Here is a 54,287-nt window from a genome sequence, read left to right as displayed (position 1 = left end):
GGCACGTTGGTCTCCCGGCACCAGTCGCAATCGATGGGCTTGTGGCGCCGGACGCGGCTCCTGGCCTCATCCACCGCCGCGCCGCCGAAGATGGGGACCGTGTGGAAGTAGGGAGGGGGGAGCTTGGACTGGGCGCTGCGCCGCCGGATGCGCACGCGAACGATTTCCACCGGGTCGAAGTCAGACAGCCCGGTCAGTCCCTCGGCGCGGAAGGCCTCCACGAAGCGGGCGGAGAGGAGGTGGCCACTCCCGGGCCCATTGACGTAGTCCCCGAACGCCGTGCCATACAGCGTCAGTTCACCGCGCCGTGGTGGCAGCCACGCTCGCATCCCAATGAAGGAGCCGCAGAGATGGCACCGTGGGGCCTCGCCAATGGTCCTTCCACTCCTCTCGAAATCCGTGTCGTGACTGGAGTCCATGGCGTTATCGAGGACGAAGAAACGAGGAGGGGCGTCAGAAGCCAAGGGGGAACCTCTTGAGCATGTCGGGACGGTTGTAGATGGAGCGCAGGTAGGCCTCGAACTCGCTGGCCGTCACGGACCTGTACTGCTTGAGCCATTTGACGACTTCTTTGTCTACCTTCCGGTGCCATTCCTGATAGCCGCAATGTGCCTTCTCGTCCACGGCCCGGGTGACGAAGCGGGGATCCCGTGGCTCGTAGACGCCCATGAGCGTGGGATGGTTATCCAGCGCCTTGAAGATGGGCTTGGAGATGATGTGGTGCAGCTGGCCCGTACAGGCGGGTGGCTCGGGCGCCTCGGAAGCTGCCTCGGCCGAAACCCCGGCGGCCTTGGCCTGCTGTTCTTCCTCCGCGACCTTCAGGGCCCGGAGGGCCTGGGCGATCTCCGTGGCCGTCCGGGTGTCCAGGGCCGCGCAGCCCGTGGGCCTGCCCTGCTTGCAATCACAAATGGCGGTGGAGTCACCCGCTACGCAGGGTAACTGCGTCGCGACGATCAGCAGAAGGACCGAGAGCATGCGCTCGACGCTACCAGACACACGCCGGAGCCCCCCGTGCAAGTCCGGTCCGCTCCGGCCTATGCTTGGACACCACCGACCCCCGGAGGAGCGCCATGGCTGGCAGAGACCCCAATCGCCGCATCTACGGTACGCAGCCCCTGCGCCGCGTGGGCGGCGGCCAGGACCGTTTCGACAAGGAGGCGCTGGAGGGCGCTCCGGAGTCTCCCGTCTCCTCCGTGCGCGAGCAGCGTCAGCTGAACGCGCCGCTCAACCCCGAGCGCAAGAGCTTCGCCGCGGCCCTCGAGCGGTTCGGCACTCCCGCCAAGAAGAAGTAGCCCGGTGCTCGGCCTGCTCCTGCTGGCTCTGGGCGCCGCACCCGCGCCGGACACCCCTCCGCGCGCGCTGGCGTGCCTGGCGAAGTGGTACCCGGTGGAGCCGGTGCAGGTGGACGGCGCGTGGTACGTCAAACTGGCGGGCACCACGTACCCCTGGGACGACGGCAGGACGAAGTCCTTCGAGGAGAAGCTCGAGTCCCCGGACCTGGAGGACACCTTCTCCATTCCCTACGTCCCCGGCCCCATCCGGCCCGTCACGCGCGAGAACGAGGACCCGGGGCGCATCCGCTTCGACCCGCTCTTCCACGCGGCCTACGGCGCCACCGAGGCCCGGGTGGACGTGGTGGACATCGACTTCCTCGGGCAGAGGCTGAAGGTGAACCGCAAGGTGGCGCCGGCCTTCGAGCGCGTGGCGAAACGGCTCGACGCGGAGGTGAAGAAGACGCCCTCCCTGCGGCCCTACCTGAAGAACCTGGGCGGCACCTTCATGTGGCGGAAGATCGCCCACACGAACCGCCAGAGCGCCCACTCGTACGGCGTGTCCATCGACGTGAACGTGAAGCGCTCGCACTACTGGGAGTGGGCGAAGCCGAAGGCGCCCGTGCGCTGGGCCAACCAGATTCCCCAGCTCATCGTGGATGCCTTCGAGGCCGAGGGCTTCATCTGGGGGGGGCGCTGGTATCACTACGACACGATGCACTTCGAGTACCGGCCGGAGTTGTTGGATTCGTCATGCAGGTGACCAATCTGGACGGCCATGGAACTGGTGGACGAGCGGGGACGACGTGAACGCGTACTACGCCCGGCTGCTCGGCCTGTCGCGGGAGGACCGCGAGCAGTTCGTGTCCTCGCTCAGCCATGACCTGCGCACGCCGCTGACGGCGGCGAAGATGAGTGCCCAGCTCATCCCCCGCCAGCCCCACCTGCCGGACAAGGTCTACTCGCTGGCGGCCCGGGTGCGGCAGAACATCGACCGCGCGGACCAGATGATCACCGACCTGCTGGACGCCAACCGCATCCGCGCGGGCCAGGGGCTGCCCCTCGAGGTGTCTGCGGAGGAGCTCTCGCGCGTCCACGGAGAGCGCTTCCACCTCCGGAGCGAGAAGCGGATGGAGGGCCGCTGGGATGCGCGGGCCCTGCGCCGGCTCGTGGAGAACCTGTGCGGCAATGCCATCCAGTCCATGGCCGCCGTCATGGCCGTGTGCGCCAGTGGCGCGTGCATGATGGCCCTGGGCGTGCCCGCGAGGAAGCAGGACGAGGGCCAGGAAGCCCCCGCCGCTTCCGCGGCCTGAGCTCAATCCCGGTCCGGCGCCCCCAGGGGGAAGAGTGGACGGAACGGCCGCGCCTCCTCCACCGCCCGCGCGAAGGACGGGCGGGTCAGCAACCGCGCGCGGTAGGCGCGCAGCACGGGATACGCCTCGGAGATCCGGTGCGTCCAGTCCGCGTAGAACAGCGAGGGCGCGGCCGCGCAGTCCGCCAGCGTGAAGTCCGCACCCGCGGCCCAGGTCCTGCCGGCGAGCTGCCCCTCGAGCCACGCATAGGCGCGTTCCAGCTTCTCCACGGCGAACGCCACGCCTTCCCGGCGCTTCACCGGATCTCCCGTCAGCGCACCGCCTACCGCATGCTGCACCGGGCTCATCACATGCAGGTCGAAGAAGCGGTCGAGGAAGCGCACGTCCAACGCGGCCATCGGCTCCGCGGGCAGCAGGCGCACGGGCCCGGGGTGCACGAGCTGCAGGTACTCGATGATGATGCTGGTCTCGGCGACGTCGCGCTCGCCGTCCACCAGCAGGGGGAACTTGCGCAGCGGCCAGCGCCGCAGCCACTCGGCGGAGTGCTGCGGTGTCTCCGGCCCGAGGGTGCGGAACTCGAAAGGCGTGCCGTTCTCGTACAGCGCGATGAGCACCTTCTGCGTGTACGAGGAGAACGGATGACCGTAGACCACGAGCGACATGGGGGACCCCGGGGGTTCGGGCCACTTGCCTTGTGCAAGGGCGGCCGGGTCATATTCCGACTGGTTGCATTTTGCAATCAGTCATCCGGGGAGCGGAACACCTTGCGGAAGTGCTCGGTCATGAAGTCGATGAACACGCGCACCCGCTGGGGCATGTGCTTGCGCTGCGGGTAGACGAGGGAGATGACGAGCGGCTCGGGCGCGTACGCCTCGAGCACCGAGCGCAGCCGGCCCTCGCGCAGGTCCGCGTCGACGAGCGAGCGCGGCAGCCGCGCCAGCCCGAGGCCCTCGAGCGCGGCCTCGCGCAGCACGGCGATGTCATCCACCACGAGCGTGCCCGACACGGGGACGACGGGGGTGCGGCCCTCCAGCCGGAAGTCCCACTTGCTGTCCTTCAGGCGCAGGCAGTTGTGCGCGGCCAGCTCGTGCGGCGTGGCCGGGGGCGCGCGCCGGGCGAAGTAGGCCGGGGCCCCGCAGATGAGCCGCTTCTCCGTGCCGAGCCGGCGCTCGAGCGCGGCCACGCGGGTGCTCACCGCCGGCCTGGACAGGCCGAGCCGGGCCGCCGCTCCCGAGAAGGAGTGGGCCCCCACGACACGGGCGAACACCGTCATGGCCACGAGGGCATCGAGGGAGGCGCCCACGATTGTTCTCCCGCCAGAACAGTGCGGGGGCGCCGAGCCGCCGGTCAGCGCCCGTCTGGCTTCTTGCCAGGGTAGGCCGACCAGTAGCTCTCGGGAAGCGGATTGGTCCCGAGGTCACTGCGCACGCCGTCGCCGTCCGGAATCTCTCCCACGCCGCCACAATCGGCCTCGTCCTGGGCCTCCTGCTCGCAGCGCTTGTGGAAGGCGTCGGGGGGTTCGTGCCGGGGTATCTGGTGGGCGCCCTGCTGCTCGCGGGTGGGCTCCTGCTCCGCCTGGCCGTGCCGCACGTCCGTGGGGCGTCCGAACATGTCCTCGGCGGGCTGTGCGGGGGGCCGTCTGTCCTGGTTCGCCATGATGCAATGCCTCCGAACACCAACGGTCATGACGTGCCCGCCTGGCCGCAAGGAAGCGGCCGGGTCAGGCAGGAGGGCGGACGGGCGGCGAGGCGGGAGCGCCCCCGCAGGCTCAGCGAGCCACGGCGGGAGCGGAGTTCAACTCGGCGGGGGCGGGCTCCGGCTCGGCCACGGGGGTGGCGATGCCCTCGGGGAGGAACTTGAGGAGCACGAGCGCGGGGATGGCGAGCACCACGGTGAGGCCGAAGAAGCCGGCCCAGCCCATGCCCTCGGCGAGGAAGCCGGAGGTGGCGGTGAGCATGCGGCCGCCGAAGTTGGCCAGCGCGGACAACAGCGCGAACTGGGTGGCGCTGAAGCGCTTGTTGCACAGCGACATGGTGAAGGCGCCGAAGGCCGTGGTGGCCATGCCGCCGCACACGTTGTCCGTGCAGATGGCCACCGCCAGCATGAGGTGGTTCTTGCCCACCAGCGCGAGCGCCAGGAAGGTCAGGTTGGTGAGGGCCTGGAGCGCGCCGAAGATGAAGAGGCTGCGGCGGGTGCCCAGCTTCGCGAGCAGCGCGCCGCCGAAGAGCGCGCCGGCGATGGTGGCGGCCATGCCCACGCCCTTGCTGATGGTGCCGACCTCCAGGTTGGAGAAGCCCAGCTTGAGGAAGAAGGGCGTGGTCATGCCACCGGCCACGGCATCCCCCAGCTTGTAGAGGAGCAGGAAGAGCAGGGCGAGCAGCGCGCCGTCACGGCGGAAGTAGTCGACGAAGGGGACGACGGCGGCCTCGGTGAGGGTGCGCGGCGGACGCTGGCCCTGGGGCTCGCGGGCGAGCACCGTGGCCACCACGCCCACCAGCATGAGCGAGGCCATGATCCAATACGTCTGGGACCAGCCGATGAACTGCGAGAGGCTGAGGGCCACGGCGCCGGAGGCGATCATCCCGAAGCGGTAGCCCATGACGAAGGTGGCGACGCCGAAGCCGCGCTCGGCCTCGGAGAGGGTGTCGGTGCGCCACGCGTCGGAGACGACGTCCTGGCTGGCGGAGAGGAAGGACACCAGCAGGGCGAGGCTCGCCATGGTGAAGGGGTCGTCCTTGGGGTTGACGAGGCCCATGGCGGCGATGGCGCCCATGAGGCCCACCTGCGTGAGCAGCATCCACCCGCGGCGCCGGCCCAGGAAGGGCAGGGCGAAGCGGTCCATCAGCGGCGCCCAGATGAACTTGAAGGTGTAGGGCGAGGAGACGAGGGTGAAGATGCCAATCGTCTTGAGATTGACGCCCTCGTTGGTCATCCACGCGGACAGGGTGCCACCCACGAGGAGGAGGGGCAGACCGGAGGCGAAGCCGAGCGCCACGAGGAGCCAGGCGCGCGGGCTGCGAAGGACCTGGAAGATGGAGGGCTTGGACATGGGCAGGGGCACAGAATACCGGTCCCCGGGCGGATTCCATCCTTTGTGTCGGGGGTGCGGCCGATACAGTGTCCGCCCGGCTGCTGTCCGAGCCCGTGTCTGTCATCCGCGGGGCGCTCGGCGCCCCTGCCCGCCCGCCCGGGAGCCGGAGGGACGGGGGCCCCGCTCATGGCTCGCGTCCGACGGGGAGGTGGCGTATAGGGGCGCCCTCCCTTCCCCAAGGAGAAGCACCATGAAGCTCTTCCAGCACCCGTTCTCCAGCGCCGCTTTCAAGGTCCGCGCCGTCATCCACGAGCTGGGCCTGCCCGTCGAGCTCGTCACCGTCGACATGATGAAGGGCGAGCACAAGTCGCCCGAGTTCCTCGCGAAGAACCCCAACGGCAAGGTGCCCACGCTCGTCGAGGACGACGGCTTCTGTGTCTGGGAGTCCAACGCCATCCTCTGCTACCTGGCCGCCAGGAAGCCCGAGAGCGGGCTGCTGCCTGGCGACGCGCGCGGCATGGCCCAGGTGCAGCAGTGGCTCCAGTGGCAGGCCACCACCTTCTCCGTCTCCACCAACGAGGTGATGGGCGAGACCGTCTACGCGAAGTTCTTCGGCCGCGGTAAGGACGAGGCGAAGTACGCCGCCGGCATGGAGAAGGTCCGCCGCGACCTGGCCGTGCTGGAGAAGGCGCTCGCGGGCAGGGAGTTCCTCTGCGGCAAGCTGACGCTCGCGGACTTCTCCCTGGTGTCCGGCCTGTTCCTGCGCACCCCCATGGGCGTGGACCTCGAGGCCTTCCCGAACGTGAAGGCCTGGGTCGCTCGCATGGAGTCGCGCGAGAGCGTCCGCAAGTCCCTGCCTCCCATGTAGTGGGCAGGGCCGGCCCTCTCCCGAGGGGAGAGGGAGGGGGGCGCACTACCAGCGCTGACGCGACTCGCGACGGTCCTCGCGGCGCTCGCGGCGGTCCTCGCGCAGCTCCTGCTTCGTCTGCTGCACCTCCTGCTGGGCGATCTGGATGAGCTGCACGATGAGGTTGCGCTCGCGCTGCAGGTCCGCGTAGTTGCGGTTGCCCATCACCCAGTGGAGCTCCCGGGCGATCGCCATTCGCGTCTGCAGCGAGGCCGCCTCGACGCGCGCGTCCCGGACGTCGTCCCGGCGGTCGCGCCGGTCATCCGCCGCCCCACGGCCCCAGTTGCGGTCCCGGCGCACCTCGCGGTCGCTCCGGCGCACCTCGCGCTTGTCCTTCTCCAGCTCCGCGCGGCTCTCGGCCAGCTCCTTGCGCAGCAGCTCGCGCAGCCTCGCCTCCACCGCCGTCATCTCGCGCTCGTCCTGCCGCGACCAGGCCTGGTCAAAGCGTCCCAGCACGTCCTGGAGCTCGGCCACGTCACGGCGGTCATCCCGGAGCTCACGCTTGTCCGTGCGGACCTCGTGACGGTCCTGGGCACGCTCGCGCCGGTCGCCCCACTGCTGGGCCTGCGCGCTGCCGGCGAGAAGGAGGGAGGCGACGAGCGCGGAAGAAATGCGGTTCATGGTGTTCATCCTGGGGTTGGGGTCGTTTCCGTCAACACCGAATCAGACGGGGGGACGCGGGATTTATTCGAACCCCGATGAACGCCCGGGTTCTGGGACTCCGGGTGAAGTCCTTCGCTCATCAGGTGCATGGGGGTGCAATGCCGTATAAGCAGAGCGAGGATGCACGTGGGGCTGTACCCGGAGCATGGGAGCGAGGGTGAGGTATGTATATCCGGAAGATCATGCTGGAGAACATCCGCGGCTTCGGCGAGGGCGAGCGCCGCGTGGAGTTGGACCTGGCGCGACCGGATGGCAGCTACGCGGGATGGACGGTGGTGGCCGGACGCAACGGCTCGGGGAAGTCCACGTTCCTCAGGGCCATGGCCATGGCCGCCGCGGGGATGGATGCGACCTTGACGTTCCAGCAGACTCCCTCGAGCTGGATGAGACGGGGCTCCAGGAGTGCTCATGCCGCCGCGACCCTGATCGTGGATGAGCAGGTGGACTCCTGGGATTCTCAAGAACTGGGCGCTCTCCAGAAGGAATTCGTTGCCGAGCTCAAGCTCCACAGCAGGGAGTCCTTGATGGGCTCCTCCGCGGTCACTCAGACCACCTGGGACATGAGCGGAAAGGCCAGGCCCAAGGACGCATGGGTCTGGCTGGTGGGGCGGGGCTGGTTCATGGCGGGTTACGGTCCCCACCGGCGATTGACGCAACGCCTCGCCACGGCACAGCAGGTCATCGGCTCACCCAGACTGACCCGGATCGCAGGGCTCTTCCGGGGCGAGCTGGATCTCGCGGAGAGCGTCGAGTGGCTCCAGTCTCTCCACTACCTGTCGCTCAACGGGAAACCCCAGGCGGGGCAACTGCTCGAGGAGGTCAAGAAGCTGCTCAATGATGGGCTCCTCCCAGGCTCGGTCGAGATCGTGGATGTGAATCCCGAGGGGCTCTGGGTGAGGCAGAGGGGCCTGGAACTGTCGCTGTGGGAGATGAGCGACGGTTACCGGACCGTGACTGCCCTGGTGACGGATCTGCTCCGATTGCTGAGCGAGGCCTATCCGGATTTCAAGTTGGAGCTGGACCGGGGGCTTTGGAGGGTCCCATATCCGGGAGTCGTGCTCGTGGATGAGCTCGAACAGCACCTCCACCCCTCCTGGCAGAAGGATATTGGCTTCTGGCTCAAGGAGCATTTCCCCCGCATCCAGTTCATCGTCACCACGCACAGCCCGTTCGTCTGCCAGGCCGCGGACCCCAACGGGCTCATTCGTCTCTCGGCGGATGAGGAGGCAGGTGGTGCCGCTCACGTCTCCGAGCAGGTCTACCGCACGGTCGTGAATGGCACCGTGGACGAGGCCGTGCTCACCGAGCTGTTCGGGCTGGACCACCCCTACTCGAAGGAGTCGGAGCGGATCCGCGACCGGGTCGCGCGGCTCGAGGCGCGGCTGCTGCGAGACAGCCTCAGCCCTCAGGAGCGGGAGGAGCTGGATGTGCTCGTGGCCAGGCTCCCGGACACGAACAGCGAGTTCGTGGAGCGGACCCTCCGCAAGTACGAGCATCACGAATGAGGAAGCTGGAGAGACCTGGCCTCAGTCCAGGCACCCTGGTACTGCTGGCGGAGCGGACGGGAGAGATTGCCGCCGCGGTGGAGCCAGCGGCCGAGGCACGGCGTCTCTGGGAGCGGAAGGACAAGGCCGCGTTCAGGGAGATTCGCGACACGCTCCGCGCCATGGCCCCGGGCCGGGAGCGCTGCATGTATTGCGAGGACAGCGCGGCCAAGGACATCGAGCACTTCTGGCCCAAGGCGCGCTATCCTCTGCGCACCTTTGACTGGCTCAACTATCTGCTGGCGTGTGGCGACTGTAACAGCAATCACAAGCGAACCCGGTTTCCGCTGGACGATTCCGGAGCGCCTTTGTTGATCGATCCCACCGTGGACGAGCCGACGGAGCACCTCGAGTTGTCGCCCGTCACCGGGCGTATCGCCGACCTGACACCCAGAGGGGCCGAGAGCATCGAGGTGTTCGGGTTGAACAAGCGCGATTACCTGGTGCGGGGGCGGCAGGCGGCATGGAGAGCCATCGGACGGATGCTTCGGGACTACGATGAGTTCTGCACGCAAGGTGATTGGAGGCGGGCACTCCAGGTCCAGGAAGACGTCTGCCAGAACGGTTTCGCCAGCGTATTCGTGTGGTTCATCCGGATCGCGACGGGACCCCATGCGGCACACTACATCCAGCGCGGATATCTGGACTCCAGATGCCTGGCCATCTTGGAGAAGTACCCGGATATAAAAGGCTGGCTTTGAATCAGGCGGGGGGCGGCAGCCATGGCGGAGTGTCTCCTCAACATCGATCTGGGCGAACTGCCCGAAGAAGACGAGCGGCTCTACGCGTCCGCGCAGGTGGCCAACATCGCCTGTGGCGGGCACGCGGGTGACGCGCAGTCCATGCGCCGGGCCCTGGAGGCCTGTGCTCGCCATGGGACTCGCGCCGGGGCGCACCCGTCCTTCGAGGACCGTGCGAACTTCGGCCGGCAGGAGCTCCAGGTGGCCCCCGAGGTGCTGCGCGCCCAGGTGACCGCCCAGTGCGCCCGGTTGTTCGCCCTGGCCTCGGAAGTCGGCGTGCCCGTGCGCTACGCCAAGCCCCATGGCGCCCTGTACCACGCCGCCAACCGCGACCCCGCGCTCGCCCGCGCCGTCGTGGAGGGGGTCGTCGAGGCGCTCGGTCCCGGCATCACCTTCTTCGGACCGGGCTCCGGCGCGCTGCGCGAGGCCGCCCGGGCCGCGGGGCTCTCCTACGCGCGCGAAGGCTTCGCGGACCGCGGCACCCGGCCCGATGGTTCCCTCATTCCCCGAGGGCAGCCGGGCGCGGTGCTGAGCGACCCCGCGGTGGCCCGGGAGAACGCGCTGCGGCTGGCGCTCGGGGGGACGGTGGACACGCTGTGCGTGCACGGGGACTCGCCGGGCGCGGTGGACATGGCCCGCGAGGTGCGCGCCGTGCTGGACGTGCTGTCCCTGCGCACCGAATCGCTCGGTGAGGGCGCGCTGCGGCTCGTGCTCCCCACGCGGCTGGAGCGGCGCGCGGTGCTGGAGTCCTTGAAGGCCGAGCCCGGGGTGGTGGACGTCGTGGTGGGCGAGGAGCATGCGTGCGTGTATTTCGACCCGGCGGCGCCTCCCGAGGATCCCCGGCGCGTGCTGGGCCGGCTGGTGGTGACGCCGGCGGTGTTGGAGGAGCCACCGCTCGTCACCGTGCGCGTGCGCTACGACGGACCGGACCTGGATGCGGTGGCCGAGCGCGTGGGCCTCTCGGTGGACGACGTGGCGCTGCTGCACGCCTCGCGCGAGTACACGGTGCGCACCATGGGCTTCCTCCCCGGCTTCGCCTACCTGGGCGAGGTGGATGGGCGCATCGCCGTTCCCCGCCTGGTCACGCCGAGGCCCCGTGTGCCGGCGTTCTCGGTGGGGCTCGCCGGGCGCCGCACGGGCATCTACCCGTTCGCCTCGCCGGGCGGGTGGAACCTGCTCGGCACCGCCGTGGACTTCACGGCCTTCCAGCCCGGCTCCGGTGCGCTGTTGCACCTGGGGGACCGGGTCCTCTTCGAGCGGGTGGACTGAATGGACGCGTGGCTGGAGGTGCTCGGCACCGGTGGGCTGGTGATGGTGCAGGACGGGGGCCGCGTGGGCCTCATGCACCAGGGCGTGCCACCGGGAGGCGCGCTGGTGCCCGAGTGGCTGGCGGTGGCGAACCGCTCGGTGGGCAACGTGTGGAGCGCGGCGGCGCTGGAGTGTTACGGGCGCGTGGAGCTGCGGCTGCACGGGCGTGCTGCGTGGGTGTCGGTGGATGGCCGGGCGTTCCGGGTGGAAGCGGGGGGACAGTTCACCGTGCCGGCCCCCGAGGCGGGTGTGGTGCGCTACGCCGCCGTCGAGGGCGGGATGGATGTGCCCGAGGTGCTCGGGGGCCGGGGCACGCTGCCGGTGGCCCGGTTGGGGGGACTCGAGGGCCGGGTGTTGAAGCGCGGGGATGTGCTGCCGCTCGGGGCGGGAGGCGGCACGCGCGAGGCGCCGGGCCTGGAGCTGTCGCTGGAGTCCGAGGTGCGCGTGGTGCTCGGGCCGGACCTGGGGCGCTTCGGCGCGGACGCGATGGAGGTGTTGCTGGAGGGCTCCTTCACCGTGTCCCCCACGAGCGACCGCGTGGGCATGCGGCTGCGGGGCCCGGCGCTGTCCCAGGCCGATGAGGGCTCGGGGCTCTCGGGGCCCATGGTGCGTGGGGCGCTCCAGGTGCCCGCCTCGGGGGAGATCATCGTGCTCGGGCCGGACCATCCCACGACGGGTGGGTACCCGGTGCTCGCCGTGGTCATCCGCGCCGATTGGGGTGCTCTGGCCGCGCGCCGTCCGGGAGCGGCCGTGCGGTTCCGCGCCGTGAGCGTCGAGGAGGCGCGGGAAATCTGGCGGCGGCATGCCCCGCTCCAGGGGGCCGTGCCGGCTCCGTCCAGGTGATGTGTCACGATTTCGTGAACTCGTGGGACGGCGGCCAGTGGATTTCGTCCATGGGGAAACGAGCAACGGAAAGCGGGTTCAATCGGGAACTCCCGCTGACGGGCACACCCGTTGCGCGTCCAGACGCACCCACACTCACAAGAGGAATCCAGAACATGTTCGCACGCATCAAGCCTGTCTTCTGCGCCACGTCCATGCTGTTCGCCGTCGCCTCCACGGGCTGTGGCCCCGAGGAGATGGTCGGCGCCCCCGGCGGTGAGGAGCTGTCCGAGTACTCCCAGGCGGCCTGCTTCCGCCCGACGAACTATCCCTGGCAGCAGCCCGTCTATACGCAGGTGAAGACGGCGACCACGCTCGCCCGGGATCAGATCTGCGACGGTTATGTGCTCGGCACCCAGGGCCCGGACACCTTCGATTGCTCCGGCCTCGCCTACTACGTCTACAGGAACGCGGGGTTCAACGTGTTTCGCACGAGCGCGCAGGGCATCTTCAACCATGCGCGTGACCAGAGCGGCGGCGTCTGGGGCAGCCTCGTGGGCGAGTGGGAGAAGCGCGCGGGCGATCTGATCTTCTTCAGCCCCAACTGCAGCGAGAGCAACATCACGCACGTGGGCGTCTACATGGGCATCAACCTCGACAACAACAAGCCCGAGATGGTCCAGGCCCTCAACCCGACCTCGGGTGTCGTCCTCTCGGGCGTCGACAACTCCACGGGTCTGTGCAAGCTGAGCAAGGTGGTCCGGGTCAAGTACTAGCTCCCGTACCGCCGCGCCCGCGGGGCCGTGAGGCGCGCCTCGCGTTCATGGCCGAGGTCGGCGCTGGTGACTTGCGCCGTCGGTGCCTACACTTCTGGTCAGGGCAGACGACCATGACCCGCCTCGACACCGACTTCCAGGATGAGAACGCCGTTCCCTATTTCCTCTGGGACGATCCGATGACCGTGCGCGAGCTGCGCGAGCGGTTGCGCACGGTGTCCGAGCCGGAGCGCGTGCGCTTGATGGGCATCATCCTCCGCGAGGCGCGGGACACGGACGTGTGGGCATGGGTCTCTCTCGAAGAAGTGCTCCGGTGCTGGCCCCAACTCCGGCGACACCTCGGGCGCCGGCTCGCCTTCTGGGAGTTCCTCCTGTCACGTTGGCGTCAGCAAGGGCTCGTGCATGACTGAGGTCCTGAGCCCCTTCCAGCGGGCACTGCTCGAAGCCTTCTTCCGCCGCGCACAGGCCTTACTCGCCGCGCCAGCAATTGGAAGATGACGGCGGGGGAGTAGCGACACGACGTCGCTACTCCCTCTGCCGCTCAGACCGCGCCCGAGCTGTCACTTCATGGGATCGGTGGTGCGCTCGGTGTCGTTCATGTCCTCATCGGGCACGGGCTGATTGGCCGGAGCGCCCGGACCGAGCGGCTCGTCGCTCGTCTCGCCGCCGAGGGTGTCATTCGTGCGGTCCATGGGCTCCGGCTCGAGGCCCGTGCCACCCGTGCCCGGCTCGGCGGGGATGTCATCGTGCACGCCGGGCTCCATCTCGCGCGTGCCCTCCTGGGGCAGCGGCTCCATCTGCTCGCGGCCGCGGTCCATGGTGTCCACGCCCGCGCCACCCGTGCCGGCATCCGTCGACAGGGTGCTCGTATCCGTGCCGGTCCCCGTATTGGTGCTGCCCTTGTCCGTCTTGCACCCGGTCCCCACCGCCACCGCACCAGCCAGGAGCCCCGCCAGCAGAAGCTTCGTCTTCGTCATGTGTCTTCCCTCCCTTTGGGTGTTTCGATTGCGGTCGGGAAGCTGAGGCGCGTCCGCGGTTCGTGCAGCGAGGGCTTGCCCGGCGGGCCGCTGGGCTCGGGCGGTGCCCTGGGAAAAAGAGAAGCCCTTTTCCCAGGGGGTTACGCGCGTGGGTCCGGGTGGGGCGTGCAGGGGACACGGCTTCCTGGAGGGCAGGCGTTACAGTGGCGCGCCATGACGACTCCGGACCTGCGCCTGGTTCCCGCCCTGCCCGAGCACGTGGACCTCTGGATGGCCCTGCGGGACGAGCCCGTGTCACGCAAGCTCGTGCCGATGGAGCCCGCCACGCGCGAGTCGCTGCTCAAGCGCCTCCAGGAATCCACCTCTGACTTGTCGGACCCGAAGGCCACGGGCTTCCGGTGGATGGTGGAACTCGAGGGGCGCATCATCGGCACGGTGGCCGCGCGGGAGCTGTCGCGCTTCCAGGGGCGCATCGAGATTGGCTACATGCTCTCCAGCGCGTACCACGGCCGGGGCATTGGCACGCGGGCGGTGGGGATGGTGCTGGAGCGGCTCTTCGCGTGGCCCTTCCTGCACCGGGTGTGGCTCACCACCGCGGCGGACAACCTCGCGTCCCAGGCCCTGGCGAGGAAGCTCGGCTTCACGCTGGAGGGCGTGATGCGCGAGCACTTCTTCATCGACGGCCAGCGCAAGGACCAGCAGGTGTGGGGCCTGTTGCGCTCGGAGTGGGAGGCGAGGCGCTCCCTGCGACTGAGTCCGTGACGGCCAGCCTCATGGCGGCATGCCCTCAGATGTTGCGCAGCAGGCCGTCTCCCTTTCGCACAGTCAGAGAAGCGCATGCGCCCGGACACGGCGATGGGACATTCAGCGCATCGGCGATGTCGTCGATGAGCGCTCGTGCGAACGCCGCGTGTGCCTCCTGCTGGAGGACCGCCGTCCAGTCGAGGACCTGGAGGGCATCGAGTCCCTCGTGCGTCTCGCGGTAGGCGCGCCGCTGTCCCGTGGGGTCGCAGAGGTACCGGACATAGTTCTTCGGGTGCCGGTGCCGGGGCTCGGACTTCCCTGGCACCGTGGCGGCCAGATAAGCCGCATCATCCACCTCGAAGTCCTCGAGAGCGCGAGCCGTGTCGAAGCGATTGGGTGCCTGGTGGGCCTTGGCCCGCTGGAGCGCGGCGGTCTCGCCGAAGAAGTAGGTCTCCACCATCGGGGTGAGCAGGTGGAACGAGCCGCGCTCGGCCAGTGACTGGTACACCCGTTCGCGGGTGGTGGCGGATGGGAACGTCCGGTCGACGTGCGCCCTCACCGCGTGGCGGAAGTACTCCAGGACGTGCCCGGGCTGGTCCGCGTTGACCAGCTCCAGGTCGTCCACCGCGATGACGTGGTCCGCCTGCATCGTGCCGCCCCGGCCCGGATACACCCCGAGCACCAGCGCGCCCGCGAGCTTCGCCGCGAGTGATTTGGCGGCCAGTTCCGGGGGCAGCAGTGCCCCGACTCGATTGGAGGTGAAGTCCTGGGTCTTCTGTGGCTCGAGGAACTCGACGTCCGCGCCGGTCGGGGCGAAGAGCTTCCGGAGGGAGAGGTGCAGACCCAGGCGTTCGAGCTCTCCCGTGACGATGAGCTGAACCCGGACCGTCACTTGGGGGGCCGCCTCTGGGCGCCGAAGGTCTGGTCGCTGTAGAGGTCCCCCAGCGAGAAGTGCGCGAGCCACTCCGGATTGCTGTGCTCGCTCAGCGCGATGGGGAGCACGTCGTGGCCGGGCTCCATGATGTAGACGCGCTCCGGCTCGGTGTTGAAGGTGTTGAGAACCACCGGCGAGTGCGTCGCGAGGAGGAGGGTCAGATCCTTCGCCGAGGCGCGGGCCCTCGCCAGGTCCATCAACGTCCGGATGGCGTACGGGTGCAGGCCGTTCTCCGGCTCGTCTATAGCCGCGGCGCCACCGTCCGGCGTGGAGGCAATGGCACACAGGTGGAGCAGCGTGATGAGCAGGCCATGGGGTGCCGAGTAGGCATCAATGGGCTCTTGTAACCCCTTGAAGAAGAACCGGACGGTGACGGTCTGTCCGGCCGAGAGGAACTCGATGTCCTCGAAGAGCTCTGGGAAGCACTCCTCCAGCCCATCGCGGACGAAGCGCCAGCGCTCTTCGTGCTCCTTACGGCCGGCCTTCCAGTTGCGCAGCACCGAGAACGCATTGCGTCCGTCTGTGTGGAGGTATAGGTCCGCCGTGGAGGGGGAGCCTACGGTACGCAGCGTGCCGGATTGGAGGTTCTGGTACAGCCGGAAGTTCGATGCGAGCTCGTGCAGCCCCTTGAGTGCTTCCCTCTGCTCGGTGGGAAGCAGGCTCATTGCATGTGAGAAGACGGAATCTCCCGAGATGATCAACTTGCGTTCCAGGACAGACGCCGTGCTCGAAAAGATGTCACGATTGGCGAGCTGCTGCTGGTCAAGCCAAACACCCTCTGAGATTTCGAGAGAAGGAGGTGTGAGGTATGCCTGAACCATCCAAAAGCAATTCTGCTGGAGCAGCGTGAACCGGATCGCGTCGGTGATTCCGGCATGCTGGTTCCTGATGCTCGCGGTTCCGCCCGAGAACTCGACAGCGGCTTGATTACCTCGCTGGAGGAAATGCCGCAGGAACTCGATGACCGACAGCAAGGTCGTCTTGCCCGAGCCGTTGGGTCCCGTGATGGCGCAGACCCCCGAGGGGCTCCAGCGCACCTTCCGGAGTGCGCGGTAGTTCTCGACCTCCAGCGTGAATCCCATGGCTCTCCTTCTGCTCGGGCCGGGCCCTCCCCGTCCACCTGCTCGGGCGGACCGGGGAAGACCCTCACCCCCACCCTCTCCCAGGGGGAGAGGGGGCTCTGCACGGTGGCTACTTCTTCGCCTGCTCCATCACCTCGCGGGCCACCTTCACCACGTTGTCCACGGTGAAGCCGAACTTCTGCTGCAGGGCCTTGAGCGGCGCCGAGGCCCCGAAGCTGCGCATGCCCACCACCGCGCCGCGCAGGCCCACGAAGCGCTCCCAGCCGAACGTGGACGCCTTCTCCACCGCCACGCGCGCGTGCACCGACGAGGGCAGCACCTGCTCCCGGTACGCCTCGTCCTGCTGCTCGAACAGCTCCCACGAGGGCATGCTCACCACCCGCGCCTTCACGCCCTGGCCCTCCAGCTGCTCCTGCGCCTGCAGGCACAGCGACACCTCGCTGCCCGTGCCAATCAGGATGACGTCCGGCGTGCCCTTGCTGTCCGACAGCACGTAGGCCCCCTTGGCCACGCCCGAGGCCGGCGCGTACTTCGTCCGGTCCAGCGTGGGCACCGCCTGGCGCGTGAGCACCAGCACCACCGGCTGGTGCTTCAGCGGCGCAATCACCCGCCACGCCTCCGTCACCTCGTTGGCGTCCGCCGGGCGCAGCACGATGAGCCCCGGAATCGAGCGCAGGCTGGGCAGCTGCTCCACCGGCTGGTGCGTCGGGCCGTCCTCGCCCAGGCCAATCGAGTCATGCGTGAAGATGTGGATGGCCGGCAGCTCCATGATGGCCGACAGCCGGATGGGCGGCCGCTCGTACTCGCTGAAGATGAGGAAGGTGGCGCTGTACGGGCGCACCTTGCTCAGCGCCAGGCCGTTGATGATGGAGCCCATGGCATGCTCGCGCACGCCGAAGTGGATGTTGCGCCCCGTCTGGTCCCCCGGCTTCATCGCGCCCGAGAACGACAGGTACGTCTTCGTGGACGGATTCAGGTCCGCCGAGCCGCCCACCATCCACGGGTAGTTCTTCGCCAGCGCGCCGAGCACCTTGCCGCTCGACTCGCGCGTGGCCACGCCCTTGGCGTCCGCCGGGAACACCGGCAGCTCCTTGTCCCAGCCCTCGGGCAGCTCGCGCTTCTGCATCCGCGTGAGGTGCTCCGCCAGCTCCGGGTGCTTCTTCTGGTACTCGGCGAACCTCGCCTCCCACTCCGTGCGCAGCTCGCGGCTGCGCTTCCCCATCCGCTCGGCGAAGCGCTCGCGCACGCCCTCGGGCACGAGGAACTGCGCGTCCTCGGGCCACCCGTACTTGCGCTTGGCGCCCTTGATCTCCTCCGCGCCCAGGGGCTCGCCGTGGGCGGACGCGCTGCCCTGCTTCCTGGGCGCGCCATATCCAATCTGCGTGGTGACGATGATGAGGGTGGGCAGGCCGCGGTCCTGCTTGAAGGTGCGGAAGGCCTGCGAGAGCGCGTCCAGGTCGTTGGCGTCGGCCACGTGGAGCACGCGCCAGCCATAGGCCTCGAAGCGCTTGCCCACGTCCTCGGTGAAGGCCAGGTCCGTGCTGCCGTCGATGCTGATGCGGTTGCTGTCGTACACCCAGCACAGGTTGGGCAGCTTCAGGTGCCCGGCGAGCGAGGCCGCCTCGCTGGCCACGCCCTCCATCAGGTCTCCGTCACCGCACAGGGCATAGACGTCGTAGTCGAAGAGCTCGAAGCCGGGGCGGTTGAAGTACCCGGCGAGCCAGCGGCTGGCGATGGCCATGCCCACGCTGTTGGCCACGCCCTGGCCCAGGGGGCCGGTGGTGGTCTCCACGCCGCTCGTCCAGCGGTACTCGGGGTGGCCGGGGGTGGAGCTGTCCAGCTGGCGGAACTTCTTGATGTCCTCCAACGAGATGGCCACCTGGTCCTCGACGGTGTAGTCCGAGGTGACGCGGCGCACGCCCGTCAGGTGGAGCAGGGCGTAGAGGAGCATGGAGGCGTGCCCGTTGGAGAGCACGAACCGGTCGCGGTTGGGCCAGATGGGCTGGGTCGGGTCGTAGCGCAGCTCCTGCTGCCACAGCTGGTAGGCCACGGGCGCCAGCGCCATGGGCGCGCCCGGGTGGCCCGAGTGGGCCTGTTCCACCGCATCCATGGCGAGGGTGCGGAGGGTATTGATGCAAAGCCAATCAGTCGAATCGTGGGTCATGTCTGGGAGTCCTCGTGCCCGCGGACGGTGCACCATGCCCCAAGCGGGGCGGGAGCGCCGCAGCATTCGGCATGGGATGCGCGGAGGTGGACGGAGGGGGTGGGACGTGGCCGGGTCGACAGAGCGGGGGTCCGAGGGACTGGCGGTAGGGGCCACTGAGTGGCATATGGTGCGCGCATGTCGATCGAAAAACCGTTGCGGGAGATGGTCCAGGCGGAGCTGAGGGGGCGGCTGGCTCCCATGCACAAGGCCATCACGCGAATGGATGAGCGGCTGGCGGTGGTGGATGAGCTGGTGGACATCGTCCAGCGTCTGGCGCCATTGACGAAGCGGATGCAGTCGTTGCAGCTGGCGTTGCCGGGCATGTCGGCGCCGGGTGGCCCGAGGGGCCGGGGCGCGGTGGTGCCGGCGGCGCGGGGAGCGCAGCAGGCCGAGGCCGTGCCGGCGCGCCGGGGCCGTCCTCCGGCGGCGCGGACGGAGGAGGGCAAGCGCTGCGCGGTCATCGGGTGCAAGAGGCCGTCGCGCTCGAAGGGGTACTGCTCGGCGCACTACCAGAAGCTGCGGTTGCTGGTGAAGTCGAACCGGCGGCCGGACAAGTGGGTGGACGACGCCGCGCCGCAGTCGGTGCCGGACGTGGTGTTGCCGAGGGGCCGTGCGGCGTCGAAGGCGCTGGCGGAGGCGGCGCCCCAGAGGCCGGAGCCGGCGGCACCGCCGAAGCCGAAGGCCTGGGTGCGCAAGAAGGGCGGCAAGGAGCGCGTCGAGCTGCGCTGAGCCGCGGCCCGGGACCCCAGGTTCCACCCGTGAACGCTCCCCCAGTCCCCTGGTGCCTGCCCGCTCCGCGGGCGGGTTGGCCGGAGCATTGCTGCCTCGCGGAGTCGTTGACACCGTGGGGCGGGAGTGATTTCCGGCGGGGATGAGCGATCAGGGTTATCCGGTGACGGTGGCAGTGAAGCGCCCGGACGGGCGCGTGGAGCAGGTGCGGGTGGGGACGGCGTTCCGCAATGGGGACGGTTTCTCGCTGAAGCTGGGAGAGATGAGCATTGGCGCGACGCCGGACGCGGCGGCGGCGCCGAGGCGTGCGTCCTCGGGCGGCGGCGGTGGTGGCGGCGGCGGCGGGGGAGGCGGCGCGGGCGAGGTGTTCCCCAACTACGGCCGCAGCAAGGGCGCGCCCATCCGGGGCGCGAGCATGGGAGACCTCGAGTACTACGCCAATGGCGCGAGGCGCTCGCTGAACGACCCGAGCAAGTCGCGCTGGCACGACCGGGAGCGGCAGCTGCTGGCGTCCATCGAGGCGGAGATCGCCCGGCAGCGGGGTGGCGAGGGCGGTGGAGGAGACGAGCCGCCTCCGCACGGGGATGATGACTACAGCGGCGGTGGCGGGGACGACGACGGCGGCATCCCGTTCTGACGCGGGAGCTCAGGCGGCCGAGCGGGAGGCCTGCGCCAGGGGCAGGAGGACGATGAAGGTCGTCCCCTGGCCCGGGGTGGAGTGCACCTCGACGGAGCCCTGGTGGGCCTCGACGATGCGCCGCACGATGGCGAGCCCGAGGCCGGTGCCCGAGGCCTTGGTGGTGTAGAAGGGCTCGAAGAGCCGGGCCATGACCTCGGGAGGGATGCCCGGGCCCGAGTCGGTGATGGAGACGCGGGCCAGGGGCACGCCGCCGCGCGCCGGGACGGAGCCGAGCCGGACGTGCAGGGTGCCGCCCTGGGGCATGGCCTGCAGGGCGTTGGTGAAGAGGTTGCTGAGCGCCAGGTGGAGCAGCTGCGCGTCCAGCGGGGCGTCGGGCAGGGCGGGCTCCTCCTCGCGCGTCACCCGGACGTGCCCGGCCTGTGGCTGGGCGCGCGAGGCGGCCTCCAGGGCGCCGTCCACCACGGGGCCGATGGGCTGTGGCCGCAGGCGGGGCACCTGGGGGCGGGCGAAGTCCAGCAGCCCGTTGATGAGGTGGTCCAACCGGGCCACCTCCTCGCCCATGACGCCGAGCAGCTCCCGGGAGGTGCCCTGCTCGGGCCCCACCAGGCGCGAGAGGGCGGCCACCGAGTTGGCGATGACCCCCAGGGGGTTGCGCACCTCGTGGGCGACGCTGGCGGACAGCTCGCCGAGGGCGGCCATGCGCTCGCGGCGGACGAGCTCCTGCTGGGCGGTGGCGAGCGCGTGCAGGGACTGGCGCAGCTCGCGGTTGAGGAGGGTGGCCTTCTCCTGGGCGAGGCGGCGCTCGCCGAGCGCGGCGGCCAGCAGCAGCCCGGACACGCCCACGGCGGCGAGGAAGGACTGGAGGAAGACGAGGCGCGCGGTGCTGGTGCTGCCCGGGGGCCCGGCGGCGAAGGGGCCATTGCCCTCGAGCGTGTGCTGGAGGGCCACGGCGGTGAGGGCCACCATGGCCGCCGAGGTGCCGCGGACCTCGAAGCGCAGCGCGGCCCAGAGGATGAAGGGGAAGGCGAGGTAGCTGACGGGGTGGTAGACGCTGGTGTTGTCGGGGCCCAGGTGGAAGACGAGGTCCACGGCCAGCACGAGCACCCCGAGCAGCGCGGCGAGCTCCAGCGGGCGGGCGCGGCCCCAGCCCTCGAGGCCGCGGGTGGACCAGGAGAGCAGCGCGGGGGCCACCAGCAGCACGCCCATGGCATCTCCCACCCAGAAGATGCGCCACTGGCCGCCCCACTCCCGCCAGGGGATTTGGCCCCGGAGGGCCATGAGGGTGACGCCGGAGGTGGCGCCGAGCAGGGTGCTCAGCAGGGCGCCGAGCCCCACCAGCAAGAGGACGTCGCGCACGCGCTCGAGGGAGGGGCGGAAGCCGGCGTAGCGGCGCAGCAGGAAGGCGCCGGCGAGCGACTCGAGGGCACTGCCGGTGGACAGGAGGAAGCCGCCCAGGTGGGGCAGGTGCCCGGGGAAGGAGGTGAGGGGCTTGAGGAGGACGGCGGCGAGCAGGAGGGCGGGCCAGTCGCGGAAGCGGGAGAGCAGCAGCGCGGCGAGCAGCACGCCACTGGGGGGCCAGAGGGTGGAGAAGTGCTCGTCCGAGGCGTTGAGCCGCATGCCCAGGGCGGTGCTGGCGGAATACACCAGGGAGAACAGTCCCAGCCGTCCGAGGGGATGCCAGCGTTGGAGGATGTGCTTGGAGTCGGGCACGCGTGCTCGCCGTGGCGTGCACGGTGGCACGAAGGCGAGGGCGGCGGAAAGCCCCCCGGGTGGGGGGCACGGCGGGCGCGTGTCGATGATATGACAGGAGCCCATGTCTCCCTTGCGAGCGGATGAGCGGTGGGCCCGGCGCGGCGTGAGTCCTGGCCTGGCGCTGGTGCTGGCCCTGGTGCTGTGGATGGTGCCGATGACGTCACGGGCGGCGCCGGAGTCGGCGCGGCTGTTGCCGGCGGGGATGATGACGGAGCACCCGGCGAAGTGGATGGCGCTGGAGCTGGGCACGGGGGCGGGGGCGGCGGTGGTGGCGGTGCCGGCGACGTTGGCGCTGAGCGCGTGGGTGGGCTCGCTGTCGTCGAACCTGGTGGGGGCGGCGGCTCCGGCGATGGTGTTGCTGCTGGTGGTGCCGCCGCTGGCGGTGACGGGGGCGCAGTGGCTGGTGGGCAATGCGTTGCAGCCGGGCAGCGTGCGTTTCCAACCGGCGGTGTGGGTGGCGCTCGGGGTGCACGCACTGGCGGTGACGGGGGCGGTGCTGCTCGGGGCGACGGTGGATGACCTGGGGGACGCGGCGCTCTTCACGTTGGTGGAGGCGCTGGTGTTGCCCACGGCGGTGACGCTGACGATGCGCGCGACGGCGCCGGTGCCGCCGCCCACGCTGTCGCGAGTCCCCGAGCGTCCGCGCTCCGTGGTGGAGGCGACCGCCTCGCGGGCCCTGGTGGTTCCCCTGCTGCGCTACACCTTCTGAACGGTCCTCCCATGCGTCGACTTCGCGGAATGTCCCCCCTGTTTCTGGCTTCGGCCCTGGCGCTCGTTTCGCCGGCCCGTGCCGCCGACTGCCCCACTCCCCCCACCCCCTGGCCCACGGAGGAATGGCCCGATGCCCGCGCGGAAGTCGCGGCGGCGAGGGCGGCCCAAATCCAGGCGTTGGAGGACTACGCCTTCACGCTCCAGGGGGAGGACAAGGAGCGCAAGGGCGTGCGCACGGATGGCGTCGTCGTCATCCACAAGGGCCGGGTGGTGTACGAGCGCTACGGCCGCGGCTTCGACGCGAGCAAGCGGCACCTGGCCTGGTCCATGTCGAAGAGCGTCACCAGCGCGCTGGTGGGCATCGCGGTGAAGCGGGGCGCGCTGAGCCTGGACGACTCCATCTGCGAGCACGTGAAGGCGTCGAGGCAGGACAACTGCGCCATCACGGTGCGCAACCTGATGGAGTTCGCCTCGGGGCTGGACTGGCGGGAGGACTACGAGAACGGTGGCACGTACCAGACGTCCTCGGTGCTGGCGATGCTGTACGGAGAGGGCCGCCGGGACATGGTGTCCTTCATCACCGCGCACGAGCGCAGTGACCCGCCGGGCACCTCGTGGCGCTACTCCTCGGGCGACGCGACGCTGCTGGCCGGGGTGCTGGACGCGGCGTTGAAGCCCGAGCTGGGCAGGGACTGGCCGTGGGTGTTGCTGCTCGACAAGCTGGGGATGAAGAGCGCCACGTGGGAGCGGGATGGCAAGGGCGTGGTGGTGGGCTCCTCGTACCTGCACGCCACGCCGAGGGACCTGGCGAAGTTCGGCTACTTCTACCTGCGCAACGGGTGCTGGGCGGGAGAGCAGATCCTCCCCGAGGACTGGGTGGCGAGGTCGACGGCGGTGTCCGAGCCCATCCAGCGCAAGTCCTACGAGCGGGGCCGGGACGACGTGCAGGGCTGGCAGTGGTGGCTCAACCGGCCCATCCCCAACGTGCAGACGGAGCTGCCCTTCCCCAGCGTGCCCGAGGGCGCCTACGCCGCGCGAGGGCACTGGGGCCAGTCCATCTCCATCATTCCTTCCCAGGAGCTCATCGTGGTGCGGACGGCGGATGACCGGGACGGCTCGTTCTCGTTGGACACCTTCCTGAAGCTGGCCCTCGCGGTGGTGGAGGAGCTGCCATGAGCGGGAGCCGTGCGCTGATGGTGCTCGCGTGTGCCGTGGCCCTCTCCTGCGGGAGGGGCGACACGGTGCAGCGTCCCTATGACAACAATGACTTGCAGCTCGTCACCTCGTACACGGCGAAGGACTTCTGCTCCTGCGTCTTCGTGATGCGGATGAGCGAGGACTACTGCCGGCGCTGGACGGCGGCGAGCCCGGCGGTGGCCACGGTGACGGTGGACTACGAGGAGCGCAGCGTGCAGACGGCCGCCGCGCTGCTGTGGGGCGAGAAGGCTCGCTTCGTCAGCGAGCGGGACGGCTGCGTGCTGGAGTAGCGCCCGGAGCGGGCTACCGCTCCCCCCTCATCCAGGGTCTCGGCCCGTGACGGCCCGGTGTCACAAATGGCCGATTTCCGTCGGACCCTATGAGGACACCATGGGGGTGCCCTCCTGAGAAGAATGTCAGGGGCGGTTCAGATGCGGATGATGGAAGAGCGGTGGACGGATGCATTCCTGGACACCAAGCGCACCGAGTGCGACCCGGAGGCCGACGAGGCGGTCCGGAGCCTGAGCGAGCGCGAGGTGACGCTGGCCAACGAGTTGATGACGCAGCTCATCCTCAATGAGCAGCCGGCGCCCGAGCAGCTACACCCGTCACTTCGCCACTTCCTCGACGACACGCGGGCCTTGCCCGACTGGACGCAGCCGTCCCTCCTCGCCGAGGGCCAGCGCTTCTTCAACCGCTGCGCTCCCCAGATGCTCATCGCGCTCTTCTGCGCCTCGCTGCCGTCCTGCTATGCGGCCCGCAAGGGGGTGAAGGTCCTCCATCTCACCGGGAAGATGGGGCGTGGGCGCGACACGCGCGTCCGGGACGTGCTGGCCTCGAACCTGCTCATGAAGCTTCCGCTCTCCCAGCGGCTGTCCATGAGACTGCGCGCGTGGCTCTCCCGCGACGTGCGGCGGGGCACGGGCCTTCCCACGAACCTCACGCGCCGCATCCTGGAGACGGCGCAGATGGTGGTGGATGTCATGGCTCCGGACCTGGGGCCCGGCAATCCGGCGGGACTCGCGCCGGGCGGGCGTGGCATCCGCACCGCGCAGAAGGTGCGCCTCATGCATGCCGCCGTGCGCCATCTCATCGCCCAGGAGGGGAAGTGGGACCCGGCGTTGGGCCAGCCCATCAACCAGGAGGACATGGCGGCCACCATGCTGGCCTTCTCCGTCGTCACCCTGCGCGCGCTTCCCAAGCTGGGGTACACCCCGTCGCCGCTCGAGACGCAGGCCTACTACCACGCCTGGCGCGTGGTGGGTCACATCATGGGCATCCAGGGCGAGCTGCTGCCCGAGCGCTACGAGGAGGGCGAGCGCCTCTTCGATGAAATCGCCCGGCGCCAGTTCCAGTGGAGCAGGGAGGGCGCGGAGATGACGCAGGCCCTGCTGTCGTTGCTGGACCATGTCACGCCCGGCAACCTCTTCGATGACCTGGGGGAGGTGCTCATCTATCACCTGCTGGGTGCCTCCACGGCGAGCGCCGCCGGAGTGCCACGCAAGCACGACCTGAAGAGCACCCTGCTCATGGGGCCGTTGGTGGGCCTGGGGTGGGTCATGGACGAGATGGACGAGCACAGCCTCTTCACCGAGGAGCTGTGCGTGCTGCTCGGGCGCAAGCTGATGGAGGGCATCGCCTGGGCGGGCCGCGGGAAGAACCGCGTGCCCTTCCGCCTGCCGGATCATCTGCGGCAGACCTGGGGCGTCCAGGGCTGGGAGCGGGCACCGCGGTCCGGGGACACGTTGGCTACGGCATGAGCAGCACGCATAGGATGCCGAGGGCCTGAAGCGCCAGCCCGATGGCCAGGCGATGCCGCCTGCGCTCCAGGAAGGCCAGCAGCTTCAGGCCCGCGGAGCCGAGCACCACGTAGGGGAGGAAGATCTCCCCCGTGGAGAAGTGCCCCAGGTCCTCTCGGAAATAGAAGAAGAAGAAGGACTCGAAGAGGCCGAGCGAGAAGACGTTGACGAAGATCTCCAGCAGCATGGCGTTCACGGCGAGCAGCAGCACCTTGGTGCCGTCCCGGTCGAAGCAGCGCAGCCGGGGGTTGGTGCGCAGGGCCTGGTGCAGCAGGTAGACGAAGCCCCCATAGAGGGGCCAGGTGAAGAGCCCGGCGGCCGAGGCGTAGCCGTGGTTCACCGGCCAGACGTGGTAGAGCCAGAGGGGCCGCTTCAGCAGCGTCACGCAGAGGGTGTCCGTGCCCACCTCGCCGAGTGTCGCGCAGAAGCAGGTGGTGCCCATGTAGAGGACGAGCGTGTCCACGCGGGGGTGGAGCAGGCGCCGCGCCAGCGCGCAGGCGGAGAGGTACAGCAGCGGGGTGAAGACGAGCAGGAAGCTCGTCAGGAAGAGGGCGGTGTGCTTCGCGGGGAGCGGCGTGGGGGTGATGGCGAGTGCCTCCCAGAGCAGCCACGCCCCCGCGGCGCTGAGCGCCTTCATCAGCACATAGGCGAGGAGCAACCCGGAGAGGACGCGCGGGACGAGCCGGGCGCGGGGCCAGGCGGCCGTGGGCCGGGGCACGGCTGGCGTCTCTCCTGGCGCATCCCACCGGGGTCGGGTCATGCCCGCAATGTGTGCGTGCCCTCACGGCGTGCCCACTCGCGCCCGGGTTCATCCCAACCGGGCGGACAACTCCCGGGCCTCCCGCTGGTCCGGGGTCTCCCAGCCCTCGGTGAAGCCGCTCAGCACCGCGTCCAGCGTGCCGCGCGCCTGCTTGCGCTCCCCCAGCCGCAGCAGCAACCGGCACAGGCCGAGCGTCGTCTGGAGTTCCAGCGCGCGGGCGCCCTGCTGCCGGGCCACGGCGATGGACTGGTGGAAGCTGGCGAGCGCCTGCTCCGGAGCGGCGCCTCGTGCCAGCAGCAGCTCCGCCCGCACGCGGTGGAGCGTCACCTCGCCGCAGCGCTCGCCGTAGCGCTCCTGCAGGGTGAAGGCCTCCTCCAGCACGCGCTGGGCGTCCTCGTACTGTCCGGCCAGCATGGTCGCCTCGGCCAGCAGGGTGAGGTGGGTGGCCATGCCCGCCTCGGAGCCCGAGGCGCGCCAGCCCTCGATGCCCGCGCGCAGCAGGGGCAGCCCCTTCTCCGCGACGCCCTGGGCCACCAGGGCCCAGCCCTTGATGAGGGTGGCCCACGTCTCCCAGAGCGGGAAGTGGTGCTCCCGGGCGAACGCCAGTGCCTTCTCCGCGCACCTCAGCGCGTCGGCGCTCTCTCGCCGGAACTGGTGGAAGCTGCTGGCGTAGCAGTAGGTGACGGCCGAGGTGTGCGGGTGGGCCACCTCCTTCGCCATCCGCAGGGCCGCCTGGTGGTCGCGCCACGCCTGGTCCGCGAAGCCGAGGTACCAGTGGATCCACGACACGTACGACATCGCGGCCACGGCCGGGTCCACGCCGTGCACGAGCGCCAGCGAGCGATGCCGGACGGGGTCATACCGCGCGAGCGTCTGCTCGAAGTGCTCCAGCGCGGCCGCGGGCTCGCCGATGGCGAACAGCGTGGTGCCCATCATCCGGTGGCCGAGGATGAGCACGTCCACCGCCTCCGGGTTCTTCCGCCCCAGGCCCAGCAGCTGCTCCGCGAGCTGGTGGGACTTCGGGAAGCGGGCGCGGGCGAAGTAATACAGCCACAGGCCGTGCAGGGCCGGAGAGAGCTGGGGCGTGTCTCCCATCGTGGTGCACAGCGCGTGGGCCCGGCTGTACGCGCGCTCCACCTCGGGCGTCCCATAGCCCCGCGTGGCCACCAGGTTGTTGCCCAGGCCGATCTGCAGGTGCAGCTCCTCGCGCCGCTGCTGCGCCGGATCCCTCAGGTACTTCACCAGCCGCAGCGCGGCCTGGAAGTGGCCCACCGCCTCCTGGTTGCTGGAGCGCTGGCTGGCGAGTGTCCCGGCCCGGGCCCAGGAGTGGATGGCCTGCTCGTACTGTCCGGCCGCCGCCTGGTGGTAGGCGAGCAGCTCGGGGTTGCCCTGCGCCGTCTCCGGGAAGAGCTTCGCGAGGACCTCGGCCACGCGCCGGTGGTACTGCCGCAGCTGGCTGCGCGGGAGCGACTGGTAGGCCGCGTCGCGGATGAGGGCGTGGCGGAACTGGTACTGCAGCTCGGGGCCGGGGCCCTGCTTGTGCAACAGGCCCGAGGCGAGCAGCGTGGCCAGGGCCTGTTGCAGGGCGGGAGGCTCCCAACCACTGACGGCCGCGAGCACGGCGGGGGTGAAGCTGCGGCCGAGCACGGCGGCCACCTGCGCCAGTTGTCTCGGTTCCGGGGGGAGCCGGTCGAGCCGCGCGGCGAGCAGCGCCTGCAGGGTGATGGGGACGAGCCACTGCTCGAGGCCCCGCTCGGGGACGCCCTGCCGGGTGGGGCACACCTCGAGCATCATCCGCGTCAGCTCCTCCACGAAGAGCGGGACGCCGTCCGTCCGGGCCACGAGCTGGTCGATCGTCTCGCGGGAGAGCGGCTCCTGGCTCGCCACCTTCCGCACCAGCTCTCCGGTGTGCTCGGGGGACAGCCGCTCCAGCGTGAGGTGATGGGACCAGGGGCGGGGCGCGAGGGGAGAGCGGAACTCAGGGCGGGCGGTGAGCACCAGCAGGGTGCGGGTGGAGGGGATGCGCTCCTGGAGCAGGGCGAGCAGCTGGAGGGTGGAGGGGTCCACCCAATGGATGTCTTCCACCACGAGCAGGACGGGGTCATGCCGGGTGAGCCGCAGGAGCAGCTCGGCGAGCACCTGCAGCAGCTCCTCCTTCAACCGCCGGGGAGACAGCGCGGGGGGCGTGTACGGCTCGAGCAGGGGGACGGAGAGCAGCGGGGCCAGCAGGGGCAGGGCGTGGGGCACCTCCAGCTCCAGGGCCGTGAGCATCTGCTCCAGCCGCGCCAGCTTCGCCTCGGGAGTGCGCTCGCGCTCCAGCCGCATGGCGCGGCGGATGACCTCGAGGACGGGGTAGAAGGCGCTGTCCTTGAACTGGGGCCAGCACTGGCACGTCAGGTGGGTATGGGACTCGCCGGCGAGGCGCTCGCGGAGGGCCTGGACCACGCGGGACTTGCCCATGCCCGCCTCGCCCGAGAGCAACAGCAACTGCCCCTGGCCGCTCCGGGCCCGGTTCCACAGCTCGAGCAGGAACGCGAGCTCCTCCGTCCTTCCGATGAGCGGGGTGAGTCCCTGGTGGGAGGCCCGCTCGAAGCGGCTCGTCACCTCGCGATCGCTGAGGACGCGGTGGACGTCCAGCTCGCGCCGGCTGCCCTGGAGGGGCTGGGGGCCGAGGGACTCGGTGGCGAAGATGCCCCGGACCAGGCGGTGCGTCTGCTCGCTGAGGAGGACGGTGCCGGGCCGGGCGCGCGAGGCGAGCGCGCTGGCGATGGTGGGGGCCTCGCCCTGGAGGGTGGGCCCTCCGGACTGGGCCTGGACGGCCAGGTAGTCGAGGGTGACGGGGCCGGTGTGGAGGCCGAGCTGGGGCAGCAGACGCTCGGACTGGCCGAGGTGGTGGAGCTGCTCCTTCATCGCGTCCAGCAGGTGCTCCGCCGCGCGCACGGCGCGTTCCGCGTCGTCCTCCCTCGCCGCGCGGCAGCCGAAGCAGACGAGCAGCTGGTCGTTGATGGAGGTGATGAGGGTGCCGCCCCACTGTCCGGTCTCGAGGATGCAGCAGTGGTGGAACACCTCCAGCACCTCGCTCAGGTCATCCGGGGTGAGCGAGCGCGGGAGGTCGTCCAGGCTGCCCAGGCGCGCGGACAGGAGCGTCACCTGCCGGCGCTGGATGGCGGCGTCCGTGCTGGCCGCGGCGCCGGGCCGGCGCGGGGGCGGAGGGGGAGGCTGGGCGAGGAGGGGCTCCACGGCGCGCAGGGCCTGGCGGAGCTCCTCGGCGCTCTGGAAGCGCAGGTCCGGGTCCTTCTGCAGCGCGCGTTGGAGCACCTGGTCCAGCTCCTCGCGCAGCTCGGGGGCGCGGGCGCGGGCGGGGGGGACGGGCTCCTTCGAGGTCACCTGCGCGCGCAGGCCCTTCGGCTGGCTCGCCTGGTAGGGCAGCTCGCCCGTGAGCATCTCGAAGAGGATGACGCCCGCGGCCCAGAGGTCGGTGCGCCCGTCCTGCGGCTCTCCGCGCCACTGCTCGGGCGCCATGTACGCGGGCGAGCCGGCCTGGAGATGCGCGGGGGTGGCTCCCGCGATGAGGTACGCGAGCCCGAAGTCCAGCAGCTTCACCCGCCCGTTCTCCAGGACGAAGACGTTGCTGGGCTTGAGGTCCCTGTGGATGATGCCCTGCTGGTGCGCGTGGGTGAGGCCCGCGGCGATCTGCTCCAGGAGTTGGACGGCGCGCAGGGGCTCGAGGCGCTCCTGCCTCATCAGCGCGTGGAGGGAGCGGCCGCGCAGGTACTCGATGACCAGGTAGGGGATGCCCTTCCAGGTGCCGACGTCGAAGATGCGGACGATGTTCTCGTGGTCCAACCGGGCGGTGGCGCGCGCCTCGGTGAGGAACAGGCCGTCGAGCCGCTGGCGGGGAATCTGCTCGTGCTGGAGCAGGAACTTGATGGCGGTGGTGCGCTCCAGGAGGAGATCCTTCGCGCGGAACACCTGGCCCATGGCGCCGGTGCCCAGCTCGGTGAGGATTTCGAAGCGCTGGCCGTCCTCGCCGCCCAGCCGGGTCCCGGGCGCGAGGAAGAGGGGGGCGCTGCGCACCTGCTGGGTGGAGATGGCGGCCACCTGCTCGAGGAACGAGTCCCCGAAGTCCGATTCCAGGGAGTCCGTGGAGGAGGGCGTGTCCTCGCTCGGAGGGCCGGGAGGAGTCAGGAGTCGCTGGGAGGGCGAGCCCCAACTGGACTGGTCTCCGGACCTGTCTCCTGAAGCCTCGTGGCTGGGAACCATGGCCGCTCCTTGGCCGTTCTCGGGGACAACCCGAGAGCCAGGTGTCCTTGTCCCCTCAAGGTGCGGCGCCGCTCGGGAGCCGGCCACCCGGGACGGCGGCGCCTTCCGCTCGCCCCCTTCCCCTGGCCGTCACCGCGCCCTGCCTCACTGCTCCTTGTCGAGCAGCCCGTGGCGCCGGACGCGGCGGCCGAGCGTCACGGGGTCCATCTCGAGCGCGGCGGCGGCGCGGCGGACCACGCCCCCGTGGCGCTCGAGGGCCTCGCGGATGATCTCCTTCTCCAGCTGCTCCAACCTGTCGCGCAGCGAGCCCGCGCCGCTCACGCGCACCATCTGGCGGGAGGCGCTCTCCGCGTGGTGGAGGAGGGCGGGGGGCAGGTGGCGCCGGGTGATGAGCTCCTCGTCGCCGGAGAGCAGCACGGCGCGCTCGATGCAGTTGCGCAGCTCGCGCACGTTGCCCGGCCACTTCGCCGAGAGGAGGAGCTGCTCGGCCTCGCCGGACAGTCCGCTGGCCGAGCGCCGCAGGGTGCGGTTGAAGTGGCCGAGGAAGTAGCGCGCCAGGTCGAGGATGTCCTCGGGGCGCTCGCGCAGCGGGGGCAGGTCGATGGTGAAGCTGTTGAGGCGGTAGAAGAGATCGCTGCGGAAGCGTCCGGCGCGCACCTCCTCGGCGAGGTCCCTGTTGCTGGCGGCGATGATGCGCACGTCCACCCGGCGGATTTGCGTGCCACCGACGGGGCGCACGTCGCCGCTCTCCAGCACGCGCAGCAGCTTGGACTGGAGGTTGGGGGTGGTGTTCTCGATTTCGTCCAGGAAGATGGTGCCGCCGTCGGCGAGCACGAAGAGGCCGGGGTGGTCGGCGACGGCGCCGGTGAAGGCGCCCTTCACGTGGCCGAAGAGCTCGCTCTCCAGGAGCGTCTCGGTGAGGGCGCCGCAGTCCTGCACGACGAGGGGCTGGTTGCTGCGGCCGCTGAGCCGGTGGATGACGCGGGCGAGCACCTCCTTGCCGGTGCCCGTCTCGCCCTGCAGGAGCACGGCGACGCGGTGGGGAGCGGCCACGCGCACCATGTCCATCACCTGGCGCATGACGGGGCTGCGGAAGCCGGGCTCCTCGGTGACGTCGGCGCCGGGGGAGAGGCGGGGGGCCTCGCGGGCGCGCTCGCGCAGCAGGTTGCGCTCCAGCTCGAGCGCCGCGCGCCGCTGCTCGGTGCGCAGGCCCAGCTCCCGGCTGGCCTGGAGCACGGCCTGCCGGAGCTCCACGGGCTCGAAGGGGGGCACGAGCGCCCTGAATATCTTCCCCTGGTTGAACAGCTCCACCAGCCGCGAGGGCACCGCGGGAGCGCAGTAGAGGATGCGGGGGGACAAATCGCTGGCGGGCCCGGCGCCGGTGGGGTCCGCCTCGGCGCGGCGGGAGGCCAGCCGCTCCACGAGGGCGATGGCGCGGGCCTCGTCGCGTCCGCACACGAGCAGCGCGCTGATGTCACCGCGGCCCAGCAGCGTATCCAGGTCCTCGGGGGTGGGGACGAAGCGCAGCCGCACGTGGCTCTCGAGCGCCTCGCGCAGGCCGCGCAGCTCCGTCTCCTCGGCGTACACGGCGGCCACGTAGAGCTGGTGGTTGAGCAGGTAGCGCTTGAGCGTCACCCCATCCGAGCCCTCGAAGCCGTGGAAGCTCACGCCCAGGGCCGTCACCGCGCCGTCGTCCTGATCCTCCGGGTCGTGCCTCCAGCGCACCACGCCGCGCACGCGGATGCGCGCGCGCGACTCGGGCAGCGTGAAGGCCATGTCCAGCTCCTGGCCCTCGCGAGGGCCCTCGGCCGGCCCGCTCGGGGTGGCGATCAACCCGATGCCCGTCTCACTGATGTTGACGGCCCAGCACCCCTGGAGCGCGGGCTGGGTGACCACCTGCACGTACAGGGGTTTACGTTCGCTGCGCGGGAGGGTGGGGGTGTCCTGGGTGACCGTCATCTTTGATGTGCTTCCGCGTCAATTCTGAAGCCCTGTGGGAATTCCAGAGAAATCAAGAAAGTGCTCTTGGGTCCAGAGGGGGAGAGGAGGCGAAGGGGGTTGCCGGGCCGTGGGGCGGCGAGGCACGCTGCTTCATTTTCGAAGCAGGGAGCGGGAGGAGCGGGGTGGAGGGGAGGGCTCGAGGCGTCGCGCACAGTGAGTGCCATTGTAGGCGTAGCGGTGCCGAGCCGGGGGCGGTGGGGCCGGAGTGTGAGGGAACGGGCAATTGGGGAGAGGGGAGAAGTCGGGCAGAGGACGGGGGAGGGGGCGGGGGAGGGGGCTCCGAGAGGGGGTGTTCAGGGTGCAAGAGCGGAGGGGCGGTGCGATGAGCGTGAGCGCGTGCGAGGCCGAAGTGGTGGAAGCGCAGGATTTGCGCGAGGACCTGGAGCAGCGGCTGGCGCTGGCGACTCCGTCGGACACGGTGCGGGGCACGTTCTTCCTGGGAGCGCTGGAGGCGGTGAGGGCGCTGGAGGGGGAGGAGGGGGTGCGCCAGTGCGTGGAGGCGGGGGGAGAGCCGCGCTTCGTGGAGTTCTTCAACTACCCGGTGGAGGCGTGGCTGAAGGTGAGCGAGACGGCGGCGCGGGTATTGGAGCCGCGGTGTGGAAGCTGGGCGGAGGCGCAGCGGCAGCTGGGGAGGAGGGCGACGGCGGACATGTTGAAGTCGGCGGCGGGGAAGGCGCTGCTGCTGCTGTCGAAGGGGGAGACGCGGCGGCTGCTGATGAACATGCCGTCGGCGTACCGGGCGGCGGTGAACTTCGGAGAGCGCACGGTGACGATGGAGGGGCCCACGCGGGGGCGGGTGATGATGCGGCGCGACTTCATGCCGTGCGCGTGGCACGAGGGCGTGTTGCTGGCGGCGCTCGAGGCGATGAAGGCGCGGGGCGTGCGGGTGGGTGGCACGAGGCTGGAGGTGCTCGAGAGCGAGTACCTCGTCACGTGGGAGTGAGCGCGGGGCCGTGACGCGCAGGATTTGCGCCCGGGGGTCGAGGGGGACCGCGCAGGGTTTGCGCCCCGGGGGGTGAGGGGTGTGTCGGGCTTCGGACGGTGGGGGAGAGGGGCCTGTACCGCGGGACGAGCGAGTGTGGAGAGTCGGACGGAAGGGGAGCGCGGAGGGGTTCACGGCATGGCCGGTGCACCCCTGGGTCGCCCATGACGCCGAGAGGTCATCAGGGACATCCTCACAGCATCGGGGTACGGCCAATGAGCATGCGGGCGGTGGTGCTGGACGCGCCGGGCGAGAGCGATTGGGAGAGGGACCTGGTGTGGAGGATGGGGCAGGCGACAGCGGAGGACACGGCGCGGGGGGTGATGTTCAAGGGAACGCTGGAGGCGGTGAGGGGGCTGGGGGACGAGTCGGCGATGCGCGGGTGCGTGGAGGCCAGCGGCGAGGAGCACTTCGTGGATGCCTTCCGCTATCCCATCCGTTCGTTGCTGAGGATGCTGGCGTGCGCGGCGAGACAGTTGGCGCCGAGGTACGGGGGAGGGGAGGAGGCGCTGAGGGAGCTGGGGAGGAGGACGAATGCGGACTACCTGTCCTCGCCGTTGGGGAGGGTGGTGAAGGTGCTGACGCATGGGAGTCCGAGGCGGATGATGGAGAGTGCGCCGGACATCCATCGGCAGACGATGAGCTTCGGGGAGTTGTCGGTGGAGTGGACGGGGCTGAGCAGTGGGAGGGTGGTGAGGAGGGGAGACTTCCTGCCGGCGGCGTGTCAGGAGGGGGTATTGGAGGCGTTGCTGTGCGCGACGGGGGGCCGGCGGATCCGGGTGAAGCGCGAGTGGGTGGACGGATTGGATGGAGGGTTCGCGTTCGCGTGGGAGTAACATCCCCTCGCCCTCCGGGAGAGGGACGGGGTGAGGGTGCCCGGGTCCCGGGTTCCCCCCCGAAGAGGGCCACGAGGAACGCGGACATGAACCCGGAGACAGCGAGTGACGACGAATTCCTCGCGGCGGTGGAGTCGGCGGAGTGGCCGGGAGAGCACTTTGGCCACCGGGAGCACGTGAGACTCGCCTGGCTCTACCTGCGCCGGCACGGGCCGGTGGAGGGCTACGAGCGGATCCGCGGAACGATCCAGAAGTACGCGACGGCGCTGGGCGCACCGGGCAAGTACCACGAGACGGTGACGCGGGCGTGGAGCGCGCACGTATACGTGGCGCTGAAGGAGACGCCGGACCTGAATCCCTTCAGCGCCTTTCAGGAGGCGCACGAGGGACTCCGGGACAGCAAGCTGCTGTCGCGCCACTACCGCAAGGAGACGCTGGAAGCGGAGGCCGCGCGGCGAGCGTGGGTGTCCCCGGACATCTCGCCGCTGCCAGCGTTCCCGTGAATCAGGGGGGGCTTAGACCTTGGAGACGAACAGGAACGAGCCCCCACCATAGGTCGTGCCGAGCGTGCTCACGGGGGCGTTGTGGGCGAGCCCGTCGGCGGGATCCCACCAGAGGATGCGGTCCTCCTTGGACTGTGCGCGCCCGATGGCGAGGGCCACGATGAAGTGCCCGGGAACCTGGACGATCATCGGGAAGCGTTTCTCCAGGTCGGCGCCGGTCAAGTCATTCCCGTAGAGCCGGGCCTGGGCCTTGAATTGATTTGGGAATTCGGTGTGGAGGAAGGAGATGTAGTCCTTGAAGAGATGCCCTTGGATGGCGCTCTCCAGGTCCGTCACGAGCTTGACCTTGACCTCTGGAATACCCAGGACGTAGGCGGCGCTGGCCGCCCAGCAGGTATTGGGGCTCTGTTGGGGCCCGGGGTTCTTGCCCATCTCCTCGGGCTTCTTCCCATACCAGGTGTACGTGAACGAATCCGTCCATTGACTCATCGGGGTCTTCTCCTGAATGCGGGTGGAGAGGCGAGGGGCCTCTGCGGAGAAGGACGCGCGAGTCAGTGGGTGTGACTGCCGATGAACGGGGGGAGGGCCTGAAGGAACCAGGCCCTCGGACCGTTCGGGCTCACATCAAATAGGACGACTCGGTGGCCATGTCCTGGACGGAGCCATCGCCCTCGCGAGGCAGCTCGCTGGAGGCGCCGCGCGTCTTGCGAGCGCGCTTGCCGGCGCGAGGAGCGGGGGAGGGCGAGAGACCCTCGGCCTTGCGGCGAGCGGCGCGCAGGGCGTCCTTGCCCATGTCGAGCACGGCGGAGACGGCACCGGCGACGAGGTTGCCGGGCGGGGTATCCGGGGCGCGGGGATGGGGCCGGGTGGGAGCGGCGCGCTTGGCGAGCGTCAAGGCCTCGGCCATGTCGCGGAGCTCCTGGGGACTGAAGGCCTTGCGCACCTGGGGGAAGAGGGTGCGTTCCTCTTGGGTGACGTGGGTGCGGACGTTCTCGATGAGGACCTTCACCTTGGCGTCGAAGCGTTCGGCCTCGGGAGGGAGGTTCTCCAGCTCCTTGAGGAGCCACTTGGCGACGTGGTGTTCCTCGAGGGACTCGAGCACCTGGTCCTCGAGGGCCGTGGCCTTGGCGCGAATCGAGGGATAGAGGATCTGCTCCTCGATGATGGCGTGGACGGCGAGCTCGCGGACGAGCTGATCCACGAGCTTGCGCTTGAGCTTCCTGGCGTTGCGGCCGGCCTGTTCGAACTTGCGGAAGAGCGTCTCCACGGTCTTGTGGTCCGCCTTCAAGAGCGCGATGGCATCCATTCCCATGCCTTCCTTGGTTGGACTGTCTCGCTCGGAAGGGTGGCGATGGTGCGGTGGGTGTGCCGGAGTGAAGGGACCCATACGCCAGGGCAGGCCGGAGGGCAGGCAGGCACGCGGCTTGACGGGACGAGTGGCGGGATGTGAAGGGCGGGAGCAGGAGCCATTGCGCCATGAACGAACGCATCACCCTTCTCACGAGCCTGCTGTTCCTCTCCGCCTGCCAGACGACGCGTACGGTGACGCTGGTGGGGATGACGGACTACCACTCGCACGCGGTGCCCTTCTATTCGGAGGGCGAGCCGGGACAGGGGGGCGTGGCGCGGGCGCTGGCGTACCTCCGGGAGGCGAAGGCGAGGCCGGACACGCTGGTGGTGTCGGGAGGGGACACGGTGAACAAGGGCGTGCCCACGTGGAGTGACGAGTACGGGTGCGTGGAGTGGCCGTGGTTCAACGGCGTGCTGGACGTGATGGCGCTGGGCAACCACGACCTGGACTACGGGGCGGAGGCCTTCGAGCGGTGCCGGGCGAGCGCGAGCTACCCGGTGCTCTGCGCCAACCTGGTGGGCCCGGACGGAGCGCCGTACTTGCGGGTGGAGGGGAAGCCCTACGTGGTGCGCGAGGTGGGGGGCGTGCGGGTGGGCTTCTTCGCGGTGGCGGGGCCGGACATGCAGCGTCTGGTGAAGCCGGAGAACCTGCCGGCGGGGACGCGGTGGACGAGCGCGACGGAGGCGGCGAGGGCGGTGGTGGAGACGCTGCGCACGCGGGAGCACGTGGACGCGGTGGTGCTGCTCGGGCACCAGTTGCGCGAGGACGACGAGGCGCTGGCGCGGGAGGTGTCAGGCATTGACGTCATCATGGGCTCGCACTCGCACCAGAAGACGGAGCTGGGGGTGCTGCCGGGGACGAGCACCTGGTACCTGTCTCCGTACCAATACCTCGCCTACCTCTCGGAGGTGCGGTTGCGCTTCCGGGGCGGGAGGCTGGAGCGGGTGGAGGGCGGGCTGGTGAAGATGGACGGCACGAAGCGGGAGGAGCCCCGGACGGCGGCGGAGGTGGAGCGGCTTCAGCGGGCGCTGGTGGCGAAGCGGCCGGAGCGCTTCGAGGTGCTGGGCCATCTGGACAGGCCGCTGCGGGACGAGGGCCTCACGACGGGGCAGGCGGAGGTGGGCACCTGGGCGGCGGAGATCTGGCGCCGGGCGGCGGGGGCGCACGCCTTCTTCGCGCTGTCGGCGAGCTTCCGGGGCGGGCTGCCCGCGGGGGAGGTGACGGTGGAGGACTTCCTGGGGGCCATTCCGTACCGCAACCTCCTGGTGACGGCGGAGCTGACGGGGGCGCAGCTGGCGGACTGGGTGGCGCTGAGCGAGTCGAAGCGGGGGACGGACAGCTACAGCCAGCGCAGCGGCATCCGCTACGAGGTGGAGGACGGGCGGCCGGTGCGCCTGCGGGTGCTGAAGGACCCGGCCCTCCCGGAGGCGGGGGACGAGCCGGTGAGGCCGGAGGCGACGTACCGCCTGGCCACGTTGGACTTCCAGGCCTTCGTGGCCGGTGGCTACAAGGAAGCGCTGTCCCGGGCGGGCAACGTGCGGCGCTCGGAGTTGAATGCACACACATTGCTCATGGACGCACTGCGCCACGGTGCCACGGATTCAGGCATTGCACAGCCAGACGGTAGATAATTGATTGCGGTGGAATTCTCAAATCAAGCGCCGAGGCGTCTCGCGGCGAGGGGGGCGCTTGAGGGAGAATCGGCCTGCCTGGTGTTTGAGTCATGCTCGCGAGAGCCAACTTAAGGAGTGGTCATGACGCGCAACGCATCCGCAGGTCATGTCGAGGTGTATGGGAAGAGCGTACAGGCCCTGGTCAACGCCATGGAGTTCCTCAAGCTCAAGGCGCAGCGGGTGCTGGCCTCGCACGGCATCGAGCCGTTGGATCCGGAGAAGTGGTACCCGATGCCCAGTGTCCTCGACAGCTTCGATGACATCCTGAAGCAGGTGGGGCCCAACACCACGCGGGCCATTGGCCGGGCGGTGCCCAAGAGCGCCGTCTTCCCTCCGGGAATCGACTCGTTCGGCTCGGCGCTCAACTCGCTGGACGTGGCCTACCGGATGAACCACCGCGGCAAGGGGGACATCGGCAGCTACCGCTACTTCCCCGAGGGCGAGCGCGCCGCCCGCATGGTGGCCGACAACCCGTACCCCTGCGAGTTCGACCAGGGAATCATGGAAGCCCTCTACGACCGCTTCCAGCCCAAGGGCTCCATCCGCCTGCGCATCGACCACGGCCCCGCCGGCTGCCGCGGCAAGGGAGGCCGCTCCTGCACCTATCACCTCAAATGGTGAACCTGACGCGGTAGGTCGGACGGGCCAATGGTAGACAGACGGGGCCAATGGTAGACAAACACCGCTCACGGTGAGAGCGAAAAAGGAGACTTCCGGTTTGTTTTTCGCGTCCCACGCTGAATTTGCATAGACATTGGATTCAGGGGGTGGCATAAATCTTCGCGAACAACGAAACCGGGAGTGCTCATGTTCCGTCGCGTTCGCCTCAACAGCATGCTGGGCCTTGGCGTCGTCGCTCTCGCGGGTCTGCTGACCGCCTGCGGTGGCGAGCTTCCCCAGGGTGGCTCGGCGGAGCTGGCGAGCTCGGCGGCGGCGCTCGAGGGTGAGACGACGGTTCGCCCCAAGGCGATGATCGTCTACTCGCCCAAGGGCAAGGTGGGTGATGACGGCTTCGTGAACCTGGGCGCGCCGGAGAACCTCGGGGGCGAGGTGCTCGAGGGCAACCCCCAGATTTTCGCCCGCATCGACTACGCCCGGGGCCCGGTGGCGGCCGGCCTCTTCAAGGCGACGAAGGGCAAGATTCGCATCCACTTCCCCTTCACGGAGCACGCCACCATCCTCGAGGGCGAGGTGACGCTGACGGACGAGGCGGGCAACACCCACAAGTACAAGGCCGGGGACAGCTACTTCATCCGCCAGGGCCAGGTCATCTTGTGGGAGGTGAAGGGCAAGGAGGTCATCAAGTCGTTCTTCAACACCGTCGAGGCCCCGTAGGGCCCCCGGGAGGCCGGGCGGAACGTGCCGCCAGCGGCCGTTGAAGCAACGCGGGGTGGGGAAGGCTCACACCCGGACGACGTACAGCGGGAACCGCGAGCGCGTTAGCGAGCGGGGCTGGCCATCAGGGCCGGCTGGGCAGTGACAGCGGGCTGCGGACGCCACTCGGGCTTGACCGCGGGACGCTGAGATTCGGTCTGGAAGCCGTCGAACATGGAGTGGAAGGCCGCGTAGACGCGGTCCACCAGCGCGATGGCCTCGGCGCGCAGCTCCGGGGACAGCTCCATGCCCAGCAGCATCGCCTCCATCTGCTCCTCGAACACCTCGTGCTGCTCCTCGGCCTCCATGTGGTGGTTGGAGAAGTACTTGAGGCGCTGGCCCTGGCTGAGCGTCTGCGGGAGGTTGGCGGTGCGGCTGAAGAAGGCGTGGCTGGTGGACTCCAGCGTCAGCACCAGGACGATGCGCAGCCGGTCATCCAGCGGGCGCATGGCCTCGGCGAGGATGGCGTAACTGGCGTCCCGCGTGGCCTCATGGGTGCGGCCCCAGGGCTCGGTGAGGTGGAAGGGGCGGCCCATCAGCTGGGCGGCGTCCTCGAAGAACCAGTGGTCGTGCCCGCGCTCCTCCTGGCGGTGGCGCAGCATCAGCATGGCCAGCTCCGGGTCCTGCATCCGCTGGGCGTTGAGCCGCAGCACGTCCTGGAAGCTCATCACCCAGAAGGCCAGCCGGGGGGCGAACGCCAGCACCTGCTCCAGCGGCCCGTCCTGCTGCAGTCCGTCGAAGACGTGGTGCTCGGCGAAACGGGACTGACGCTCGGCGATGTGATTCAGCACTGCCCTCATGATGCCCTCCCGCACTCTCTGTGGAGTGCTCCTTCACGAGACCGTTGATGTGACGCGACCGGATGTGGATCTCTTCGTGGGTCTCATTTCCTTGCATCCGGGATGCCTGCATCCAGAGCGGAAATCTTTCCCTTCGTCATCCACACACGGCCCGCGTGAGCTCACGCAGGTAAAGCAATACAAATTCTCAGCGGCAAATACAAATCGAATGTTGCTGCTGAAATCTTGCATGTGTATGCGTCTCGGAAGGCCGGGGAAGTGTGGCGTTGATACATCTTTCCACGCCCGGGGCGCGCATCTGGACGGTCTGTGGGACGATGGCGGACGGAGGAGGAGACGCGGGTTTTCAGAGGGGAAACGCCGCGCGGGAGGGGTGGTGGGCGACTCGGGGGGGTGGCGCTTGACCGTACCTCGGGGGCCCGCTGCGCGGGGCGGGCGCCCGGAGTCTTGTTCTTCCAGGGAAGAGGGCTTGTCTGGCTCTGGAAGGAGGATGAGAGGAATTGGGGAAAGACTTACGCTCCCTTGATTCCGCGCTCTTCCATGTATTTGTCGAGGGAGCGGCGGGCCTGGGCCTGGACCTTGTTGCGCACGAAGGGAGTCCAGCCGAGCAGGAGGCCTACGGGGCCGATGGCCTGGCGGGCCCAGGTCCAGAAGGGGAAGGAGTCGGTCTGGCGGAAGATCTTCCCGTCCTTGAACTCGAAGGAGGAGGAGATGCGGTTGAGGACCTTGTTGCCGGACATGCTGAAGGTGTAGCGGGCCTCCCAGCGGGCGCGGCCGGAGCGGTCATCGGCCTGGACGTCGACGAGGGTGAGCTCGAGGTCGGTGCCGCGCTCGCAGAGCATGCGCCACATGGAGGTGACGCGGGCGTGGCGCAGGCCGGGGAAGGCGGGGTCGGAGAACTCGGCGTCGGGGTGGTAGTAGGAGGCCATGGTGTCGCCGTCGCGGCGGGCGAAGGCGGCGTAGAAGTCGGTGAGGAGCTGGGCGTTGGGGTGCATACGGGGGGTGTAGCAGACCCGCACGCGGGGCGCTCGGGGGAGGGGAGTCGAGGTGGAGACAGGACGGTGACACTCGGGGGTGGCGAGCGGGCGTGCCCGGTGTAGAAGGGCGGTTCACGCGCTCGAGCAGGGAGAAGAGACACCGAATGGCACGCGACATCGTCATCTGGCCGAACAAGGTCCTCAACACGCCGACGAAGCCGGTGACGGACTTTGGCGAGCACCTCACGAAGCTGCTGGACGAGATGTACGCGTCGATGAAGGAGGCGGAGGGGATAGGGATTGCGGCGAACCAGATTGGGGTGTCGCAGCGGTGCTCGTGGGTGGGGAGGGAGGACGGGACGTACTTCGAGATCATCAACCCGCGGATTCTGGAGAAATCGGGGCCGGTGACGCTGGAGGAGGGGTGCCTGTCGGTGCCGGACCAGTACGAGAAGACGCCGCGGTTCCACAAGGTGAAGGTGAAGTACCAGGACCGGGCGGGGGAGTGGCACGAGCTGGAGGCGGAGGGGAGGCTGGCGCACGTGCTGCAGCACGAGATCGACCACCTGGATGGTCACGTCTTCGTGGAGCTGCTGTCGAACCTGAAGCGGAGCCTCATCCTGGAGAAGATGAAGAAGCTGCAGAAGGTGCTGAGCCGGCGCAAGGAAGCGAAGAAGGAGTAGCGCCGCCGCCTCCCTCTCCCTCTGGGAGAGGGTCGGGGTGAGGGTCTACATCCCGCGCCTTGTCCCCCCGGACTCCCGTTCCGTGCTCACAGCGCGGAGCGGTTGAGGCTGGTGCGGAGGGCGGAGCGGGTGGAGGCGAAGAGCCGGTCGGAGAGGGAGATGTACCGCTCTCGGTCGTGGCCGTCGAATGCCATGTCATTCCAGGAGCCCATGCCGCCGAAGACATCGGAGGCGGCGGCGCAGAGGGCGAGCTGGATGGCGGGGGTGGGAAGGGCGTTGAGGAGCAGCAGCTCGACGAGGTCCTCGAGGGGCTGGGGCTCGAGGGAGAGGCGGAGGAGGGCGCGGCGGAAGTGCTTCTCCCACGAGCGGAGCGAGTGGGCGTGGGCGAACTCCACGAGGGCCTCGAGGGTAGCGGAGAGCTCGGCGCGAGCGGAGTCGAGGTCGCGCTCGAGGTCGGACTCCGAGCCGGGGCCGGCGTAGAGGAACTCGAAGGAGAGGCTGGAGGCGGCGGGGGAGGGGGAGAAGAAGGAGTTCCAGGTGATGGAGTCGGTGGAGTCGGGTCCCTCGTCACCGGGGGAGGAGAACTCCACGATGGCGCCCGCGGACATGAAGCGGGGGATGACGTCCTGGAGGTCATCGGGCGAGAGGTGGGCGAGGTGGCCTTCCAGGGCCTCGGGGGCCACACCGAGCTCGGAGGCGAGGAGCGCGAAGAGGGCGGAGGGATTTCCGCGGCCCAGGATGAAGGCATGGAGCTGGGGGCCGGAGAGCTCATAGGTGCGAGGCTGGAGTTCCCGGGGGACGAAGCGCTCGACGCGCTGGCCATCGGAGTAGACGAGGAAGCCGAGGCCGCCGCGGTCGATGGCCTGGAGGACCTCCGGGGGGAGCCCCTGGAGGCCCGGGTCGGAGGAGGGGTCCTGGGGGAAGGGGGCGAGCCAGAGGCGGGCGGAGGGGGCGGGGCGGTTCTCGAGCCACTCCTCGAAGGAGACGTGCTCGCCGCCGACGTCGACGAAGGTGACGCGGGAGTCGAAGGGGCTGTGGGGGCGGAGGCGGAGGCCGAGGAGTTCCTCGACGGCATCCCAGCGGGTCCTGGAGGGCTCGCGCAGGGCGCGGTTGCCGGTGGTGACCAGGACGGCGGTGCAGATGTCGATCGGACGCATGGTGAAGAGGCTACACCAGGGGGCCAGGAGGGGAGTGGGCCCTGGCGCGGGAGGCATGGGGCGTGTTGGAGTCCCGGCCCCCTGCCTGGAGCCGTTCCCTCATGGAGATGCCCCTTCTGCTGGCGCTTGCTGGAGTGGCCGCCGCCTGTGTGGCGTGCGGCGTGGTGTTGCTGAAGAGCTACCGCCGGGTGGGCCCGGGAGAGGCGCTGCTCCTCGAGAAGGGAGGGGGGCCGACGCGGGTGCGCTTCGGGAGCGGGCTGGTGTTGCCGATGGTGCAGAGGGGAGAGGTGTTGGACCTGTCGGTGCGCAAGGTGGTGGTGGAGCGGAGGGGGAAGCAGGGGCTGTCGTGCCGGGACGGCATCCGGGTGGACGTGAGGGGAACGTTCCTGGTGAAGGTGGAGCGGGAGGAGGCGGCGGTGCTGCGGGTGGCGAGGGAGGTGGGGTGCGCGAGGGCGAACCGGCCGGAGGAGGTGCAGGCGCTGTTGGAGGAGCGCTTCGCGTGCGCGCTGGCGAACGCGGCGAGCACGTTCAACTTCGATGAGCTGCTGGCGGACCGGAGCCTCTTCATCGACCACGTGATGATGGAGGTGGGGACGGAGCTGTTGGGGTTCAAGCTGGAGCGGATGTCCCTGGGGCGGCTGGAGCAGACGCCGTTGGACCAGTTGGATCCGACGAACGTGGTGGATGCGCAGGGAATCCTGAAGCTGACGGAGCGGACGACGCGGCTGGCGTTGGAGACGAGCGGGCAGATGAGGCAGCAGCGGGAGGTGGAGCGGCGGGAGGCGGGGCAGGTGCCGTGGGAGGCGCCGAGGGGAGAGGGGCAGGGGAAGGAGGCGGAGCGGGAGAGGGAAGTGGAGCGGGCGCTGGCGGATCGGACGGGGAGCAACTGAGGATGAGCACGGGGCCTGGGGTGGAGGCAGTGGCCGAGGCGCGTCCGGTGGAGGCGGGCGAGCGGCTGGAAGTGCTGGACGTGCTGCGCGGGTTCGCGCTGGGAGGGGTGTTCGTCTCGAACGTCTATGTTTGGATGAGTGGATGGGTGTTGATGCCGCGGTCGGTGGTGAAGGAGGAGCTGGAGTCCTCGTGGGTGGACCAGGCGGCGAACGAGCTGTTCCAGTTCTTCGTGAACGGGAGGTTCATGCCCATCTTCTCGTTCTTGTTCGGGCTGGGCTTCTGCGTGCAGCTGACGAGGGCGGAGAAGCGGGGCACGTCGGTGGTGCCGGTGTACACGAGGCGGCTGATGGCGATGTACCTGCTGGGGCTCGTGCACGTACGCGGTGGCGGGGCTGTTGCTGTTGCTGTTCCGGGAGAGGAAGGACGGGACGCTGCTGGTGTGGGCGGGCGTGTTGTTCCAAACAGACCCTACCCACGGACAAAACCCCTCGCCCGCCGGGAGAGGGACGGGGTGAGGGTCAGCAGCTCTCGAGAACCTCCCTGTGACGTCCGGAGGCACGGGGCACTAATCTCTGGGCCATGAAAGCGAAACACCCACCGGGGCCGAAGGGAAACGCGTTGCTGGGGAACATCCTGGCGGCGGCGAAGGGAGAGCTGGACTTCTTCAGGGAGCTGGGAAGCTACGGAGACGTGAGCAGCTTCCACCTGGGGCGCAGACGCTTCTATTTCGTGAACCACCCGGAGCTGATCCGGAAGGTGCTCACGAGCCAGAACTTCGTGCGGACGGCGATCTCGAGGGACCTGATGGAGTCGTTCCTGGGGAGGGGCCTGTTCTCGCAGGAGGGGGAGAACCATCTGCAGCAGAGGAGGCTGATGCAGCCGGCCTTCCATCACAAGCGCATCGAGGGGTACGGCGCGGTGATGGAGCGTTTCGCGACGCGGATGCTGGAGGGGTGGAAGGACGGGGAGACGCGAGACACTTCGCACGACATGATGAGGCTCACGTTCGAGATCGTGTCGAAGACGCTCTTCGACGCGGACACGGGGGAGCAGGCGAGCCAGGTGAGCGAGGCCTTCACGGCGATCATGAAGGCGATCAACAAGGAGTACCCGCTGTACTCGGTGCTTCCCGAGTGGGTGCCGGTGAAGCGCTGGGGCGCGAGTCGCCGTGCGGTGGAGGCGCTGAATCGCATCACGGGCAGCATCATCGATGAGCGGAGGGCGACGGGGGCGGACCGGGGGGACCTGCTCTCGATGCTGTTGCTGGCGAGGGACGAGGACGGCACGAAGATGGCGGACGAGCAGGTGGGGGCGCAGACGCTCTCGTTGCTCTTCGCGGGGCACGAGACGACGGCGAACCTGCTGAGCTGGACGTGGCTGTTGCTGTCGCGCAACCCGGACATCCGCCGCAAGCTGCAGGACGAGTTGGACACGGTGCTGGAGGGCCGGGCACCGACGGTGGGAGACCTGCCGAAGCTCAAGTACACGGAGAGCGTGGTGAAGGAGACGCTGCGCATCTACCCGCCGGCCTGGTACGCGGAGCGAGCGCCGCTCACGGACACGGAGCTGGGGGGCTACACGATTCCGGCGAACGCGCCGATCGTCATCAGCGTCTACGTGACACACCGGGACGGACGCTTCTTCGAGCAGCCCGAGCGCTTCTGGCCGGAGCGCTTCCTGGGGGTGGATGACAGACAGCTACCGGCGTACCTGCCCTTTGGATTGGGAGCGCACCTGTGCATCGGCAACCGGTTCGCGCTGATGGAGGCGCAGTTGCTGGTGGCGGCGATCGCGCAGCGCTACGAGCTGGAGCTGGAGCCCGGCGTGAACGTGAAACCCAGGGCGCTCATCACACTGGGAGTCGAGGGCTTGAGGATGAAGGTGAAGCGGCGTCAGGCCGGAGCCGGGTCGCCGCGAGCGAGCCCGGCGAGCAGCGCGAGCGACTCCGTGGCGCGAGCGGAGGGGACGAAGAGGTGATCGTGGAAGTACGCCGACACGGGGTTCACACTGATGCCCCGAGCGGCGAGCCGGGTGGTAACGGCGGCGAGGAACCCCACGGCCTCCAGGCTGGAGTGCACGGAGAGGGTGAGCATCCGGAAGACAGCGCCGTAAGTTAACCCAGCGGCGTCGGCCTTCTCACGGGGGAGGATGAGCGTGAGCCCTCCGCATCGACCTCAGCAACACCTCCAGGTTCGTCTCGCCGGACATGCCGTCCTCCTACCCACGGAAGCGTGAGCAGTCGATCTCATACTTGGAGACCTTGTAGTTGATGATGCGCTCGGTGGTCTGGAGGAGGCGGGCGGCCTTGGCGCGATTGCCGCGGGTGGTCTTCAAGGCATCGGCGATGAGGTCCTTCTCGAACTGCTGGACGGAGTCGGTGAGGGAGCTGCTCGTGACGGTCTCGGAGGCCTCGGCGGTCTGGAGGGTGGGGGGGAGGTGGTGGCCGTGGATGGCGTTGCCGTCGCAGACGAGGACGGAGCGCTCGATGATGTTCTCCAGCTCGCGCACGTTGCCGGGCCAGTGGTAGCTGACGAGCATGTCGATGGCGGGGGTGGAGATGCGGCGGATGTTCTTGCCGTGCTCGCGCGAGTACTTGGCGACGAAGTGGTCGGCGAGCAGGAGGAGGTCGCTCTTGCGCTCGCGAAGGGGAGGGATGAAGAGGGTGAAGACGTTGAGGCGGTAGTAGAGGTCCTCGCGGAAGGCCTTCTCGGAGATGGCGGTCTCGAGGTCCTTGTTGGTGGCGGCGATGAGGCGGACGTTGGTCTTGAGGGTCTCGGTGCCACCGACGCGCTCGAACTCGCGCTCCTGGAGGACGCGGAGCAGCTTGACCTGGGTGGCGAGGTTGATTTCGCCAATCTCATCCAGGAAGAGGGTGCCGCCCTCGGCGAGCTCGAAGCGGCCGCGCTTGCGATTCTGTGCGCCGGTGAAGGCGCCCTTCTCGTAGCCGAAGAGCTCGGACTCGATGAGGGTTTCGGGGAGGGCGGCGCAGTTGACCTTGATGAAGGGCTTCTTGGCGCGGGTGGAGTTGTAGTGGAGGGCGTGGGCGATGAGCTCCTTGCCGGTGCCGGACTCGCCGCGGATGAGGACGGTGGTGTTGGTGCGGGCCACCTGGTGGATCTGCTCGTACACCTGGCGCATGGGGCCGGAGGTGCCGATGATGTTGGAGAAGTCGTAGCGCTCGCGCAGCTCCTGGCGCAGGGTGGTGTTCTCCTCGAGGAGCTTCTTGCGCTCGTCCTCCAGGTGCCGGTGGGCGGCGAGCGCCTGGCCGATCATCGACGCGACGACGCCGAAGAGGCGGCTCTCCTCCTGGTAGTCGCGGTCCTTGTGGAAGAGGAGGTCCACGCCGAGGGTGCCCACGGGTTTGCGGTGCAGGAGGATGGGGACGCAGATGAAGGAGAGCTCCTGGTTGCCGCCGCGCCGGCCGAGGTAGGCGCGGTGGAGGAAGAGGGGCTCGCGGCTGATTTCGGGCACGACGATGGGCTTGCCGCTCTGGACGACGCGGCCGGTGATGCCCTCGCCGAGCTTGTAGCGGGCCTTGCGGCCCTCGGCGCTCAAGCCGATGGAGGCCTCGATATAGAGGTCCCCGGTGTCGGAGTCGGTGAGGGTGACGGCGCCGCGGACCACACCGTGGTAGCGCTCGAGTCGCTCCAGCACGCGGTGGAGGGCGGCGCGGAGATCCTGGGCGCCGGCCAGGGCCTGGCTGACCTCCAGGAGACTGGCCAGGGCGGGGTGCCTGCCCGTCTGCTCTTCTGTGCGTTTCGCCATGTGAGGGTGCTCCACGAAGCCGGGTCCCGAGGGGCTCCCGGGCGGTTCCGACATTTTTGTCGGTTCCCGGCCGAAGACCTACAAAATTGTAAGCGAGGCGGGGGCGAGGGTCGAGAGCAGGCAGGCGGCGAGGCGTCCAGGGGCCCACGTTTGGAGCCACATCTTCCGTTGGATTCCAGTCAATCCCAGGGGAGCGGAGGGTCTCGCGAGGGTTCCCCGGTGCTCGAGCGCGGGCCTGTCCCCGAGGGAGAACGGGCCGGTTCCGACAAATTTGTAGGAAGCGAGCGCATCTCCTACAAAATTGTCGGAGTCGGGGAAGGCCCTTCAGAGGGGGGATGAGCGGCCTGCGAGGCCCGTCCCGCGCAATTTCGAGGGTTTCCGTCGAGGCCCCCAGGGTGCGGAGGCGTTGGCACCGCATCTGCAAAAGGGTTCTGGCGTCAGGCCCGGTGAGGGCCGCGAGAAAACAGCCCGCTGGGGCGGGCCTCTGGGAGGACGTGGCGAATGAGCAAGGTGATGGCGGAATACATCTGGATCGACGGGCAGCGGCCGACGGCGAAGCTGCGCTCGAAGATGAAGGTGGTGGAGGTGGCGGAGGTCCGGAGTCTCTCCGATTTGCCCGACTGGAGCTTCGACGGCTCCAGCACCTACCAGGCCGAGGGCAAGAAGAGCGACCTGATGCTTCGGCCGGTGCGCTTCATCGCCAACCCGCTCAAGCCGGGGACGAAGGACATCCTGGTGCTGTGCGAGGTGATGAATCCGGACGGCAGCCCGCACTGGAGCAACACGCGCGCGCCGCTGCGGCAGGTGGCGGAGAAGTACGCCTCGGAGGAGGCGTGGTTCGGCATGGAGCAGGAGTACACGCTCTTCGAGGGCAACCGTCCGCTGGGCTGGCCGGACAAGGGCTTCCCGGCGCCGCAGGGTGGCTACTACTGTGGCGTGGGCAGTGACGAGGTGTTTGGCCGCAAGCTGGTGGAGTCGCACGCCGAGGCGTGTCTGCGCGCGGGCATCAAGCTGTGCGGCACGAACGCCGAGGTGATGCCGGCGCAGTGGGAGTTCCAGATTGGCCCGCTGCCGGCGCTGGAGATGGCGGACGAGCTGTGGCTGGCGCGCTGGCTGCTGTACCGGATGGGCGAGGAGTACGGCATCAGCGCCACGCTGCACCCCAAGCCGGTGAAGGGTGACTGGAACGGCACGGGTTGCCACACCAACTTCAGCACGAAGTCGACGCGCGAGCCCGGTGGCATCAAGGTGATTGAAGCGGCGATGGAGAAGCTGCGCGCGAAGCACGAGGCGCACATCGCGGTGTACGGCGCGCACAACGTGGAGCGCCTGACGGGTCTGCACGAGACGGCGCCCATCACGGTGTTCCGGCACGGCGTGAGCGACCGTGGCTCGTCCATCCGCATCCCGCTGGGCACGGCGAACGACGGCCGCGGTTACTTCGAGGATCGCCGTCCGGCGGCCAACTGCGACCCGTACGAGGTGTGCCGCATCATGCTCGAGACGGTCTGCGGCTGAGACCGTTTCAAAAGTCTCCTTGGGGAAGGAGCGCTTGGCCTGGCGGACGGGAGGTGTCGGGCTTCCCGTCCGTCGGGCACGGCGTATGTCTCCGAGAATGGATGTCGCTGGGAAGTGGACCGGGCCCCGGTGGAATCTGAGCAGGGGGCCGCTCGCGCTGGCCGGAGCGCATGAGTGCGGCGCGCCGAGGCCCGATCCACTTGCTGGTTGCCGTTGAGGCTCGGCCTCCGGCTTGGGAAACGCAGCGAACCCTCACTGGCCACGGCGGTGCCGACGAGCCGGCTGAAGTCCTCGAAGCCGCGCGTGCTTCCCCGCGGGTCGAAGCGGACGCGGACGAGCGTGTTGCCGGTAGGCCGGCTGCTTGGAGCGCATGGCGGGTGACGCGAACGGCCGCTCGTGGCGTGGATGCCCGGACATGAGCCGGAATGGACCGACGCAGGGCACTCAGGCGGGCGAGCGCTCGAGGAGTGGGCGTGGCTCCCTCCGGTACATAGCTTCAGGGGTGTCTGTGATTGGACTCGAGGACACCAAGGAGGGAAGCCATGGGTGAGTGGACGGACAAGCTGAAGGGGCGTGTGAAGGAGACGGTGGGGACGGCCACGGGCGACCGCGAGCTGGAGGCGGAGGGGAAGAAGGACACGCTCAAGGGAGCGGTGAAGGAGAAGATCGAGGACGCGAAGCGGGTCATCAAGGACGCGGATGACGAGGTGAAGGGCCGGCGGTAGACGGAGCGTCGAGGCCTGGAGTGAGCGGGCAGACAGGCGGGCCGCGGGGGAGAGACCCCGTGGCCCGTCTGTCTTTGTGGGCACGAAAGACAGTGAGACCGGGGTTCGCCTTGGCGGGCGGGAGTGGGGGCATCACCTTCCGGCGGGACGCGCACGTCCTCAGGGAGGTTTCGGCATGGATGCCAGGTTGGAGCAGTTCCTCGTGCCCCGGAGCGACCGGGTGCGCCGTCACGGGCCGCGGAAGGCGAACGAGGAAATCCTACGGGAGCTGCGTGAGCGCATCGACTGGTACGCGAGCCGTCCCCAGGACGAGGTGGAGCGGCGCCTGGAGGAGCTGGAGCGCGAGTGGGATGTCGAGCGGGTGTTGCAGGCGAATGCGGCCATGCTGTCGTTGGCGGGGCTGGTGTTGGGAGTGACGAGGGAGCGGAAGTGGCTGTGGTTGCCGGGAGTGGTGGCGGGCTTCCTGCTGCAGCACGCGGTCTCGGGGTGGTGCCCGCCGGTGGAGGTGTTGCGCCGATGGAAGATCCGCACGCGGGAAGAGATCGACGCGGAGAAGTTCGCGTTGAGGGTGCAGCGGGGCGACTTCCGCGGGGTGGAGGTGGGGCACTCGGCGAGCTCGGAAGGACCGGGCTGGGGCTGAGGTCCCGCTGCTGAGGACTGGATGGATGCGGAGGGCCGGATGAACGAAAGCCCACACTGAGGGTGGCGTGGAGGGCAGGACGTGGAGTGCGTCACGTCTGGACGGAGGAAACTCGGACCGTGGGTGCCCCGACAATGGGGGGCACCGCGACTTCCGGGTCCGCGCCAGAGGAGACGACCGTGAGCACTTCCAGAATCAACCAGCCCCCGAAGAGTCCGGTCCCCGGCGCGAAGAGCGAGGCTTCGTCCACGAGCAGCCGGGAGGTCCGCAAGGAGCCCGCGGCGGTGGGCTCGGAGAAGGCGGGGCAGAAGCCCCCTGCGGGAGGGCCCGAGGCCCGGGACGCCTTCGAGACGAAATCCCGAGCGGGGGTGGCGCGGGGCAAGGATTCGGCGTTCGAGACGGCGGGGCGCCCGGCGGCCGCACGGGGAGCGGGCTCCACCTTCGAGCCCACGAGTGCTGGGGCGGCGCTGAACGTGCTCGGCACGAGGGCCGCGGGGGTGGTGGGGGCGAACGCGTTGGCGGTGGGGGCGCCGGTGAAGCGCTCGGTGACGCTGGTGTACGACGCGGGGCCGCACGCCGAGCTCACGAATCTGCAGGTGAAGGGGAGCTGGGACGCGACGGGCCGTTACAGCGCGCAGTGGAACGAGCGGACCCTTCCGATGAAGCCGTTGGGGGATGGGAAGTGGGCGGCGACGGTGGAGGTGCTGGACGATGGCCAGCCGCACGACTGGGAGTGGGGCGTGCAGGCGGATGGCCCGACGGGCAAGGGCGTCTGGGCGGTGATGGGCGAAGGCAACCTGAAGCTGGACGTGAAGAAGGCCACGACCACGTACGCGCCGACGACGTACCACGAGATGGGCTCGAGGAAGTCGGGAGAGGACGCGACGTTCAAGTTCTGGGCGGGGAACGCGAAGAGCGTGCAGCTGAAGGTGACGGACGCGGAGGGGCGGGTGCGGCGCTTCCCGATGGAGCGCGGTGAGGATGGCAACTGGTCGGCGAAGGTGAAGGGGGGCTGGAAGGACGTGGTGGGCAAGTCGTACGTCTACGAGGTGGTGGACTCGGAGGGGGTGACGAGCGACCGGCCGGACCCGTACGCGCGGGAGATGATGGGCGAGCAGCGGGGCCTGTCGCGGATGTACCTGGACGCGAAGACGGGCAAGGAGGTGAACCGCTACGCGGGGGACAGCGTCGAGCTGATGCGCTTCGACGTGGATGACGAGGAGGACGCGCACAGTGCGTACCTGGTGTTGAAGGACGCGAGTGGGCGGCAGCTGAGCCGGGACGAGCTGTTGGCGCGGTTGGGGACGATCGACGCCACGCTGGTGGACAAGCTGCACGACGGGAAGCTCAACGACCTGTGGTCGAAGAACGTGGAGGCGGACGGGCGCATCCGGATGACGAATCAGGATGGGGCGTGGACCGCGCTGGTGAACGACCCGAAGGAGCTGGCGGGGTTGCAGTACGAGTTCCAGGTCTACGAGAAGGACGCGAAGGGCAACCTGCGGCTGAGGGATGACGGGAACGGGGACGGGAAGCTGAGCGCGGGTGAGCGCCTGAAGTCACCGAACAACGACCCCTGGAGCAACGTCATCACGGAGGCGAGCGGGGTGACGTTCCGGGGCTCGGTCATCACGGATCCAGCGAGCTACACGTGGAAGCACGACGCCGCGCCGCGGGAGAAGGACCCGAGCAAGTGGGTGGTGTACCAGCTGCACGTGGGGAGCTTCCTGGGCGAGGCGAAGAACGCGGATCGCTCGACGCTGGAGGACCTGACGGCGAGGCTGGACTACTTCAAGAAGCTGGGGGTGAACACGCTGGAGCTGTTGCCGGTGAACGAGGTGGAGGGGAACCGGAACTGGGGCTACCTGGGGGTGAACAGCCTGGCGGTGGAGAGCTCGTTCGGCTTCGAGGACGCGGACGGGAAGTGGGTGAGCGGGACGGAGGCGCTGAAGCGCTTCATCGACGAGGCGCACGCGCGAGGGATGAACGTCATCTCGGACGTGGTCTACAACCACGTGCACGGGGACCATAACGGGATGTGGGGGTTGGGAGGGCCGGACAACCCGTTCTTCAACTGGTCGAAGGAGCCGGGGAAGTTCGAGCAGCGGGACACACCGTGGGGCGCGGTGCCGGCGTATTCGAACCCGAAGGTGAAGCAGTTCTTCGTGGACCACGCGGTGGCGCAGGTGGAGGAGCTGCACTTCGACGGGCTGCGCTTCGACTTCACGGAGCCCATCAAGGGAGTGGGAGGCAAGGACGGGTGGGAGATGCTGCGGGAGATCAACCGGCAGGTGCACTTCTTCAACCCGGACGTGTGGACGGTGGCGGAGCAGTTCGACTACGACCCGAGCATCACGAAGCCGGCGCAGAAGGACGGGACGGGAGGGGGCTTCGACGCGCAGTGGTACACGGAGTTCCAGCACCGGCTGGTGAACGACAACAGCAAGCCGGGGCTGATCCAGGCGGCGGCGCGGGGGTTGAAGACGGACGTGGACGCGTTCATGTCCATGCTGACGGGCCCGCGGGGGCTGGACGGGTGGAAGAAGGCGCTGACGATCATCTCGAACCATGACGAGGTGGGGAACGCGCAGCGGACGATGAACACGGCGGAGGGGGACAAGCCGACGGAGTTTCCCGGAGCAGTGGTCGAGGAGCGCGGCGCGGTTCGCGGCGGGGCTGGGGCTGGCGGGGCCGGGCATTCCGATGTTCTTCCAGGGCGACGAGTTCGGAGCGCAGAACGACTTCCGGTGGGGCAACCCGTCCACGTGGGACAGTGACTGGAGCTGGGAGTCACTGGGGAAGGACTGGAGCTGGGACAAGGTGACGTTCGACGATGCGAGGAAGGCGTCGTACGAGCGGTTGTTCGCTCTGCCGCCGGAGGCTCGGGCGAAGGATGGGGAGTACCGGGGGCTGTCGGCGGAGGACCGGAAGGTCTTCGAGAGCCTGGCGGCGATGCCGGCGGAGCAGCGGACGGAGGCGATGCTGGACATCACGCGTCGGCAGAGCTTCCGGTTCTACCAGGATGCGATTGCGCTGAGACACTCGAGCCCGGCGTTCCGCGCGGATGCGGAGGTGAACCGGGTGTACACGCACAACGAGGACTCGGTGCTGGCCTTCACGAGGAAGGCGGGAGGGGAGGAGTACCTGGTGGTGGGCAGCCTGAACCGGGAGAACCTGGAGGGCTACACGATGCCGTTGCCGCCGGGGAACTGGAAGGAAGTGCTGAACAGCGACGCTGCGGCGTACGGGGGAAGCAACTTCGGCAACTACGGGGCGACGTTGAGGGGCGGGAACACGAAGGTGAACATCCCCGCGGCGGGCTACGTGGTCCTCAAGAAGGAATAGAGGGCCGGAACGGCTGCGAGCTCGCCCCCCTGCTGTCCTGGTAGGCGGAGCGGTAGTTCGGGCAATGGCGAGAGGGAGCGCCCGAGCTGAGGTTGGCGAGGGCGGTGAAGGTGCGATCGGGGAGGGAGAAGACCCGCGTGGGCGGGATGTGGCCGATTCTTCTCCCTCGCCGCGGCGGAGTTCCTCTGGGGCATCAGGAGGGTCGCTGAACCGATGCGGGCCTTGCTGGGGACCGCTGGGGCTGGGTTGCGGTGCGTACCGCTGTTCACCGGCTGAAGGCGCACGCGGATGGACCTGTTGTTCGAGCGTGTTCACCGAAAGGCTGAGGCCGCTGGGCCCACCAGTGACATCGAAGATTGAGGCCGCGAAAATCTTTTTCGTGGGAAGAGGGGACCTGTTCTGGAGGGTTATCCCCAATGAACCCCGACGCTGAGCTGCTCCTCGGGATCAATCCTCACGAAGAAGGTTTGACGGGAAGGCAACAAAGCGTTAGGTATCGGTTCCCTTCGCACGACGGGCTGGCGCAACGGCGCCGCACGCTCCCGAGCAGAAGGGGTGAGCGGCGGGAGGTTCCACGTCACTCGGGTTGAAAGAAGGAATAGGGAGTCGGAAGTACGGGGTTGACTCCCAACGCGGCGGTGGTAGAAGCCGCGCCCCTCGGACGGAAAGGCGACGTCGCACTGGCGACGGAAGCACCGGCCGGAAGCAGTGAAAGTCGAAATACGAAGTCGGCGAGCGAAGTTGACTCCCAACGCGGCGGTGGTAGAAGGCGCCTCTCCTCGAAGCGGCGAAAGCCGCAGTGAGGTGGAAGAAAGAGTCGACGAAGCGAGTTGACACGAGATGCGGAAGCGAAGTAGATTCCGCGCCCCTCGCCAGGAAGAAGCGGCGAGGCGAAGC

Annotated in this window: 54 protein-coding genes; 32 read left to right on the top strand and 22 right to left on the bottom strand. The window is 69.2% G+C overall.

What is annotated here, in order from left to right:
- Both AC16DP_RS38990 and AC16DP_RS38985 read right to left on the bottom strand, forming a co-directional pair.
- A partial coding sequence (locus AC16DP_RS38990) for a hypothetical protein (protein ID WP_483956956.1) occupies positions 1–464 on the bottom strand: 464 nt, incomplete at its 3' end.
- A complete protein-coding gene (locus AC16DP_RS38985) occupies positions 454–975 on the bottom strand; it encodes a Wall-associated protein precursor (RefSeq protein ID WP_329733493.1) in 522 nt (173 codons plus the stop codon). The genes AC16DP_RS38985 and AC16DP_RS38990, both read right to left, overlap by 11 nt.
- 95 nt (positions 976–1,070) lie before the next feature.
- Here AC16DP_RS38985 and AC16DP_RS38980 point away from each other — a divergent pair, with 95 nt between their 5' ends.
- From AC16DP_RS38980 to AC16DP_RS38970, 3 genes are read left to right on the top strand one after another with little or no spacing between them, the layout of a single operon-like run.
- Positions 1,071–1,292, top strand: coding sequence for a hypothetical protein (locus tag AC16DP_RS38980; RefSeq protein ID WP_329733494.1), 222 nt, complete (start codon positions 1,071–1,073; stop codon positions 1,290–1,292).
- 4 nt (positions 1,293–1,296) lie between these two features.
- Positions 1,297–2,034, top strand: coding sequence for a M15 family metallopeptidase (locus AC16DP_RS38975; RefSeq protein WP_329733495.1), 738 nt, complete (start codon positions 1,297–1,299; stop codon positions 2,032–2,034).
- Positions 2,035–2,077: 43 nt separating this feature from the next.
- Positions 2,078–2,584, top strand: coding sequence for a sensor histidine kinase (locus tag AC16DP_RS38970; RefSeq protein WP_329733496.1), 507 nt, complete (start codon positions 2,078–2,080; stop codon positions 2,582–2,584).
- A 2-nt stretch (positions 2,585–2,586) separates the two neighbouring features.
- Here the strand turns inward: AC16DP_RS38970 and AC16DP_RS38965 are convergent, their stop codons facing one another.
- From AC16DP_RS38965 to AC16DP_RS38950, 4 genes are all read right to left on the bottom strand, one after another.
- Positions 2,587–3,246, bottom strand: a complete 660-nt coding sequence (locus AC16DP_RS38965) for a glutathione S-transferase family protein (RefSeq protein ID WP_329733497.1) — start codon at positions 3,244–3,246, stop codon at positions 2,587–2,589.
- Between the two features lie 77 nt (positions 3,247–3,323).
- Positions 3,324–3,887, bottom strand: a complete 564-nt coding sequence (locus tag AC16DP_RS38960) for a LysR family transcriptional regulator (protein WP_329733498.1) — start codon at positions 3,885–3,887, stop codon at positions 3,324–3,326.
- Between the two features lie 44 nt (positions 3,888–3,931).
- Positions 3,932–4,240: a hypothetical protein gene (locus tag AC16DP_RS38955; RefSeq protein ID WP_329733499.1), complete on the bottom strand. Its 309-nt coding sequence runs from the start codon at positions 4,238–4,240 to the stop codon at positions 3,932–3,934.
- A 112-nt stretch (positions 4,241–4,352) separates the two neighbouring features.
- Complete coding sequence (locus AC16DP_RS38950) at positions 4,353–5,633, bottom strand: AmpG family muropeptide MFS transporter (RefSeq protein WP_329733500.1); 1,281 nt, start codon at positions 5,631–5,633, stop codon at positions 4,353–4,355.
- Positions 5,634–5,865: 232 nt separating this feature from the next.
- Between AC16DP_RS38950 and AC16DP_RS38945 the strand changes: the two genes are divergently transcribed.
- Positions 5,866–6,483, top strand: a complete 618-nt coding sequence (locus AC16DP_RS38945) for a glutathione S-transferase family protein (protein WP_329733501.1) — start codon at positions 5,866–5,868, stop codon at positions 6,481–6,483.
- Between the two features lie 45 nt (positions 6,484–6,528).
- Here AC16DP_RS38945 and AC16DP_RS38940 read toward each other — a convergent pair whose 3' ends face one another.
- On the bottom strand, positions 6,529–7,143 hold the full coding sequence (locus tag AC16DP_RS38940; RefSeq protein WP_329733502.1) for a hypothetical protein: 615 nt from the start codon (positions 7,141–7,143) through the stop codon (positions 6,529–6,531).
- Positions 7,144–7,349: 206 nt separating this feature from the next.
- Here AC16DP_RS38940 and AC16DP_RS38935 point away from each other — a divergent pair, with 206 nt between their 5' ends.
- From AC16DP_RS38935 to AC16DP_RS38910, 6 genes are all read left to right on the top strand, one after another.
- Entirely contained in the window at positions 7,350–8,690 is a 1,341-nt protein-coding gene (locus tag AC16DP_RS38935; RefSeq protein WP_329733503.1) for an AAA family ATPase, read from the top strand.
- Positions 8,687–9,430 (top strand): HNH endonuclease family protein, encoded by a 744-nt coding sequence (locus tag AC16DP_RS38930; protein WP_329733504.1) that lies wholly within the window; start codon positions 8,687–8,689, stop codon positions 9,428–9,430. Before AC16DP_RS38935 ends, AC16DP_RS38930 begins: the two co-directional genes overlap by 4 nt.
- A gap of 21 nt (positions 9,431–9,451) precedes the next feature.
- Positions 9,452–10,738, top strand: a complete 1,287-nt coding sequence (locus AC16DP_RS38925; RefSeq protein ID WP_329733505.1) for a LamB/YcsF family protein — start codon at positions 9,452–9,454, stop codon at positions 10,736–10,738.
- Positions 10,739–11,620 (top strand): 5-oxoprolinase subunit C family protein, encoded by an 882-nt coding sequence (locus tag AC16DP_RS38920; RefSeq protein ID WP_329733506.1) that lies wholly within the window; start codon positions 10,739–10,741, stop codon positions 11,618–11,620.
- A gap of 155 nt (positions 11,621–11,775) precedes the next feature.
- Entirely contained in the window at positions 11,776–12,375 is a 600-nt protein-coding gene (locus AC16DP_RS38915) for a C40 family peptidase (protein ID WP_329733507.1), read from the top strand.
- Between the two features lie 113 nt (positions 12,376–12,488).
- Positions 12,489–12,785, top strand: a complete 297-nt coding sequence (locus tag AC16DP_RS38910) for a hypothetical protein (RefSeq protein WP_329733508.1) — start codon at positions 12,489–12,491, stop codon at positions 12,783–12,785.
- Between the two features lie 150 nt (positions 12,786–12,935).
- Here AC16DP_RS38910 and AC16DP_RS38905 read toward each other — a convergent pair whose 3' ends face one another.
- Complete coding sequence (locus tag AC16DP_RS38905) at positions 12,936–13,352, bottom strand: hypothetical protein (RefSeq protein WP_329733509.1); 417 nt, start codon at positions 13,350–13,352, stop codon at positions 12,936–12,938.
- Positions 13,353–13,565: 213 nt separating this feature from the next.
- Here AC16DP_RS38905 and AC16DP_RS38900 point away from each other — a divergent pair, with 213 nt between their 5' ends.
- Positions 13,566–14,114 carry a GNAT family N-acetyltransferase gene (locus AC16DP_RS38900; RefSeq protein WP_329733510.1) on the top strand — a complete coding sequence of 183 codons (549 nt, stop codon included), beginning with the start codon at positions 13,566–13,568 and terminating at the stop codon, positions 14,112–14,114.
- 25 nt (positions 14,115–14,139) lie between these two features.
- On the opposite strand, the gene AC16DP_RS38895 is transcribed toward AC16DP_RS38900, so the two are convergent.
- The 3 genes from AC16DP_RS38895 to tkt all read right to left on the bottom strand — a co-directional run bounded on the left by AC16DP_RS38895 (position 14,140) and on the right by tkt (position 18,276).
- Positions 14,140–14,988 (bottom strand): hypothetical protein, encoded by an 849-nt coding sequence (locus AC16DP_RS38895; RefSeq protein WP_329733511.1) that lies wholly within the window; start codon positions 14,986–14,988, stop codon positions 14,140–14,142.
- Positions 14,985–16,112 (bottom strand): AAA family ATPase, encoded by a 1,128-nt coding sequence (locus tag AC16DP_RS38890; RefSeq protein WP_329733512.1) that lies wholly within the window; start codon positions 16,110–16,112, stop codon positions 14,985–14,987. The genes AC16DP_RS38895 and AC16DP_RS38890 overlap by 4 nt, the downstream gene beginning before the upstream one ends.
- A 109-nt stretch (positions 16,113–16,221) precedes the next feature.
- Positions 16,222–18,276: a transketolase gene (tkt, locus tag AC16DP_RS38885; RefSeq protein ID WP_329733513.1), complete on the bottom strand. Its 2,055-nt coding sequence runs from the start codon at positions 18,274–18,276 to the stop codon at positions 16,222–16,224.
- A gap of 177 nt (positions 18,277–18,453) precedes the next feature.
- Between tkt and AC16DP_RS38880 the strand changes: the two genes are divergently transcribed.
- Together AC16DP_RS38880 and AC16DP_RS38875 are read left to right on the top strand one after the other, a co-directional pair.
- Positions 18,454–19,047, top strand: a complete 594-nt coding sequence (locus tag AC16DP_RS38880) for a hypothetical protein (RefSeq protein WP_329733514.1) — start codon at positions 18,454–18,456, stop codon at positions 19,045–19,047.
- A 142-nt stretch (positions 19,048–19,189) separates the two neighbouring features.
- Positions 19,190–19,684 (top strand): hypothetical protein, encoded by a 495-nt coding sequence (locus AC16DP_RS38875; protein ID WP_329733515.1) that lies wholly within the window; start codon positions 19,190–19,192, stop codon positions 19,682–19,684.
- A 9-nt stretch (positions 19,685–19,693) separates the two neighbouring features.
- On the opposite strand, the gene AC16DP_RS38870 is transcribed toward AC16DP_RS38875, so the two are convergent.
- Positions 19,694–21,397 carry an MASE1 domain-containing protein gene (locus AC16DP_RS38870; RefSeq protein ID WP_329733516.1) on the bottom strand — a complete coding sequence of 568 codons (1,704 nt, stop codon included), beginning with the start codon at positions 21,395–21,397 and terminating at the stop codon, positions 19,694–19,696.
- Positions 21,398–21,500: 103 nt separating this feature from the next.
- Between AC16DP_RS38870 and AC16DP_RS38865 the strand changes: the two genes are divergently transcribed.
- The 4 genes from AC16DP_RS38865 to AC16DP_RS38850 all read left to right on the top strand — a co-directional run bounded on the left by AC16DP_RS38865 (position 21,501) and on the right by AC16DP_RS38850 (position 25,107).
- Positions 21,501–22,148, top strand: coding sequence for a hypothetical protein (locus tag AC16DP_RS38865; RefSeq protein ID WP_329733517.1), 648 nt, complete (start codon positions 21,501–21,503; stop codon positions 22,146–22,148).
- A gap of 29 nt (positions 22,149–22,177) precedes the next feature.
- Positions 22,178–23,326 (top strand): serine hydrolase domain-containing protein, encoded by a 1,149-nt coding sequence (locus tag AC16DP_RS38860; protein WP_329733518.1) that lies wholly within the window; start codon positions 22,178–22,180, stop codon positions 23,324–23,326.
- Positions 23,323–23,637, top strand: coding sequence for a hypothetical protein (locus tag AC16DP_RS38855; protein ID WP_329733519.1), 315 nt, complete (start codon positions 23,323–23,325; stop codon positions 23,635–23,637). Before AC16DP_RS38860 ends, AC16DP_RS38855 begins: the two co-directional genes overlap by 4 nt.
- Before the next feature lie 141 nt (positions 23,638–23,778).
- Complete coding sequence (locus AC16DP_RS38850; protein WP_329733520.1) at positions 23,779–25,107, top strand: oxygenase MpaB family protein; 1,329 nt, start codon at positions 23,779–23,781, stop codon at positions 25,105–25,107.
- On the opposite strand, the gene AC16DP_RS38845 is transcribed toward AC16DP_RS38850, so the two are convergent.
- The 3 genes from AC16DP_RS38845 to AC16DP_RS38835 form a co-directional block, all read right to left on the bottom strand.
- Positions 25,097–25,864 carry a hypothetical protein gene (locus AC16DP_RS38845; RefSeq protein WP_329733521.1) on the bottom strand — a complete coding sequence of 256 codons (768 nt, stop codon included), beginning with the start codon at positions 25,862–25,864 and terminating at the stop codon, positions 25,097–25,099. The two genes, AC16DP_RS38850 and AC16DP_RS38845, sit on opposite strands and share 11 nt — an antisense overlap.
- A 90-nt stretch (positions 25,865–25,954) precedes the next feature.
- On the bottom strand, positions 25,955–30,169 hold the full coding sequence (locus AC16DP_RS38840; protein ID WP_329733522.1) for a TOMM system kinase/cyclase fusion protein: 4,215 nt from the start codon (positions 30,167–30,169) through the stop codon (positions 25,955–25,957).
- Between the two features lie 144 nt (positions 30,170–30,313).
- Positions 30,314–32,128: a sigma 54-interacting transcriptional regulator gene (locus AC16DP_RS38835; RefSeq protein ID WP_329733523.1), complete on the bottom strand. Its 1,815-nt coding sequence runs from the start codon at positions 32,126–32,128 to the stop codon at positions 30,314–30,316.
- Positions 32,129–32,492: 364 nt separating this feature from the next.
- Between AC16DP_RS38835 and AC16DP_RS38830 the strand changes: the two genes are divergently transcribed.
- From AC16DP_RS38830 to AC16DP_RS38820, 3 genes are all read left to right on the top strand, one after another.
- Entirely contained in the window at positions 32,493–33,113 is a 621-nt protein-coding gene (locus AC16DP_RS38830) for a DUF2378 family protein (RefSeq protein WP_329733524.1), read from the top strand.
- A gap of 254 nt (positions 33,114–33,367) precedes the next feature.
- A complete protein-coding gene (locus AC16DP_RS38825; RefSeq protein ID WP_329733525.1) occupies positions 33,368–33,988 on the top strand; it encodes a TIGR02265 family protein in 621 nt (206 codons plus the stop codon).
- Between the two features lie 86 nt (positions 33,989–34,074).
- A complete protein-coding gene (locus tag AC16DP_RS38820; RefSeq protein ID WP_329733526.1) occupies positions 34,075–34,491 on the top strand; it encodes a hypothetical protein in 417 nt (138 codons plus the stop codon).
- Between the two features lie 12 nt (positions 34,492–34,503).
- Here AC16DP_RS38820 and AC16DP_RS38815 read toward each other — a convergent pair whose 3' ends face one another.
- Positions 34,504–34,980 carry a hypothetical protein gene (locus tag AC16DP_RS38815; protein WP_329733527.1) on the bottom strand — a complete coding sequence of 159 codons (477 nt, stop codon included), beginning with the start codon at positions 34,978–34,980 and terminating at the stop codon, positions 34,504–34,506.
- 130 nt (positions 34,981–35,110) lie between these two features.
- On the bottom strand, positions 35,111–35,797 hold the full coding sequence (locus tag AC16DP_RS38810) for a hemerythrin domain-containing protein (protein ID WP_329733528.1): 687 nt from the start codon (positions 35,795–35,797) through the stop codon (positions 35,111–35,113).
- Positions 35,798–35,967: 170 nt separating this feature from the next.
- Between AC16DP_RS38810 and AC16DP_RS38805 the strand changes: the two genes are divergently transcribed.
- The 3 genes from AC16DP_RS38805 (at position 35,968) to AC16DP_RS38795 (ending at position 38,850) form a co-directional block, all read left to right on the top strand.
- The gene (locus AC16DP_RS38805) at positions 35,968–37,473 is read left to right on the top strand and encodes a bifunctional metallophosphatase/5'-nucleotidase (protein ID WP_329733529.1); all 1,506 of its coding nucleotides are present in this window, start codon (positions 35,968–35,970) and stop codon (positions 37,471–37,473) included.
- 123 nt (positions 37,474–37,596) lie between these two features.
- Positions 37,597–38,136 carry a hypothetical protein gene (locus AC16DP_RS38800; RefSeq protein WP_329733530.1) on the top strand — a complete coding sequence of 180 codons (540 nt, stop codon included), beginning with the start codon at positions 37,597–37,599 and terminating at the stop codon, positions 38,134–38,136.
- A gap of 186 nt (positions 38,137–38,322) precedes the next feature.
- On the top strand, positions 38,323–38,850 hold the full coding sequence (locus tag AC16DP_RS38795; protein ID WP_329733531.1) for a cupin domain-containing protein: 528 nt from the start codon (positions 38,323–38,325) through the stop codon (positions 38,848–38,850).
- Positions 38,851–38,954: 104 nt separating this feature from the next.
- Here the strand turns inward: AC16DP_RS38795 and AC16DP_RS38790 are convergent, their stop codons facing one another.
- Positions 38,955–39,689 (bottom strand): hypothetical protein, encoded by a 735-nt coding sequence (locus AC16DP_RS38790; RefSeq protein ID WP_329733532.1) that lies wholly within the window; start codon positions 39,687–39,689, stop codon positions 38,955–38,957.
- Between the two features lie 512 nt (positions 39,690–40,201).
- Positions 40,202–40,684, bottom strand: coding sequence for a nuclear transport factor 2 family protein (locus AC16DP_RS38785; RefSeq protein WP_329733533.1), 483 nt, complete (start codon positions 40,682–40,684; stop codon positions 40,202–40,204).
- A gap of 146 nt (positions 40,685–40,830) precedes the next feature.
- Between AC16DP_RS38785 and def the strand changes: the two genes are divergently transcribed.
- On the top strand, positions 40,831–41,349 hold the full coding sequence (gene def / locus AC16DP_RS38780; RefSeq protein WP_329733534.1) for a peptide deformylase: 519 nt from the start codon (positions 40,831–40,833) through the stop codon (positions 41,347–41,349).
- Between the two features lie 86 nt (positions 41,350–41,435).
- Here def and AC16DP_RS38775 read toward each other — a convergent pair whose 3' ends face one another.
- Entirely contained in the window at positions 41,436–42,506 is a 1,071-nt protein-coding gene (locus tag AC16DP_RS38775; RefSeq protein ID WP_329733535.1) for a hypothetical protein, read from the bottom strand.
- A gap of 101 nt (positions 42,507–42,607) precedes the next feature.
- On the opposite strand from AC16DP_RS38775, the gene AC16DP_RS38770 reads away from it, so the two are divergent.
- The 3 genes from AC16DP_RS38770 to AC16DP_RS38760 are packed head-to-tail and all read left to right on the top strand — an operon-like array spanning position 42,608 to position 45,374.
- Complete coding sequence (locus tag AC16DP_RS38770) at positions 42,608–43,396, top strand: SPFH domain-containing protein (protein WP_329733536.1); 789 nt, start codon at positions 42,608–42,610, stop codon at positions 43,394–43,396.
- A 2-nt stretch (positions 43,397–43,398) separates the two neighbouring features.
- Complete coding sequence (locus AC16DP_RS38765) at positions 43,399–43,980, top strand: DUF418 domain-containing protein (protein WP_329733537.1); 582 nt, start codon at positions 43,399–43,401, stop codon at positions 43,978–43,980.
- Complete coding sequence (locus tag AC16DP_RS38760; protein WP_329733538.1) at positions 43,977–45,374, top strand: cytochrome P450; 1,398 nt, start codon at positions 43,977–43,979, stop codon at positions 45,372–45,374. The genes AC16DP_RS38765 and AC16DP_RS38760 overlap by 4 nt, the downstream gene beginning before the upstream one ends.
- On the opposite strand, the gene AC16DP_RS38755 is transcribed toward AC16DP_RS38760, so the two are convergent.
- Both AC16DP_RS38755 and AC16DP_RS38750 read right to left on the bottom strand, forming a co-directional pair.
- A complete protein-coding gene (locus AC16DP_RS38755) occupies positions 45,290–45,490 on the bottom strand; it encodes an ACT domain-containing protein (RefSeq protein ID WP_414640799.1) in 201 nt (66 codons plus the stop codon). The two genes, AC16DP_RS38760 and AC16DP_RS38755, sit on opposite strands and share 85 nt — an antisense overlap.
- Before the next feature lie 124 nt (positions 45,491–45,614).
- Positions 45,615–47,162 carry a sigma 54-interacting transcriptional regulator gene (locus tag AC16DP_RS38750; protein ID WP_329733539.1) on the bottom strand — a complete coding sequence of 516 codons (1,548 nt, stop codon included), beginning with the start codon at positions 47,160–47,162 and terminating at the stop codon, positions 45,615–45,617.
- 501 nt (positions 47,163–47,663) lie between these two features.
- Here AC16DP_RS38750 and glnII point away from each other — a divergent pair.
- The 5 genes from glnII (at position 47,664) to AC16DP_RS38725 (ending at position 53,390) form a co-directional block, all read left to right on the top strand.
- Positions 47,664–48,680, top strand: a complete 1,017-nt coding sequence (gene glnII, locus AC16DP_RS38745) for a glutamine synthetase GlnII (RefSeq protein ID WP_329733540.1) — start codon at positions 47,664–47,666, stop codon at positions 48,678–48,680.
- Between the two features lie 542 nt (positions 48,681–49,222).
- On the top strand, positions 49,223–49,405 hold the full coding sequence (locus AC16DP_RS38740; RefSeq protein WP_047853824.1) for a CsbD family protein: 183 nt from the start codon (positions 49,223–49,225) through the stop codon (positions 49,403–49,405).
- Positions 49,406–49,580: 175 nt separating this feature from the next.
- A complete protein-coding gene (locus tag AC16DP_RS38735; protein ID WP_329733541.1) occupies positions 49,581–50,045 on the top strand; it encodes a YgaP family membrane protein in 465 nt (154 codons plus the stop codon).
- 179 nt (positions 50,046–50,224) lie between these two features.
- Positions 50,225–52,822 (top strand): alpha-amylase family glycosyl hydrolase, encoded by a 2,598-nt coding sequence (locus AC16DP_RS38730; RefSeq protein WP_329733542.1) that lies wholly within the window; start codon positions 50,225–50,227, stop codon positions 52,820–52,822.
- Positions 52,749–53,390: an alpha amylase C-terminal domain-containing protein gene (locus tag AC16DP_RS38725; protein WP_329733543.1), complete on the top strand. Its 642-nt coding sequence runs from the start codon at positions 52,749–52,751 to the stop codon at positions 53,388–53,390. The genes AC16DP_RS38730 and AC16DP_RS38725 overlap by 74 nt, the downstream gene beginning before the upstream one ends.
- Positions 53,391–54,287 lie beyond the last annotated feature (897 nt).

The organism is Archangium sp. (assembly GCF_057119385.1).
The sequence above is the reverse complement of the archived record's forward strand: the minus strand, read 5'-3'. Positions and strand labels throughout refer to the sequence as shown.

Excerpts from the sequence above, each read along its gene's own strand:
- AC16DP_RS38985 (WP_329733493.1), bottom strand. The coding sequence starts at position 975 with ATGCTCTCGGTCCTTCTGCTGATCGTCGCGACGCAGTTACCCTGCGTA.
- AC16DP_RS38980 (WP_329733494.1), top strand. The coding sequence starts at position 1,071 with ATGGCTGGCAGAGACCCCAATCGCCGCATCTACGGTACGCAGCCCCTG.
- AC16DP_RS38965 (WP_329733497.1), bottom strand. The coding sequence starts at position 3,246 with ATGTCGCTCGTGGTCTACGGTCATCCGTTCTCCTCGTACACGCAGAAG.
- AC16DP_RS38955 (WP_329733499.1), bottom strand. The coding sequence starts at position 4,240 with ATGGCGAACCAGGACAGACGGCCCCCCGCACAGCCCGCCGAGGACATG.
- AC16DP_RS38950 (WP_329733500.1), bottom strand. The coding sequence starts at position 5,633 with ATGTCCAAGCCCTCCATCTTCCAGGTCCTTCGCAGCCCGCGCGCCTGG.
- AC16DP_RS38945 (WP_329733501.1), top strand. The coding sequence starts at position 5,866 with ATGAAGCTCTTCCAGCACCCGTTCTCCAGCGCCGCTTTCAAGGTCCGC.
- AC16DP_RS38940 (WP_329733502.1), bottom strand. The coding sequence starts at position 7,143 with ATGAACCGCATTTCTTCCGCGCTCGTCGCCTCCCTCCTTCTCGCCGGC.
- AC16DP_RS38935 (WP_329733503.1), top strand. The coding sequence starts at position 7,350 with ATGTATATCCGGAAGATCATGCTGGAGAACATCCGCGGCTTCGGCGAG.
- AC16DP_RS38930 (WP_329733504.1), top strand. The coding sequence starts at position 8,687 with ATGAGGAAGCTGGAGAGACCTGGCCTCAGTCCAGGCACCCTGGTACTG.
- AC16DP_RS38925 (WP_329733505.1), top strand. The coding sequence starts at position 9,452 with ATGGCGGAGTGTCTCCTCAACATCGATCTGGGCGAACTGCCCGAAGAA.
- AC16DP_RS38920 (WP_329733506.1), top strand. The coding sequence starts at position 10,739 with ATGGACGCGTGGCTGGAGGTGCTCGGCACCGGTGGGCTGGTGATGGTG.
- AC16DP_RS38915 (WP_329733507.1), top strand. The coding sequence starts at position 11,776 with ATGTTCGCACGCATCAAGCCTGTCTTCTGCGCCACGTCCATGCTGTTC.
- AC16DP_RS38910 (WP_329733508.1), top strand. The coding sequence starts at position 12,489 with ATGACCCGCCTCGACACCGACTTCCAGGATGAGAACGCCGTTCCCTAT.
- AC16DP_RS38905 (WP_329733509.1), bottom strand. The coding sequence starts at position 13,352 with ATGACGAAGACGAAGCTTCTGCTGGCGGGGCTCCTGGCTGGTGCGGTG.
- AC16DP_RS38900 (WP_329733510.1), top strand. The coding sequence starts at position 13,566 with ATGACGACTCCGGACCTGCGCCTGGTTCCCGCCCTGCCCGAGCACGTG.
- AC16DP_RS38890 (WP_329733512.1), bottom strand. The coding sequence starts at position 16,112 with ATGGGATTCACGCTGGAGGTCGAGAACTACCGCGCACTCCGGAAGGTG.
- tkt (WP_329733513.1), bottom strand. The coding sequence starts at position 18,276 with ATGACCCACGATTCGACTGATTGGCTTTGCATCAATACCCTCCGCACC.
- AC16DP_RS38880 (WP_329733514.1), top strand. The coding sequence starts at position 18,454 with ATGTCGATCGAAAAACCGTTGCGGGAGATGGTCCAGGCGGAGCTGAGG.
- AC16DP_RS38875 (WP_329733515.1), top strand. The coding sequence starts at position 19,190 with ATGAGCGATCAGGGTTATCCGGTGACGGTGGCAGTGAAGCGCCCGGAC.
- AC16DP_RS38865 (WP_329733517.1), top strand. The coding sequence starts at position 21,501 with ATGTCTCCCTTGCGAGCGGATGAGCGGTGGGCCCGGCGCGGCGTGAGT.
- AC16DP_RS38860 (WP_329733518.1), top strand. The coding sequence starts at position 22,178 with ATGTCCCCCCTGTTTCTGGCTTCGGCCCTGGCGCTCGTTTCGCCGGCC.
- AC16DP_RS38855 (WP_329733519.1), top strand. The coding sequence starts at position 23,323 with ATGAGCGGGAGCCGTGCGCTGATGGTGCTCGCGTGTGCCGTGGCCCTC.
- AC16DP_RS38850 (WP_329733520.1), top strand. The coding sequence starts at position 23,779 with ATGCGGATGATGGAAGAGCGGTGGACGGATGCATTCCTGGACACCAAG.
- AC16DP_RS38840 (WP_329733522.1), bottom strand. The coding sequence starts at position 30,169 with ATGGTTCCCAGCCACGAGGCTTCAGGAGACAGGTCCGGAGACCAGTCC.
- AC16DP_RS38835 (WP_329733523.1), bottom strand. The coding sequence starts at position 32,128 with ATGACGGTCACCCAGGACACCCCCACCCTCCCGCGCAGCGAACGTAAA.
- AC16DP_RS38830 (WP_329733524.1), top strand. The coding sequence starts at position 32,493 with ATGAGCGTGAGCGCGTGCGAGGCCGAAGTGGTGGAAGCGCAGGATTTG.
- AC16DP_RS38825 (WP_329733525.1), top strand. The coding sequence starts at position 33,368 with ATGAGCATGCGGGCGGTGGTGCTGGACGCGCCGGGCGAGAGCGATTGG.
- AC16DP_RS38820 (WP_329733526.1), top strand. The coding sequence starts at position 34,075 with ATGAACCCGGAGACAGCGAGTGACGACGAATTCCTCGCGGCGGTGGAG.
- AC16DP_RS38815 (WP_329733527.1), bottom strand. The coding sequence starts at position 34,980 with ATGAGTCAATGGACGGATTCGTTCACGTACACCTGGTATGGGAAGAAG.
- AC16DP_RS38810 (WP_329733528.1), bottom strand. The coding sequence starts at position 35,797 with ATGGATGCCATCGCGCTCTTGAAGGCGGACCACAAGACCGTGGAGACG.
- AC16DP_RS38805 (WP_329733529.1), top strand. The coding sequence starts at position 35,968 with ATGAACGAACGCATCACCCTTCTCACGAGCCTGCTGTTCCTCTCCGCC.
- AC16DP_RS38800 (WP_329733530.1), top strand. The coding sequence starts at position 37,597 with ATGACGCGCAACGCATCCGCAGGTCATGTCGAGGTGTATGGGAAGAGC.
- AC16DP_RS38795 (WP_329733531.1), top strand. The coding sequence starts at position 38,323 with ATGTTCCGTCGCGTTCGCCTCAACAGCATGCTGGGCCTTGGCGTCGTC.
- AC16DP_RS38790 (WP_329733532.1), bottom strand. The coding sequence starts at position 39,689 with ATGAGGGCAGTGCTGAATCACATCGCCGAGCGTCAGTCCCGTTTCGCC.
- AC16DP_RS38785 (WP_329733533.1), bottom strand. The coding sequence starts at position 40,684 with ATGCACCCCAACGCCCAGCTCCTCACCGACTTCTACGCCGCCTTCGCC.
- def (WP_329733534.1), top strand. The coding sequence starts at position 40,831 with ATGGCACGCGACATCGTCATCTGGCCGAACAAGGTCCTCAACACGCCG.
- AC16DP_RS38775 (WP_329733535.1), bottom strand. The coding sequence starts at position 42,506 with ATGCGTCCGATCGACATCTGCACCGCCGTCCTGGTCACCACCGGCAAC.
- AC16DP_RS38770 (WP_329733536.1), top strand. The coding sequence starts at position 42,608 with ATGGAGATGCCCCTTCTGCTGGCGCTTGCTGGAGTGGCCGCCGCCTGT.
- AC16DP_RS38765 (WP_329733537.1), top strand. The coding sequence starts at position 43,399 with ATGAGCACGGGGCCTGGGGTGGAGGCAGTGGCCGAGGCGCGTCCGGTG.
- AC16DP_RS38760 (WP_329733538.1), top strand. The coding sequence starts at position 43,977 with ATGAAAGCGAAACACCCACCGGGGCCGAAGGGAAACGCGTTGCTGGGG.
- AC16DP_RS38755 (WP_414640799.1), bottom strand. The coding sequence starts at position 45,490 with ATGCTCACCCTCTCCGTGCACTCCAGCCTGGAGGCCGTGGGGTTCCTC.
- AC16DP_RS38750 (WP_329733539.1), bottom strand. The coding sequence starts at position 47,162 with ATGGCGAAACGCACAGAAGAGCAGACGGGCAGGCACCCCGCCCTGGCC.
- glnII (WP_329733540.1), top strand. The coding sequence starts at position 47,664 with ATGAGCAAGGTGATGGCGGAATACATCTGGATCGACGGGCAGCGGCCG.
- AC16DP_RS38740 (WP_047853824.1), top strand. The coding sequence starts at position 49,223 with ATGGGTGAGTGGACGGACAAGCTGAAGGGGCGTGTGAAGGAGACGGTG.
- AC16DP_RS38735 (WP_329733541.1), top strand. The coding sequence starts at position 49,581 with ATGGATGCCAGGTTGGAGCAGTTCCTCGTGCCCCGGAGCGACCGGGTG.
- AC16DP_RS38725 (WP_329733543.1), top strand. The coding sequence starts at position 52,749 with ATGTTCTTCCAGGGCGACGAGTTCGGAGCGCAGAACGACTTCCGGTGG.